General features: G+C 59.4%; 61 protein-coding genes (1 of these 61 running past the window's edge). 19 read left to right on the top strand and 42 right to left on the bottom strand.

Going from position 1 to position 55,046, the window contains the following annotated elements; translation table 11 throughout:
* The 8 genes from JNM42_RS04820 to JNM42_RS04855 all read right to left on the bottom strand — a co-directional run.
* Positions 1-311, bottom strand: a 311-nt coding sequence (locus JNM42_RS04820) for an N-acetylmuramoyl-L-alanine amidase (RefSeq protein WP_294267021.1), incomplete at its 3' end; no start/stop codon positions are given.
* Between the two features lie 2 nt (positions 312-313).
* The gene (locus JNM42_RS04825) at positions 314-904 is read right to left on the bottom strand and encodes a DNA-3-methyladenine glycosylase I (protein ID WP_294267024.1); all 591 of its coding nucleotides are present in this window, start codon (positions 902-904) and stop codon (positions 314-316) included.
* Between the two features lie 224 nt (positions 905-1,128).
* Positions 1,129-1,704 carry a DUF4166 domain-containing protein gene (locus JNM42_RS04830; RefSeq protein WP_294267026.1) on the bottom strand — a complete coding sequence of 192 codons (576 nt, stop codon included), beginning with the start codon at positions 1,702-1,704 and terminating at the stop codon, positions 1,129-1,131.
* A complete protein-coding gene (locus tag JNM42_RS04835) occupies positions 1,701-2,180 on the bottom strand; it encodes a DUF2269 domain-containing protein (RefSeq protein WP_294267029.1) in 480 nt (159 codons plus the stop codon). The genes JNM42_RS04830 and JNM42_RS04835 overlap by 4 nt, the downstream gene beginning before the upstream one ends.
* Entirely contained in the window at positions 2,177-2,797 is a 621-nt protein-coding gene (locus tag JNM42_RS04840) for an NAD-dependent epimerase/dehydratase family protein (protein ID WP_366504407.1), read from the bottom strand. Before JNM42_RS04840 ends, JNM42_RS04835 begins: the two co-directional genes overlap by 4 nt.
* The gene (locus JNM42_RS04845; protein WP_294267035.1) at positions 2,704-3,042 is read right to left on the bottom strand and encodes an NAD-dependent epimerase/dehydratase family protein; all 339 of its coding nucleotides are present in this window, start codon (positions 3,040-3,042) and stop codon (positions 2,704-2,706) included. The genes JNM42_RS04840 and JNM42_RS04845 overlap by 94 nt, the downstream gene beginning before the upstream one ends.
* Entirely contained in the window at positions 3,039-3,383 is a 345-nt protein-coding gene (locus tag JNM42_RS04850) for a hypothetical protein (protein ID WP_294267037.1), read from the bottom strand. The genes JNM42_RS04845 and JNM42_RS04850 overlap by 4 nt, the downstream gene beginning before the upstream one ends.
* Before the next feature lie 122 nt (positions 3,384-3,505).
* Complete coding sequence (locus JNM42_RS04855; protein ID WP_294267040.1) at positions 3,506-4,561, bottom strand: helix-turn-helix domain-containing protein; 1,056 nt, start codon at positions 4,559-4,561, stop codon at positions 3,506-3,508.
* Between the two features lie 278 nt (positions 4,562-4,839).
* On the opposite strand from JNM42_RS04855, the gene JNM42_RS04860 reads away from it, so the two are divergent.
* The 10 genes from JNM42_RS04860 (at position 4,840) to hslU (ending at position 12,752) form a co-directional block, all read left to right on the top strand.
* Positions 4,840-5,277 carry a transcriptional repressor gene (locus JNM42_RS04860; protein WP_294267044.1) on the top strand — a complete coding sequence of 146 codons (438 nt, stop codon included), beginning with the start codon at positions 4,840-4,842 and terminating at the stop codon, positions 5,275-5,277.
* Positions 5,274-5,447 carry a hypothetical protein gene (locus tag JNM42_RS04865; protein ID WP_294267048.1) on the top strand — a complete coding sequence of 58 codons (174 nt, stop codon included), beginning with the start codon at positions 5,274-5,276 and terminating at the stop codon, positions 5,445-5,447. Before JNM42_RS04860 ends, JNM42_RS04865 begins: the two co-directional genes overlap by 4 nt.
* Complete coding sequence (locus JNM42_RS04870) at positions 5,444-5,725, top strand: hypothetical protein (RefSeq protein ID WP_294267051.1); 282 nt, start codon at positions 5,444-5,446, stop codon at positions 5,723-5,725. The genes JNM42_RS04865 and JNM42_RS04870 overlap by 4 nt, the downstream gene beginning before the upstream one ends.
* A gap of 58 nt (positions 5,726-5,783) precedes the next feature.
* Positions 5,784-7,196 carry a hypothetical protein gene (locus JNM42_RS04875; RefSeq protein ID WP_294267054.1) on the top strand — a complete coding sequence of 471 codons (1,413 nt, stop codon included), beginning with the start codon at positions 5,784-5,786 and terminating at the stop codon, positions 7,194-7,196.
* A gap of 10 nt (positions 7,197-7,206) precedes the next feature.
* Positions 7,207-8,115, top strand: a complete 909-nt coding sequence (locus JNM42_RS04880; protein ID WP_294267057.1) for a zinc ABC transporter substrate-binding protein — start codon at positions 7,207-7,209, stop codon at positions 8,113-8,115.
* Positions 8,112-8,681 carry an ATP-binding cassette domain-containing protein gene (locus JNM42_RS04885; RefSeq protein WP_294267061.1) on the top strand — a complete coding sequence of 190 codons (570 nt, stop codon included), beginning with the start codon at positions 8,112-8,114 and terminating at the stop codon, positions 8,679-8,681. Before JNM42_RS04880 ends, JNM42_RS04885 begins: the two co-directional genes overlap by 4 nt.
* Positions 8,678-9,490 carry a metal ABC transporter permease gene (locus JNM42_RS04890; protein ID WP_294267064.1) on the top strand — a complete coding sequence of 271 codons (813 nt, stop codon included), beginning with the start codon at positions 8,678-8,680 and terminating at the stop codon, positions 9,488-9,490. Before JNM42_RS04885 ends, JNM42_RS04890 begins: the two co-directional genes overlap by 4 nt.
* Positions 9,491-9,625: 135 nt before the next feature.
* Complete coding sequence (locus tag JNM42_RS04895; RefSeq protein WP_294267068.1) at positions 9,626-10,837, top strand: STAS domain-containing protein; 1,212 nt, start codon at positions 9,626-9,628, stop codon at positions 10,835-10,837.
* A 9-nt stretch (positions 10,838-10,846) separates the two neighbouring features.
* Complete coding sequence (gene hslV / locus JNM42_RS04900; protein ID WP_294267072.1) at positions 10,847-11,383, top strand: ATP-dependent protease subunit HslV; 537 nt, start codon at positions 10,847-10,849, stop codon at positions 11,381-11,383.
* Between the two features lie 37 nt (positions 11,384-11,420).
* Complete coding sequence (hslU, locus tag JNM42_RS04905; RefSeq protein WP_294267076.1) at positions 11,421-12,752, top strand: ATP-dependent protease ATPase subunit HslU; 1,332 nt, start codon at positions 11,421-11,423, stop codon at positions 12,750-12,752.
* A gap of 4 nt (positions 12,753-12,756) precedes the next feature.
* Here the strand turns inward: hslU and JNM42_RS04910 are convergent, their stop codons facing one another.
* From JNM42_RS04910 to JNM42_RS04925, 4 genes are all read right to left on the bottom strand, one after another.
* The gene (locus JNM42_RS04910) at positions 12,757-13,188 is read right to left on the bottom strand and encodes a universal stress protein (protein WP_294267080.1); all 432 of its coding nucleotides are present in this window, start codon (positions 13,186-13,188) and stop codon (positions 12,757-12,759) included.
* A gap of 174 nt (positions 13,189-13,362) precedes the next feature.
* Positions 13,363-14,049: a TerC family protein gene (locus JNM42_RS04915; protein ID WP_294267083.1), complete on the bottom strand. Its 687-nt coding sequence runs from the start codon at positions 14,047-14,049 to the stop codon at positions 13,363-13,365.
* Between the two features lie 195 nt (positions 14,050-14,244).
* Positions 14,245-14,649 carry a hypothetical protein gene (locus JNM42_RS04920; RefSeq protein WP_294267087.1) on the bottom strand — a complete coding sequence of 135 codons (405 nt, stop codon included), beginning with the start codon at positions 14,647-14,649 and terminating at the stop codon, positions 14,245-14,247.
* Between the two features lie 81 nt (positions 14,650-14,730).
* On the bottom strand, positions 14,731-15,525 hold the full coding sequence (locus tag JNM42_RS04925) for a phosphatase PAP2 family protein (protein WP_294267090.1): 795 nt from the start codon (positions 15,523-15,525) through the stop codon (positions 14,731-14,733).
* 61 nt (positions 15,526-15,586) lie between these two features.
* Between JNM42_RS04925 and JNM42_RS04930 the strand changes: the two genes are divergently transcribed.
* Positions 15,587-16,048 (top strand): DUF1499 domain-containing protein, encoded by a 462-nt coding sequence (locus tag JNM42_RS04930; RefSeq protein ID WP_294267093.1) that lies wholly within the window; start codon positions 15,587-15,589, stop codon positions 16,046-16,048.
* Positions 16,049-16,680: 632 nt separating this feature from the next.
* On the opposite strand, the gene JNM42_RS04935 is transcribed toward JNM42_RS04930, so the two are convergent.
* The 14 genes from JNM42_RS04935 to JNM42_RS05000 all read right to left on the bottom strand — a co-directional run bounded on the left by JNM42_RS04935 (position 16,681) and on the right by JNM42_RS05000 (position 32,807).
* A complete protein-coding gene (locus tag JNM42_RS04935; RefSeq protein WP_294267096.1) occupies positions 16,681-17,436 on the bottom strand; it encodes a type II secretion system protein in 756 nt (251 codons plus the stop codon).
* A complete protein-coding gene (locus JNM42_RS04940) occupies positions 17,412-18,326 on the bottom strand; it encodes a hypothetical protein (RefSeq protein WP_294267099.1) in 915 nt (304 codons plus the stop codon). Before JNM42_RS04940 ends, JNM42_RS04935 begins: the two co-directional genes overlap by 25 nt.
* A gap of 54 nt (positions 18,327-18,380) precedes the next feature.
* Positions 18,381-18,857 carry a hypothetical protein gene (locus JNM42_RS04945; protein WP_294267101.1) on the bottom strand — a complete coding sequence of 159 codons (477 nt, stop codon included), beginning with the start codon at positions 18,855-18,857 and terminating at the stop codon, positions 18,381-18,383.
* A 17-nt stretch (positions 18,858-18,874) separates the two neighbouring features.
* Positions 18,875-19,474: a hypothetical protein gene (locus JNM42_RS04950; protein WP_294267103.1), complete on the bottom strand. Its 600-nt coding sequence runs from the start codon at positions 19,472-19,474 to the stop codon at positions 18,875-18,877.
* A complete protein-coding gene (locus JNM42_RS04955; RefSeq protein WP_294267105.1) occupies positions 19,471-21,012 on the bottom strand; it encodes a hypothetical protein in 1,542 nt (513 codons plus the stop codon). Before JNM42_RS04955 ends, JNM42_RS04950 begins: the two co-directional genes overlap by 4 nt.
* Positions 21,013-21,189: 177 nt before the next feature.
* A complete protein-coding gene (locus JNM42_RS04960; RefSeq protein WP_294267107.1) occupies positions 21,190-22,392 on the bottom strand; it encodes a type II secretion system F family protein in 1,203 nt (400 codons plus the stop codon).
* A 13-nt stretch (positions 22,393-22,405) separates the two neighbouring features.
* Positions 22,406-24,112 (bottom strand): type II/IV secretion system protein, encoded by a 1,707-nt coding sequence (locus JNM42_RS04965; RefSeq protein ID WP_294267108.1) that lies wholly within the window; start codon positions 24,110-24,112, stop codon positions 22,406-22,408.
* A gap of 49 nt (positions 24,113-24,161) precedes the next feature.
* Complete coding sequence (locus JNM42_RS04970; RefSeq protein WP_294267111.1) at positions 24,162-25,427, bottom strand: tetratricopeptide repeat protein; 1,266 nt, start codon at positions 25,425-25,427, stop codon at positions 24,162-24,164.
* The gene (mshL, locus tag JNM42_RS04975; RefSeq protein ID WP_294267115.1) at positions 25,424-27,232 is read right to left on the bottom strand and encodes a pilus (MSHA type) biogenesis protein MshL; all 1,809 of its coding nucleotides are present in this window, start codon (positions 27,230-27,232) and stop codon (positions 25,424-25,426) included. Before mshL ends, JNM42_RS04970 begins: the two co-directional genes overlap by 4 nt.
* A 110-nt stretch (positions 27,233-27,342) precedes the next feature.
* A complete protein-coding gene (locus JNM42_RS04980) occupies positions 27,343-28,716 on the bottom strand; it encodes an AAA family ATPase (RefSeq protein ID WP_294267118.1) in 1,374 nt (457 codons plus the stop codon).
* The gene (locus JNM42_RS04985) at positions 28,716-30,176 is read right to left on the bottom strand and encodes a sigma-54 dependent transcriptional regulator (RefSeq protein WP_294267120.1); all 1,461 of its coding nucleotides are present in this window, start codon (positions 30,174-30,176) and stop codon (positions 28,716-28,718) included. Before JNM42_RS04985 ends, JNM42_RS04980 begins: the two co-directional genes overlap by 1 nt.
* 365 nt (positions 30,177-30,541) lie before the next feature.
* Positions 30,542-31,003 (bottom strand): MEKHLA domain-containing protein, encoded by a 462-nt coding sequence (locus tag JNM42_RS04990; RefSeq protein WP_294267123.1) that lies wholly within the window; start codon positions 31,001-31,003, stop codon positions 30,542-30,544.
* 2 nt (positions 31,004-31,005) lie between these two features.
* Positions 31,006-31,755, bottom strand: a complete 750-nt coding sequence (locus JNM42_RS04995) for a response regulator transcription factor (protein WP_294267240.1) — start codon at positions 31,753-31,755, stop codon at positions 31,006-31,008.
* 14 nt (positions 31,756-31,769) lie between these two features.
* Positions 31,770-32,807 (bottom strand): histidine kinase, encoded by a 1,038-nt coding sequence (locus JNM42_RS05000; RefSeq protein ID WP_294267126.1) that lies wholly within the window; start codon positions 32,805-32,807, stop codon positions 31,770-31,772.
* 63 nt (positions 32,808-32,870) lie between these two features.
* On the opposite strand from JNM42_RS05000, the gene argH reads away from it, so the two are divergent.
* The gene (gene argH, locus JNM42_RS05005) at positions 32,871-34,277 is read left to right on the top strand and encodes an argininosuccinate lyase (RefSeq protein WP_294267128.1); all 1,407 of its coding nucleotides are present in this window, start codon (positions 32,871-32,873) and stop codon (positions 34,275-34,277) included.
* Between the two features lie 24 nt (positions 34,278-34,301).
* Complete coding sequence (locus tag JNM42_RS05010) at positions 34,302-35,588, top strand: serine/threonine-protein kinase (protein WP_294267131.1); 1,287 nt, start codon at positions 34,302-34,304, stop codon at positions 35,586-35,588.
* Between the two features lie 3 nt (positions 35,589-35,591).
* Here the strand turns inward: JNM42_RS05010 and JNM42_RS05015 are convergent, their stop codons facing one another.
* The gene (locus JNM42_RS05015; RefSeq protein WP_294267134.1) at positions 35,592-36,125 is read right to left on the bottom strand and encodes a hypothetical protein; all 534 of its coding nucleotides are present in this window, start codon (positions 36,123-36,125) and stop codon (positions 35,592-35,594) included.
* A gap of 200 nt (positions 36,126-36,325) precedes the next feature.
* On the opposite strand from JNM42_RS05015, the gene JNM42_RS05020 reads away from it, so the two are divergent.
* A complete protein-coding gene (locus tag JNM42_RS05020; RefSeq protein WP_294267136.1) occupies positions 36,326-36,679 on the top strand; it encodes a carboxymuconolactone decarboxylase family protein in 354 nt (117 codons plus the stop codon).
* Positions 36,680-36,799: 120 nt separating this feature from the next.
* On the opposite strand, the gene grxD is transcribed toward JNM42_RS05020, so the two are convergent.
* The 8 genes from grxD to JNM42_RS05060 form a co-directional block, all read right to left on the bottom strand.
* Positions 36,800-37,123, bottom strand: coding sequence for a Grx4 family monothiol glutaredoxin (gene grxD / locus JNM42_RS05025; RefSeq protein ID WP_294267138.1), 324 nt, complete (start codon positions 37,121-37,123; stop codon positions 36,800-36,802).
* A 38-nt stretch (positions 37,124-37,161) separates the two neighbouring features.
* Positions 37,162-38,004, bottom strand: a complete 843-nt coding sequence (gene prmC / locus JNM42_RS05030; protein WP_294267141.1) for a peptide chain release factor N(5)-glutamine methyltransferase — start codon at positions 38,002-38,004, stop codon at positions 37,162-37,164.
* Between the two features lie 4 nt (positions 38,005-38,008).
* The gene (prfA, locus tag JNM42_RS05035) at positions 38,009-39,091 is read right to left on the bottom strand and encodes a peptide chain release factor 1 (RefSeq protein WP_294267143.1); all 1,083 of its coding nucleotides are present in this window, start codon (positions 39,089-39,091) and stop codon (positions 38,009-38,011) included.
* A gap of 21 nt (positions 39,092-39,112) precedes the next feature.
* Entirely contained in the window at positions 39,113-40,375 is a 1,263-nt protein-coding gene (gene hemA / locus JNM42_RS05040; protein WP_294267145.1) for a glutamyl-tRNA reductase, read from the bottom strand.
* Between the two features lie 270 nt (positions 40,376-40,645).
* On the bottom strand, positions 40,646-41,914 hold the full coding sequence (glcF, locus tag JNM42_RS05045) for a glycolate oxidase subunit GlcF (protein ID WP_294267147.1): 1,269 nt from the start codon (positions 41,912-41,914) through the stop codon (positions 40,646-40,648).
* Positions 41,915-41,927: 13 nt separating this feature from the next.
* On the bottom strand, positions 41,928-43,019 hold the full coding sequence (glcE, locus tag JNM42_RS05050) for a glycolate oxidase subunit GlcE (protein ID WP_294267149.1): 1,092 nt from the start codon (positions 43,017-43,019) through the stop codon (positions 41,928-41,930).
* A complete protein-coding gene (locus JNM42_RS05055) occupies positions 43,019-44,521 on the bottom strand; it encodes an FAD-linked oxidase C-terminal domain-containing protein (RefSeq protein WP_294267151.1) in 1,503 nt (500 codons plus the stop codon). The genes glcE and JNM42_RS05055 overlap by 1 nt, the downstream gene beginning before the upstream one ends.
* A 356-nt stretch (positions 44,522-44,877) precedes the next feature.
* Entirely contained in the window at positions 44,878-46,074 is a 1,197-nt protein-coding gene (locus JNM42_RS05060; RefSeq protein ID WP_294267153.1) for a hypothetical protein, read from the bottom strand.
* 200 nt (positions 46,075-46,274) lie between these two features.
* Here JNM42_RS05060 and gloA point away from each other — a divergent pair, with 200 nt between their 5' ends.
* The 3 genes from gloA to JNM42_RS05075 all read left to right on the top strand — a co-directional run bounded on the left by gloA (position 46,275) and on the right by JNM42_RS05075 (position 48,971).
* The gene (gloA, locus tag JNM42_RS05065; protein WP_294267156.1) at positions 46,275-46,667 is read left to right on the top strand and encodes a lactoylglutathione lyase; all 393 of its coding nucleotides are present in this window, start codon (positions 46,275-46,277) and stop codon (positions 46,665-46,667) included.
* A 4-nt stretch (positions 46,668-46,671) separates the two neighbouring features.
* Positions 46,672-47,277, top strand: a complete 606-nt coding sequence (locus JNM42_RS05070; RefSeq protein WP_294267159.1) for a hypothetical protein — start codon at positions 46,672-46,674, stop codon at positions 47,275-47,277.
* A gap of 164 nt (positions 47,278-47,441) precedes the next feature.
* Complete coding sequence (locus JNM42_RS05075) at positions 47,442-48,971, top strand: class I SAM-dependent methyltransferase (protein WP_294267162.1); 1,530 nt, start codon at positions 47,442-47,444, stop codon at positions 48,969-48,971.
* A gap of 42 nt (positions 48,972-49,013) precedes the next feature.
* Here the strand turns inward: JNM42_RS05075 and JNM42_RS05080 are convergent, their stop codons facing one another.
* The 3 genes from JNM42_RS05080 to adh form a co-directional block, all read right to left on the bottom strand.
* On the bottom strand, positions 49,014-49,298 hold the full coding sequence (locus tag JNM42_RS05080; protein ID WP_294267165.1) for a hypothetical protein: 285 nt from the start codon (positions 49,296-49,298) through the stop codon (positions 49,014-49,016).
* A gap of 169 nt (positions 49,299-49,467) precedes the next feature.
* Positions 49,468-49,857 (bottom strand): DUF779 domain-containing protein, encoded by a 390-nt coding sequence (locus JNM42_RS05085; RefSeq protein WP_294267168.1) that lies wholly within the window; start codon positions 49,855-49,857, stop codon positions 49,468-49,470.
* Positions 49,858-49,914: 57 nt separating this feature from the next.
* Positions 49,915-51,435: an aldehyde dehydrogenase gene (gene adh / locus JNM42_RS05090; protein WP_294267172.1), complete on the bottom strand. Its 1,521-nt coding sequence runs from the start codon at positions 51,433-51,435 to the stop codon at positions 49,915-49,917.
* Positions 51,436-51,733: 298 nt separating this feature from the next.
* Here adh and JNM42_RS05095 point away from each other — a divergent pair, with 298 nt between their 5' ends.
* A complete protein-coding gene (locus JNM42_RS05095; RefSeq protein WP_294267175.1) occupies positions 51,734-51,859 on the top strand; it encodes a hypothetical protein in 126 nt (41 codons plus the stop codon).
* Positions 51,860-51,895: 36 nt separating this feature from the next.
* Here the strand turns inward: JNM42_RS05095 and JNM42_RS05100 are convergent, their stop codons facing one another.
* Complete coding sequence (locus JNM42_RS05100; RefSeq protein WP_294267178.1) at positions 51,896-52,369, bottom strand: hypothetical protein; 474 nt, start codon at positions 52,367-52,369, stop codon at positions 51,896-51,898.
* A gap of 139 nt (positions 52,370-52,508) precedes the next feature.
* Here JNM42_RS05100 and JNM42_RS05105 point away from each other — a divergent pair, with 139 nt between their 5' ends.
* On the top strand, positions 52,509-52,961 hold the full coding sequence (locus tag JNM42_RS05105; RefSeq protein ID WP_294267181.1) for a hypothetical protein: 453 nt from the start codon (positions 52,509-52,511) through the stop codon (positions 52,959-52,961).
* Positions 52,962-53,130: 169 nt separating this feature from the next.
* Here JNM42_RS05105 and JNM42_RS05110 read toward each other — a convergent pair whose 3' ends face one another.
* The 3 genes in view from JNM42_RS05110 to JNM42_RS05120 are tightly spaced (at most 27 nt apart) and all read right to left on the bottom strand, a layout consistent with a single transcriptional unit that may run on beyond the window.
* On the bottom strand, positions 53,131-53,703 hold the full coding sequence (locus JNM42_RS05110; protein WP_294267184.1) for an ABC-type transport auxiliary lipoprotein family protein: 573 nt from the start codon (positions 53,701-53,703) through the stop codon (positions 53,131-53,133).
* Positions 53,700-54,584, bottom strand: coding sequence for an MlaD family protein (locus tag JNM42_RS05115; protein WP_294267187.1), 885 nt, complete (start codon positions 54,582-54,584; stop codon positions 53,700-53,702). The genes JNM42_RS05110 and JNM42_RS05115 overlap by 4 nt, the downstream gene beginning before the upstream one ends.
* A 27-nt stretch (positions 54,585-54,611) precedes the next feature.
* Positions 54,612-55,046, bottom strand: partial view of an ABC transporter ATP-binding protein gene (locus JNM42_RS05120; RefSeq protein WP_294267194.1) — the 3' portion only. It continues 366 nt past the right edge of the window; 435 of the gene's 801 nt are visible here — the last part of the coding sequence; its start codon lies off the right edge, out of view; the stop codon is at positions 54,612-54,614.

Below are 55,046 nucleotides of genomic sequence, written 5' to 3' on the forward strand. Positions count from 1 at the left end.
CACGATTTTCCGGCGTGCCAGGCACGGGCATTTTCATCGACAAGCTGGACGATCCTGCCGTCCCGGCCGATCAGATAATGCGCACTGACCTTGCGCTCAGGCGAGGTTAGCGTGAGCAATGCCTCGTCCAGGGTGTCGTCAGTGGTATGGTGAATAATCACCAGATTCGGACGGCGTTGATCGAAGTTTGGCGAGGCCACTTGATCGATCTGCATCCTTGTGCGCGGCTGGTGTGGAAGCGGCGCGCAGGCGACCAGGATTGCCGACATGAGGCCAACAATCAGGGGGCAGTGCAAGCGGGTGAGTTTCATGGTTAGCGGCGTGATAAGCAGAGGATATTTTGGACTTCGTCGTGCCGCGGACAGCTCGTTATATGATCATTGACCATACCTGTGGCCTGCATGAAGGCATAACAGATCGTCGAACCGACAAACTTGAACCCTGCGCGCCCCAGGGCCTTGCTCATCTCATCCGACTGTATCGTCCTGGCCGGTACCTCAGCCATCGAGATCCTTCGATTTTGAATCGGAACACCCTCAACAAACTGCCATAGAAAATCACTGAATGACTGGCCACTTGCCGTGAGCGCCAGGTAGGCTTTGGCGTTCTGAATGCTTGCCGCCACCTTGGCACGATTTCGGACGATCCCTGAATCGGCCAACAGGGCGGCTACTTTTTCATCGCCATACCGGGCAATGAGCAGCGGATCGAAACCGTTGAAGGCGTGCCGATAGTTTTCCCGTTTTTTGAGGATCGTCGCCCAAGACAAACCGGCCTGTGCGCCTTCCAGGATCAGAAGCTCAAACAAGGCTCGATCGTCGTGGAGCGGAACACCCCATTCCAGATCATGGTATTCACGGTAAAGCTCGAAACTTTCGCTCCAGGGACAACGTTCCATCAGCATGAACTCGGGAAATAAATGATCACTTTAGACCCAGGGGACTGGATGCTACGACTTGTTCGCTTTGGTCCTCAATTTCAATAACGATGAGCATCATAATGCACCTCTTTCCAGGCGGTGATCAAAGGCATCACTTTGGCGCTAATTTGGCCAAAGCTTTCATTGAGGGCTTGGCGCCGGGTAACTGCTCCGCTTCGCATTGCGCCATTCAAGCATTTTCTAAAGGATTAGCTTGAGGCAGCCCTGAACTTGCCTGAATATCGGAACACTTGGCCAAGAAGCGGGTGTGTCAGGCGAAAATCCATAGCGAAATGGCTGTCGTCCACGGCTTCCTCTACGATGGTGGTACGTCCGAGAACCAGCCATTCCGGGATGGGCAGCAACAGTGGGCCAAGCTTCACAACAAACTGAACACCGCGGTAATGGAGCCGGCCCTCCTCCACGCGCGGGGCCATCTGTAAGCCGAGCACCGGATTAACGAACTCAATGAGTTGATTGCTACCGACCGCGACCCAGAAGCTGTTGAAGCAGACTACCTTCCCTTCGGGATACGTGAGGGTCCGCCGCCAATACTGCCTATCGCCAACAACGCTCTTTTCGACGCGCGTGGATACACGCCGGCCGCTTCGATTTACGAGCGCACCGAAGACCCGCAGCACGCTAAGACAGGGCTGCATGAACTGCGGATACTCGATATCCATGTGACCGGTGTCAGTCGTTGTGCCAAAGCGATAGTGCGCCTGCAAGGCCGTTGGCAGCTTGTCCCAGTCGGCACCAAGCGCTGATTGCATCAAGCTTTTCATGATCCCGTTCCCGGGATGTGCTTGAAAACCATAAACGTCACCACAAGCACCATCAAGGTGAAAGCAGGGACGCCCAGCCAGAACCAGCAGCGCGCCATTCGCCAGTAGATCGCGGGCAGAGGAGACTCATGAGCGACGGCATCGGCGACGATCTTGTGCATGCGGATCTGCAAGTAAACCACCGGTAGCCAACAAACGCCTGCAGAGACGAACATAAAGATGCTGGCCGCTATCCATGGCGTGGCCAGCGGCAGATCGAGCAGATACACCATCCACAGTCCACTGATGGGCTGAAAGATCACCGTCGGCGTGGTAAAAATCCAGTCGGCCAGGACAACATGCCGATTGGTGGCGGCAATATGGGCGACATTTGCACTGCGGTCGGCCATCCATTTGTAGAACGCACTGCCAAGGCCGGTGCCGAATAGAAGCACCATGCTGAGAATGTGCACTGTTTTGAGAACTGTGTAGGTCATGAGCAACTCCCTGTGGACATGGCATCGGAGAAGAGCAAGCGCGGTTCGACGGTCAGCGGCATACGCCCCAGGAACTGCACAAGCGGGCGGACATCGGCACAACAGCCTTTTTGCAGCATGCGAAGATTTTCCGCTTGCAGCAGGGGATTGAAGTGGCGCCCCAGCCGTGCAAAAGCCATCGCCATCGGAAACGGGATGTGCAACAGTCTTGCCTTGGGCAGGCCTTGGGCCTGACGCAAACACTGCAGCCATTCTGCGAACGTGATCGTTTCGTTGCCGGAGATGTCCAGCGTCTGCCTTGCCTCCGATGATGTGAGGCTCTGCATTACGGTCGCCACCACATCGTAAATATGTACCGGCTGCAGTTTCTGCTGACCGTCGCCGATGACAGGAATCAGCGGCAATGCCGCCAGCCGCATGAACAGGTCTGCGCTCTTGCCTCCCCGGCCATAGATCAGCGACGGGCGCAGCACGAACCAGTCGAGATCTAGGCTGCGCAGGCAATCGTCAGCAGCACGCTTGCTCAGATGGTAGGCCGAAAACGCCTTCTCATCGGCGCCCAGCGCAGAGATCTGAGCACTCGACCAACGCCTGCGTGCGAGCAGGCGCGAAACAATGCCGCCGGGGCAAGGGTATGCAGGGGTGCAAAGCGCTGGGAGCCGCTTTCGCCAATGATGCCCACGCTGTTGATGACCGCGTCGACCCCTTGCAGATATGGCAACCAATCTGCCGGGGCTTGCATGCGGCAAACATCGATGCCGTGGCGACGTGACAGCGGTTTCACCTGGTGGCCAGCAGCGGTCAGCGCAGCTTCAACGTTGCGGCCAATGAAACCGCTGGCGCCGGCAAGCAGGATGTTCATGCTGCGCTCCCTGGATTTTGTGGAGTTGCTACGAACTGGCCCAAACGCTTGCCGATCGAATGCAGGCCGATGAGCAAACCGCCCAACGCCGCCATAAGCGCAAGGCGCAGGCTGTCCATCGGGTCGCTGAAGTGCGAGAACAGATCCACCGTCAGCACAAGGAGCAGAGGGGCGATCATCAGCATCACTTTCGTGTAACTCAACCAGAAGACGGCGGCCTGTTCATCCGGGCAAATTCGGCCGAGGACATTCACCAGCGGACCGGAAAGCACGTACAGCACTGCGAAACTCAAGGCAACGCTGATGAGGGATTCGGCAAAAAGAAGGGAATAGGCGTTCATGAAAGACTCCTGATTTGTGATTGGAGCCCTCAGTGTGTAGATTGGCGACCTGAAATTCTTCCGATCTGATCGAAACGGAACACATTTCGGCTCCGGAAAGATCATTTCGGAGCAACAGGCGACTATTTGGAAGCGGCGATCTTGGTGTGCAGCTTGCGGTACTGGCCGGGGGTCATGCCCTCAATCTCGCGAAACGCCTCGTAGAAGTTCGATTGCGAGGTGAATCCGACACTGAGACCGACAGACAGGACGGAAGCTGAGGATTCGGCGCACAACATGGTCTTAGCGGCTCCGACACGCCGCTCGCGCAGGTAGCGGGAAAATCCTTTCCCCAACCGGGTGTTCATCAACTCCGACAATTGGTGGGTACTGAGTTCCAGACGTTTCGCCAGGCCTGGCAGGCTCAATTCCGAATCCACATAGATTCGATCGGTCAGCATCAGGTCATCCAGCCTGGACAGCACGGCATCGCAATCCACATTGGCGAGAGTCGAGCTGGCATAAGCGGATTGAACGGTTTCCCTCACCTCCGCGCTCAACTTGGGCCGCAGGCCGAGAGTTGTCTGTACCAGAAAGAAAGCCGCGCCTATCGATATCGCGTAGAGGCTGAAAAACAGCTTGTCCGGCAGCGCCGCCTGGGCCAACCCAAGGATTGAAACACCGATCGCAATGGCAAAAACGCTCCCCAGCAGAATCATTTCCCGATTGAAGCTGGCTCGCTCACGGCGGAGGGCATAGAGGCTGCGCGCCAACCACAACAAATAGCCGGCGCCAAGCATGAACGCCAACGGCAAGGCCAGGTCGTCAGGCAACAAGGGGGAAATCAAGACTGGCACCGCATGCCCCATCAGCGCCGGCCTGATCGAAGGCAGGGTTTGTGGGTGCAGTAAGGGTTGGCTGAACAGGAAGAAGGCCGGTGCCACGGCAAACAGGGTCATTCGGTAAGGAAGCGACACAACCCACGCCTGGTCGAGGTAAAGCCACAAGAAATGCGCAATCTGCAAGCCGCTAAGCGCTAACAGGAGTGTAAGACCCATGACTCTCGACATCGCCTGATCCTGATATTGATCGCTGCGGAAGTGGGTCAGCGCAAGGGTGATCGCGCTGAAAATCGAGAAGCCGGCGAGAAGAATGGCGAGTGAGGTCACAGCAAGTGCAAAGTAATTATTCTGATCCATTTGAATGGACATGTATTCAGGCCATAGTGATTCGGCAGCAATTTTGTCAGCATTCGCCCTTGATGCGGTCATTAAACTTCAAAGATGTTATTGAATAGTCTGGGTAAACGGGTTTCACCGTTAAATATCGGCAAGCGAGATCAATCTTGCCCTGATTTTGCAGGCGATCCCAACTCATGATGGCAGTGCCGATTGATCTGCTGTCGCAGTTGCAACAATGTTGCATCTGAAGCATGGCTATGGTTTAATCGCCGCTCAAAATCCTTTGGCCGGATACCTTGTCCTCTCCTGATCTTCCCAGTAATGACGCTGTCGCCGGGCATATTCGCCGTGCCGGCGCGCGCGCGACACCAGCGCGAATTCGAGTCATGCAATTGCTGCACGCCGCCCCGACAGCGCTGTCGCACAACGAGATCGAGCTGGCGCTGGGCGCCCCAGCCATCGACCGGGTCACGCTCTATCGCGTTCTCGACTGGCTGGTCGAGAGCGGGCTGGCGCACAGGAATGCCGATGTCCATCGCGTTTTCCGTTTTTCGGCCTCGGTCGCCGGCGAGCATACGACGCATATCCATTTTCGTTGCGAGCATTGCGGCGGGGTGTTCTGTCTCGATGCCGCACCACCGGCCGCACCAAGCCTGCCAGCAGGTTTCACATTGTCGCGCATGGATTTTGATCTGCGCGGACGTTGTGCGCACTGCGCCGGGACGAAGCAATGAGCGCCCGGACGCCGATCCCGGTCACCCGCCTCACCGGCTTGCCAGGCGTCGACAAGACGAAGCGGCTTGAACTTAAGCCCCTGCTGCAGCAGCCGGCGCTGGCCAGAAACAACGTCGAGATAGCCTGCGCCAGGCTCTGCGCGCTTGAAGTGATGGAGGCCAGGCGGTGAAGCGGCTTCGTTATCTGCTGCTCGCCGTCCTCTTGCTGCTCGCGCAGAGCGGAGCCCTGACGCATGCGCTCGACCATCTGCACCCCGATGCCGGGGAACCGCCCAGTCATGCCTGCGCACTGTGCATTGCAGCCCAGGGTCTCGATGCGCCACTCGCATCCGTAGCGCCAGACTTCGCCTTGTCTGCGGCCAACTTCGCGCCACCTATGGGCGAGAGTGTTGCAGCTCCAATCCCCAGTACTGTTTCTCCGCGCGCCCGCGCCCCGCCCCTCGCCTGACTGAAGCGCAAACCTGCCGCCCGCCGGGCGGTGTTCTGCATTCTTTTCAGGAGACATCATGCGTACCCCTCGCATCCTCACGCTGTCGGCGTTCGCTTTGGCGCTGTCGCTGGCGCTTCCCGCCCAGGCGGCCAATGATGCGGATCTGGCCCAGATTCGCGAACAACTCAAGCAAATGAAGGAAAACTACGAGCAGCGCATCGCCGCGCTCGAAAATCGTCTGGCGCAAGCCGAATCAACGGCGAGCAAGGCCGAGACCGTGGCCGACAAGGCCGAGGCCAGCGCCTCACAAGCCCAGGCTGCCGCCCAGCAGGCCAGCCAGCGGCCGGCGTCGGCGAACAGCTTCAACCCGGAACTTTCACTGATTCTGGTCGGCAATTACACCAATCTGTCGCAAGACCCCAACCAGCGCCGTCTGCAGGGTTTCATGCCGTCGAACGGCGAGCTGTTGCCGGCAGAGCGCAGCTTCAACCTTGGCGAATCGGAGCTGACGTTTTCAGGCAATATCAATCACCTGTTCCGCGGCACCCTGATCCTGGCCATCGCGCCGGACAACACGCTTGGCGTCGAGGAAGCGAACTTCCAGACGCTTGGTCTCGGCAATGGTTTCAATTTGAAGGCCGGCCGTTTTTTCTCCAGTGTCGGCTACCTCAACGACATTCACGCACACGCCTGGGACTTCTCCAACGCGCCGCTGCCCTACCAGGCCTTTTTCGGCGGCCAACTCGGCATGGACGGCGTGCAGGCGCGCTGGCTGGCACCCGGCGACACTTATTTCGAAGTCGGTGTCGAGGCGGCGCGCGCACTCAGCTTCCCGGCGGCTGACGAGACGCGCAACAAGAACGGCCTGATGTCGGGCGCTGTCTTTGCGCATGTCGGCGGCGATCTCGATGTCTCGAACAGTTGGCGTGCCGGTCTTTCGTATTTCTATGCCGAACCGAATGGCCGTGACTATGACGATCCCTTGAACGACACCACTTACAGCTTTTCCGGTAGCAGCAAAACCTGGATTGCCGACTTCGTCTGGAAGTGGGCGCCAAACGGCGACGCCAGCAGGCAGAACCTGAAGCTGCAAGGGGAATACTTCAATCAGTCGGAAGACGGGACGCTGGTCTACGATGTGCACGGTACCGCCCTGGGTACGCAGAGCGGCAGCTTCAACAACCGCCAGTCGGGCTTCTACGCGCAGGCCGTTTACCAGTTCATGCCGCACTGGCGCATCGGTTATCGTTACGACCAGCTCTACTCAGGCAACCCGAGTTTCGGACACGACCCGCTCACCAGTGAATTCCCTTCGCTCAAGGATTTCAACCCGAAGCGGAATACGCTGATGGTGGACTGGACGCCGGACGAATTCTCACGCTTCCGCCTGCAATACGCGCAGGACAAGACGCGGCCGGAGGCAACGGACAATCAGTTCTGGGTGCAGTACATCATGAGTCTGGGTGCCCACGGCGCCCACAAATATTAAGGATCAACCAATGAAACGCCTATACGCAATCGTCCTCGCCGTGCTGCTGTCAGCCTTCGTGCTGCCCGCTCACGCCAGCCTCAAGATCTTTGCCACCGTTCCCGAGTGGGGCGCGCTGGCGCAGGAAATCGGCGGCGAGCAGGTCAAGGTCTACACCGCAACGAATGGCCTGCAAGACCCGCACCGCATCGATGCCAAGCCTTCGCTGATCGCCCAGGCGCGTTCGGCACAACTGGTGGTGGCGACGGGAGCCGAACTCGAAATCGGCTGGCTGCCGGTGGTCATCCGCGAATCCGGCAACGCACGCATCCAGCCCGGCCAGCCCGGTTTCTTCGAAGCGGCACGCTACGTGACCATGCTCGATATCCCGGCAGTTCTCGACCGGGCGCACGGCGACGTGCACGCCGGCGGCAATCCGCACATCCAGACCGACCCGCGTAATCTGCTCAAGGTCGGCGAAGCGCTGAGCGCGCGCATGGCCGAGATCGATCCGGCCAATGCAGCGGCCTATCAGTCCGGCTACAAGGTGTTCGCCGACAAGCTGCGCAGCGCGATTGCGCGCTGGGAGAAGGAAGCCGCGCCGCTCAGGGGCGTGCCCATCCTCGTTCAGCACAGGGCTTTCCCGTATCTGCAAAACTGGCTCGGCTTGAAGGAGATTGGCAGTCTGGAGCCCAAACCCGGGGTCGAGGCGTCAAGCGCCTACCTCGCCGAGATCCTGGCGCAACAGGCGGTGCAACCGGCAAAAATGGTCATCCGCCCAGCCTATCAGTATGACACCCCCTCGCTGTGGATTTCCGAGCGCGCCAAAATACCCGCGGTAACACTACCGTTCACCATTGGCGGCACGCCGGAAGCGAAAGACCTGTTCTCGCTGTATGAGGATACGATTCGCCGTTTGCTCAAGGGCTGGCAAGGATGAGCGCCGCCACCCTGTTCGAAGTCGATGCCCTGAGCGCCGGCTATGCGCGTCCGGTCGTAGGCCCGGTTTCCTTGCGCCTGGGCGGCGGTGAAGTGCTCGGCATCGTCGGCCCGAATGGCTGCGGCAAATCGACCCTGCTCGCCGCATTGACCGGATCGGCGCGGATTTTCTCGGGTCGCATCGACAAGCGGCCGGGCCTGCGCATTTCCCTGCAGCAACAGCAGGCACCTGCCATCGAGGGTATCCCCTTCAACGGCGCCGAACTACTGTCCCTGACCGGCGCCAGCGCCGAGGGATTGCCGCCCTGGCTGGAATCGCGTCTCGCCGAGCGGCTCGATCGCCTGTCCGGCGGGCAGTTGCAATTTCTCTATCTGTGGGCCTGCCTCCAGGCGCCAGCCGATGTCGTGCTGCTCGACGAGCCGACCAACAATCTCGACCCGGATGGCATCTCATTTCTCGAAGGAGCGTTGCGTCGGCGAGCGGGCGAAGGAGCCAGTCTGCTCGTCGTCAGCCATGACGCGCGATTTATTGATGCGGTATGTGATCGCACGGTGGTGCTCGGATGAATACTGAATTACTTTTCGACCCGTTGTTTGCCGAGCCCTTTGTCACCGGTCTTGTCTTCGCCATTCTGTTGCCCTTGCTCGGTTGCTATCTACGCCTGCGCGACGAGTGGCTGGCGGCACTGGCTTTCGCCCAGACCGCTGCCGCCGGTTCGTTGCTGGCCATGCTCTTCGGGTTGCCGCTGGTACTCGGCGGGCTGGTCGCCGCCGGTCTGGCGGCCAGTCTCAAGCACGCCTTTGAAGGCGCCACACGTGGCACCCAGGGTGCCGCCTACGCGATGCTGCTGCTGCTCGGCTGGGGCGTTTCGGTGCTGCTGGTAGCCAACCTGCCGCTCGCCGAACGCATGGGCCATGCACTGTTCGACGGCCAGCTTTACTTCACGGACCGCTCGCATCTGATCAACGCCGGGGTCTTTGCGCTGCTGTCGTTTTTCAGCCTGTACTGGCTGTCGCGCCGTCTGCTGCTGGCGCACTTCTTCCCCGACTTTTTCCGCGCGCGTGGTCTGTCCGAGCGCCGTGCGCACTTTGCCTTCGACCTGCTGGTGGCCGGTGCGCTGGCGCTGTCGACCATGAGTGTCGGTGTGATGGGCGCTTTCGCGCTGATCTTCGTGCCGCCGCTGATCGCCTTCAACTGGGCCGACGGCTGGCACCGGGCCTTGCTGCTGGCGGTGCTGAGCGGCCTTCTGGCGCATGTCGTGGCGTTTGCGCTGGCGCTATTGCTGGACCAGCCATTTGGGCCTCTGCTTGGCTTGCTCCTGGTCGGCATGGGTGTGTTGAGCGCTCTGCTACGCAGCTTAGGCGCTCGTCACTGATCAGGGCATCAAAACCAGAAAACGGGCTGAAATTGCAGAGTGCAGGGGGATGTGTTAAAACAGACGCCTGTCGATCAAGTCGGTTTGTCACTGCGGACTATGGTTTTCTCTTTTTTCAAAAAAACGCCGGAAAAAATGGTCTCCAGGCCGGCTGCCGTACCTCGTGCCAAAGAGGCGCGTCAGGAAGCGCCTCTGGCGCCAAGGGAAAGTGCGCCCGCTGATACGCCCGTACCTTCCGGCGCGTCGGCCAAGTCCAGTACCACGCCTGCGCCAAAGCTTGCCATCGAAGACCCTTCATCGCTCGACTTCAGTGATTTCGTATTCAGTGAGAGTTCGCCGGATTTCCACACAGAAGCTGAAATTGACCCGGTCGATTCCGAAGCCCAGGAAGCAGCGATTCTCTATGCCAACGGGCAGGACGAAATGGTTCGCACACTGCTTGAGAATGCCGTACGCATTCATCACTTCGGTCCGGGGGAGCGCTTGTGGATGATGCTTTTCGACCTCTACAAACTGAGCGGACAAAAGGCGGCATTCGAAGCGCTGGAGATTGATTACGCCCAGTCCTTTGAAAAATCGCCGCCCGGCTGGCGCGACAAATCCAGCGGGCAGGCAAAAACCAAGGAAGTGCTTGCCGGAAGCTTTTTGTTCCGGGGAACCCTGACCGGCGATAACAACACGGCGTTCGACGCCATTAGCCAGGCGCTCGAAAAGAATCCGAGGCTGCGTCTCGATCTCTCGAAGGTCAGTCGCCTCGATGCCGGAGGGTGTGCTCGCTTGCTGAGCCTTTTGCAGCAGGCAAGAAAAGCCAGGCGCGAAATCGAGTTGCTGGGTCGAGACACACTGCAAGCGCTGCTCGAAAAGTGCGTCGAGAGTGGGCGGAGCGAAGACAAGGAATGCTGGCTTATGCTCCTGGAATTGCGCCAGCTGCAGGGGCAGTACGAGAGATTCGAGGATTTGGCAATAAACTATGCGGTGACCTTCGAGGTTTCGCCGCCGTCCTGGGAGGCCAAACGGGTCGCCGCACCCGAGCCGGTAGCTCAGATAGCAAGGGATCCGGTTGGCGATGAGGTGGACGTTGACGCCTACGGGCTGCATGGCGATATCAAGGCGTCTCGTTTTGGCGATCTGGCGGCGTATGCCGGGGTGCACGATCCGGTGCTCATCGATTGCGTTGCCCTGAAACGTATCGATTTCATCAGTGCCGGTGCGCTGCTCAATGTGTTGACGACGATCCGGCGCAGCGGCAAGCAGATCGTCTTTCGCTACCCCAACCATCTCGTTGCCGAGCTATTCGGTGTCGTTGGACTGAAAGCGGTAGCGAGCATCATCTTTGCAAAACACTAGGGTTTAGTCATGGAGCAATACCACGGCACGACGATCCTGTCGGTGCGTCGAGGCCAGCGGGTGGCGATGGGCGGCGACGGACAGGTCACGCTCGGCAACATCGTCATCAAGGCCAGTGCGCGCAAGGTTCGGCGCATTCATCAGGGAAAGATTCTGGCCGGCTTTGCCGGCGGCACGGCGGATGCATTCACGCTCTTTGAGCGTTTCGAAGCCAAGCTCGACAAGCATCAGGGTAATTTACTGCGCTCGGCGGTCGAACTGGCCAAGGACTGGCGCAGTGACCGGGCGCTGCGCCGGCTGGAGGCGATGCTGGCTGTGGCCGATCAGGAAAATTCACTGGTGATTACCGGCAACGGCGACGTCCTGGAGCCTGAGTACGGCATTGTCGCCATTGGTTCAGGCGGCGCTTTTGCCCAGTCGGCGGCACGTGCGTTGATCGAGAATACCGAACTCGATCCGGCCGAGGTCATCCGCAAGTCGCTCACCATCGCTGGCGATCTGTGCATCTACACCAACCACAGCTTAACCATCGAGACGCTTGACTGAATGGTCTTGTGGCCACTGATCACAGCGCAGGATTGACATGACTCAACTGACTCCGCAGGACATTGTTAACGAACTCGACAAGCACATTGTCGGGCAGGGAAAGGCCAAGAAGGCCGTTGCCATCGCGCTGCGCAACCGTTGGCGGCGCGCGCAGGTTGAAGAGCCCTTGCGCCAGGAAATCACCCCCAAGAACATTCTGATGATCGGGCCGACCGGTGTCGGCAAGACCGAGATTGCGCGTCGTCTGGCGAGGCTGGCGCACGCGCCATTCATCAAGATCGAGGCGACCAAATTCACCGAGGTCGGTTATGTCGGGCGCGATGTTGAAACGATCATTCGCGATCTGGCCGAAATTGCCATCAAGAACGGTCGCGATCAGGCAATGAAGGCCGTTCGCGTGCGCGCCGACGATGCAGCCGAGGAACGCATTCTCGATGTCTTGCTGCCGCCGGCACGGGGAAATTTTTTCAACGATACGCAAGCGGCCGACGAGGGAGCAACACGGCAGAAGTTCCGCAAGAAATTGCGCGAAGGACTGCTTGATGACAAGGAGATTGAAATCGAGCTGGCCGGGCCGGCGATGCAGGCCGAGATCTTTGCCCCGCCCGGAATGGAGGAACTGACTTCGCAGATCCAGGGCATGTTTCAGAACATGGGCGGTGCGCGCAAGAAGTCGAGAAAGCTGAAGATCAGCGAAGCGCGCAAGCTGCTGGTCGAAGAAGAAGCGGGCAAGCTGGTCAACGACGAAGAGGTCAAGCACGATGCCGTGCGTGACGTCGAGCAGAACGGCATCGTCTTCCTCGACGAGATCGATAAGATTACCTCGCGCAGCGATTCGCATGGTGCCGATGTCTCGCGCCAGGGCGTGCAGCGCGACCTGCTGCCGCTGGTCGAGGGAACGACAGTCTCAACCAAATACGGAATGATCCGCACCGATCATGTGCTGTTCATCGCCAGCGGCGCCTTCCATCTGGCCAAGCCCTCGGATCTTATTCCGGAATTGCAGGGACGCTTTCCGATCCGCGTTGAACTCGATTCACTCTCGGTGGCCGATTTCGAGCAGATTCTGACCCAGACCGATGCCTGTCTGACCATGCAGTATCAGGCGCTGCTGGCCACCGAGGGTGTCTCGCTTGAATTCCTGCCGGATGGCATCCAGCGCCTGGCCGAGGTGGCCTGGTCGGTCAATGAGCGCACCGAAAACATCGGCGCACGCCGCCTGTACACCGTCATGGAGCGGCTGCTTGAAGAGGTTTCGTTCAGTGCCGGCAGCGCAGGGGAGCAAACGATCCGGATCGACGCCGAGTATGTTGATGGGCGACTCGAAGAACTGGCCAAGAACGAGGACTTGTCGCGCTACGTTCTTTAGCGCTTTACTTGACGAGCAATACGGGGATATCCGAAAGCTGCAGGACTTTCAGCGTAATCGACCCCAGGAGCAACTCCTTGAGCGCCCCCCGGCCGTGCGTGCCCATGACGATCTGGTCACACTGCAACGATTTGGCCAGGCCGGTGATCACTTCAGCCACCCTGCCGACTTCCAGGTGACAGACATAGCGGGCGCCAGCCGCATCAAGCAGCGCGCAGGCGCCGCGCAAGGCCTGCTCGCTCTGCTCACGATGAAAGGCGGCCGTCTGCTCGTGGCTGACGAAACGGCTGACATCGTGCGAAAAGGGCGTCTGAACGTTAACCAGGTGGATCTCGAGATCTTCGGGGCTGAGGTAAAGGGCGCGTTTTGAAATAAGCAATGCCACGCCCCGTAGAGCGCATTCGGAACCGTCAATCGGTAGAAGTACCCGTTTCATAAAATGGCTTTCGTCGGTGAAGAAGCGTGACTAGCACGCAGGCAGGCAAAAATTGTCCGGCAGGAAAATCGACTTATCCCTGCCTTGGGGTGACTGTATCCATTTGTACCGCAAATCGGAAACCAGGAAAACAGGAGTGTGAAGATTTCTTCGCTTGAACCATTTTCCCCTGGGTCATGCGGCCGCTGTCTTGCGGGCGACCAGAACCCTGCCAATGATGAGGGTCAGCGCTGCAAAGGTGATCGGCACGATCTGCTGCAAGACATGAAATTCGAGATCCACCCAGTCCTTGATGACGGGGTCGGTGACGGCCATTTCACCGGCGACATAACCAATCAGACCGGCACCGATGGTGATGATCACCGGAAAACGTTGCATCAGTCGAAGCAGCATGTTCGCTCCAAAAACAACGAGTGGAATCGACAGGCCGAGGCCAATGACCAGAAGGGGAATACTGCCTCTGGCTGCTGCCGCGACACCCAGAACATTGTCCAGGCTCATCACCATGTCGGCAAAAAGTATAGTCCGGATGGCGGCGGCGAGACTGCGGCCAGGTTCGATATCGCTTTCGCCTTCGTCTGAATCGAGAAGCCGGATGCCAATCCACATCAGAAAAACGGAGCCGATCAGCTTGAGGTAGGGCATGGTCAGCAATGTCACTGCCGTGAGGGTCAGCACGATGCGCATGGTGATCGCGGCAGCGGCACCCCAGGCCACCGCTTTTCTTTGCTGCTCGGGCGGCAATGCGCGTGCGGCCAGGGCAATTACAAGTGCATTGTCGCCGGAGAGCACGATGTCAATTCCGATGATCTGCACAAGCGGAATCAGAAACTCCTGCGTCGAAGATAGAAATTCAAGCATCCTGGGCGTTCTGCCGGTCCGATCAGTCAGGTATCCATGATACAGGCTGACGGCACACATGAGCATGGGCCTGGGCTGCGTCTGTTTGCACCAGAAAAGCCCAGTCCTGGGTTGCTCTGTGGCCAGGCCGGTGGAAGAGAACGAGATCAGCCTGGCCAAAAATCGAATTCGGATTCCTTTGATAGAACAAATGAACTATCGATTGACAGATTTTCGGGGGCGGTGAGATTTGAGTCTCACCAGGTCAGGCTCCTGGGCTACCCCGTTATCATCCTCATTGATGGCGTCGCTTTGGCCTTCACACCACCCCAAAGCATAAATATCAAGTTCGTCACGGTTCATTCCCTTTTGGAATTCATAGACAGACGCAACGGCTTGCGAGAACATCATTACATTCATATCGTTGGCTTCCTGGTAAGCCATGCTTTTCGGGAATCCATCATCTCTGAGCTGGGCCAGCTTATTAACGATCACGACGTACTTTACGCATGTGAGATCATCAAATTCGTCGAGATCTTCTGCATGTGCGGATCCGATGCAAGCCAGAAGCAATACAAGGGTGAAATAACAAGGAAATGCATTTTCGCTGCGCTTGCGCATGATTAACTTCCACTCCGTTGGCTGGTGGTTAAACCCTTCAAGTACGCGTTCGATACAGAATCGTCAAGGGTTGCTGGCATGTCAATCAGCCATGAACCGGCCAAGCGATGACTGACCCAGCTTCGCTTGTTTCTGCAAATGGTGACGCGTATAAGGCTTGCTATTCCCGGACAGCAGCAAGGAGGCTTTGACTTCCCAGTCATGCGTAGGCAGATATTCTGAAGTGGATGTGCCAAACGCCAATAACAGAACGAGTGGGGAAAGGCGAGCAAACCAGGGCCGCTGGATAGTACCTTTCATCGCATTCAGCGCTAAAACGCTCACCGCCATGCCCAGTATCCAGGCGGAAACGACTTCGCTATGGGTATGCGTGTCGAGAGCAACGCGTGAAACACCTACGCCGGCTCCAAGCAACAGGCCAAAGCCAGCTCCAGCAAGGCTGATACGCTGCTCCTCAGACGCCAGAAGCCAACTGAAAAACACGGGCAACACTGAAGTTGCAAGCAAGGTATGCCCACTGATTCCGGTGAAGTCGAGATATGAAATGCCGAAACCCCAGCCAAAAAAAAGTACCTTGGTGGCCAAAGTCACCATGACGGCCAGGGCAAGCGCTATCAGCCAGATGCGGACGGCCTCCTTCTGGAAAGATTGCCAAAGACCTGTTGCTGAAATGACCAGAACAGGCATCATCAGGCCAGTCGAACCCAGGTGAGTGAGGACGCTCCAGAGGTACGCTGTATTCAGTTGTTTTCCTGCAATCAAGGATAAGGATCGAGAGGATAGGGTAGTATTTCCTGGATTATAGCGTATGGAAAATTTACTATTGACCGACAGGTTTTCGGGAGCTGTGAAGCGCCAGCTTTTGGTGCTCGCCATGGCGAATGTATGCGGGCCCGGCATACAGGTATGATGATCTGAGGCATTGCGCGGAGTACACATGGCAACTACACAATGGACGTGCAAACTGACGCTGATCGTCGTGCTGGCGTTGGGCGGCTGTTCGGGTGGAATACCGGCCAATACGGGCCAGAACGGTAGCACGCTTGCGCCCTGCCCGGCTTCGCCAAACTGCGTGTCGTCACTGGCCAGCGCTGAAAGCCAGCGGGTTGCAGCCTTGCCCTACAGCGGCGATGCGGCGCAGGCGCAAAGCCGGCTGCTTGGCGTGCTGAAGGGCATGGAGAGAGTGCACATTGTGCGCGTCGAAGAAGCTTATATTCATGCCGAATTCCGCTCGGCGCTGCTCGGCTTTGTGGACGATGTTGAATTTCTTTTCGATCCGCCCGGCACCATTCAGATTCGCTCGGCGTCGCGCCTCGGCTACTCCGATTTCGGCGTGAATCGTGAGCGCGTGACGGCTATCCACGCCCTCTTCGCCGCTTCGGCCAAAGCGAACTCATGAGCGTCCTGAGTGTTGACTGCGGGGGAATGTAATCATCGCGCTGTGCGCGATTGGCTCAAGGCGAATTCTCCGGTGCAGTTCTCTGTTCATGTCAGCGGAAGCGATCAATACGGTACTGGAAGCCTGCCCCGCGTGGCTCCCAATTTTTCAGCTTTGAGTGTTTCAAACGGTCTGCATGCCAGGAAGGGCAAGTATCTGCAAATGCTCGCTCGCAGAAGGCCATGTTTGTGCGCTGCTCACGTAAAGATGCTCCAGGATCGCCAATCGACGGGTGTTGCAGGGCAGAGGCTGAAAAACCGTGGTTTAATTTTCCGTGGATTTAGAGCGGATCGGGAGGCCATCGATAAAGCAGAGTGCTTCAAGTCTCAAGGGAAAGGCAATATCAATTGGTTCCCAGATCGCCTATAGCCCGAGGAGATCCTTTGTTTTGACTGGAAAAATAATCAGTCGACCGCCGCCCCTCTTTACAATCACCCCATTGCTTGGAATTTCAAATACGTTTGGTATAAACAACACTAGATTGGAAGCATCGCGAATGATCTGTACATGGCATTTGGGTAGCATGCTTTGATTCCGCAAATGAATTGGACTGGTTTGGCCCCCTTGGAGGCGAGTATCTGGCAGCGGCATTCTCAGGGAAGTTTGCCGGCCGCGATCATGCGGTTCATTAATACGTAAGGTGGAATCCAGATGACAATGTCGTCGAACTCGCCACCGGTAGGGACAGTCGATTGGTTCCTGGAAAAAAAGCTTATCGTCGCACTGGCATTGATATCCTCGTCGGCGTTTGTGGTTGATCCGTCCGCTAATGCCGTACCGTCCTCAGTGAGGCCCCAGTTATTCTTCCCAGCGGAATAAATGACTGCCGGAGCACATGGCGATCCAACGCTGCAAGCGCCAGCTATGCCGATGAGGTAGCTGGCTGTGCCGGCGTTGTCACGTGTCTGAACCTTCTTTCTGCCGATGGTGCTCAGGGTGAAAGCGGCATTGGCATAAAGTGGGGTAACGCTATAGCGGATCATCTTGTTCCAGGCATCGGTTTTCTTTACGCCCAGCGTTGTCCAGGGTATGAAGCCGGTGCAAGCTGCATCGTCCGCGCATAACGCTGGATTTTCCGTGCCGTCGGCTAACGAGGTTGCCGGTCGCGGGAGCCGACCGTTGGTGACGGCGAAGCCGATCAGCGCCTCGCGAATCTCGTTGATCTGCTGCTGAGTCTCGTTGTAGTACCGCTGATCGATCTGCGCTGAAAGAGGGGACATCAGGCTGCTCAGGAGCAGCCCGACGATGATGAGAACGATGGCCATTTCAACCATTGTGAAGCCCCCATGGCCTTGTTCGGGAGCGCGTTCCCGAGTGAAAGCGGTCAGGGGCAGGGCGAGCTTGGGCATGGGATGACGTCCAACTTGCTTGTGCCGATTGTGATCCTGGCCGTACCCGCGCTGAGACGCTGGTATGTTACTAGCGGAAGCCAAGCATTTGGGTTGAGCCAATTTACAAGAGATGCTGGATTTATGCTGAAGTCGTTGTAGGGCAGTTTACCAGTTGCCGTACCAGGGTCGCCGTTGCCATCGATACCGCTATCGGCCCAAGGGAAAGTCGCGTTGTCGGCATAGTAACGGCGCAATCCCCATTGCGGGGATCCTGGCGCATTATCGTCAGGGCCTCGGATTTCAGCCAGGACCCGCTGGTTAACGGTGCGAAAGATGTCGTCGCGGGTGATGGCTAATGCCTTGTCGTTGAAAGTCGCTGACGGTAACCCTGAAATGTAGGCATTATCGCCGTCGTTGTTGTTACCGTCGAGGTAGTCGGCGACGGCATTGCTCGGGCGGCCATTCTGGTTGACCAAGGGGGCACCAGGGGAAAAAACGATGGCAGCGATATTCAAGGCACCGTCAAGCGTGAGTTCCAGAGCCTTCTGGGGGTTGATCGGCTGGGCCGCTGCGTTGTCGCGCAATCCTGGGGAAAGTGCGTACCACAGCCTGTCCCCGTTGCCATCAAGCAACTCGGGCAAGTCGAGCGTTTTCCATGGAAAGCGTCCGACATAGGATGTGCAATTTCCTCCGACACCATCCGCAACCCCGTCGTTATCCACGTCGGGGCAGGGCAAGCTACCGGGTCGGTTGGCGTCGGTGGCAGCTCGTCCGATCAGGGCTTCCTTGGCCTGTGCCATGGCGGTGGCCGTCGCCTTGTCCCGTTGGTTTCGTGCGCTTGTTCCGCTGCTCTGTCCCAAGATCCAGGTGGTAGCGGCGAGAAAAATGAAGAGCATGAAAATGAGCAACGCTGCTCCATGCTGAGGGATTGAAAAGGATGGGGATATGTTTCGAACCATGGCTTATTTCGTGGCAGTCGACCTGGTGCTGATCCGCCCACCATTAAGCAAGTCAGTCGCTACCCCCGTATTTCTATTGATCGTACCACCCACCCTGGCGTTACCTGCCGGGGATTCGCTGGCCTGAACGACGACCTTGCCCGGATCTTTTCGTCTCGGTGTGACGCTTACGCCACTCGGTGTTTCATTCTCGTTTTGTGCGACGCCGTTGACCCATACCGTGCGCTTGCCGCTGCTGCGCGTGACGACGCCGTCGATGGTCAGCGTCGGGTCTTCGGGAATTTCCTGTTTTTCCTGAATGTTGAGTTGCCGCTGGCGGTCTAGGGTCTGCCGGCGTTCAGGTGTGAAGAACAGGCGTCCAAGTTCGTCCGAAGATTCCTGGGCACTGGCGTTCGTGCAGAAGGCGGCAACGAGTGCCAGGGCGGCAAGCAGCCCGGCAAGGTTCGTGTAAAGTCTGGTTCGCAGCGGGGGCGTATTCATCGGGATGTTCGCCTTCCTCATTTGCTCGCCACTTCGTGCAGCGTGACCCAGTCGATCTGGCAGTCGGCCTGCAACTGAGCCGGGGTTCCGCCTTCGGCGCCGCCACGCGGAAGGCGCGAGACGTTACAGCTCTTGACCTGGATCAAGGCTCTGGCCTGCTGGCGCAGGTCGTCAAGCAGGCGTGTCAGGTCTTCCTCGTGCAGCAGCTTGAGTTGCACTTTCATTGAACTGGAAAAATAGGCGTAACCACTGCCCAGGGTGGTGTCGAGCGCTCGTTGCGGTGCGATCTCGTATTGCAGGTCGAGCAGTCGCCGCCGGTCGCGAATCTCCTTGAGCAGTTCGACCCATTCGATCCGCTGTTCTTCGCCGACCACACCACGCGCCTGGAGTTTGTGGAATATGGCGGATTTCTGGCGGATCTCGTCTTCTTCGCTGCGTACCCGCTTGAGCTTGCCGTCAAAATCGTTGCGTTCCGCCTGGGCGGCGGCCTGCTCAAGTTTTGCCGTTTTGATCAGGTTCAGAGAAAGGTAGACGGTGCCGGCGCCGATAGCCATCATCATCAATGCCGCAAGCAGGCTGAACTGCAGTTTGGGGAGGTCAGCGCTGCCGATCTTCATGATCCGATTTTCCTGATGACTTGCAGGCTGAAAGAGCGCGGCTTGTTGTCTTCGAGCGTGGTGTCGCCGCCCTTGAGCGACTTGCCGGATTCGATGTCAAAGGGCCGTTGCAGCACTTCAACCTGCAATTTCGGATTGGCTTTCAGCGCATCGACCAGAACATTGAAGGCGCCGAGCATTTGCCGTGCGTTGGCGTTGGCGCCGAGCTTCAGGGTGCCGCGCACCAGGACAGCTTCGTTGTCGTCGGCAATGGCGCTGGACCCAGACGCCTGGCCTGTGGCCTTGACGGCGGCAACGTCGAGGCCACCCACCTTCCAGTCAATGCTGTCGAGTTCTGCTGCCGGAGCGGCCTGCAGGGCGCGGCTGATCTCGCGATAGAGGCCGTTGGGGGAGGCGCTCATTTTTTCAAGTTCAATATAACGGTCAATAATGCGGCGCAGCGATTCGTTGTTGGTCGGGATCGGCGGAAAGGTTTTGACAATGTCGCTGTAGCGCTGACGGGACAGGCTGGCCTCGCTTCTGAGCGCTCCTGCGTCCTGATTGATGGCATAGGAATCGAACAGAAGTTTTCCGGAGAACAGCAGGCAGCCGAGCAGGACGAGCGCGCCGAGGCCGTGGAGCGCGGAACGAATCTGCCCGAGATGATGATCGTGACGCTGGTCGTCGCTGGCAAACTGGATTCGCGGCGGTGCGATGATCAGCAAATGGAGAAAGAGCGGCTCGCAATGCGTATCGGGCGGCGGTATTTTCAGCCCGGTTTTTTTTGCACAGTCCTCGATATCGAGGATGTTGAAACTGATCGTTGTGGTGTCGATGCAACTGTTCTGGATGGCTTTCAGTGCGCCAGGGTGCGCCAGAATGTGGGCCTGGATCGGCTGGTTGCGACCGATCAGACGCTGGCTGGCGAGGTATTGCTGGAGCTTGAACGCTTCGCCGGAAAATGCTTGCGCAATGCCGCCAATACTGCTGTTCTGCAATGGCGTGAGTCGGCTGAAATGCAGTTCGCCCTTTTCAAAATAGCTCTGCCGGATGCTTTGATCCTGGACGCTCAGCAGCAGGCACTGATCGGCGGTGAGCTGGAGTTTTTTCAGCAACGCGGGGGCGAGCAGCGGCAGCGAGAAAATGCCGGACAACGCTGCACCGGCGTCGGCGATGGCCTGCAGCCAGGGGGCAAAGAAATCGTTATTGGTCAGCGCGGCGAGCATGATGCGCTCATCCTTGCGCTTGTTTTTTTCGTAGCCCAGCGACAGCGAGGCGGTCAGTTCAGCGTTGAAAAACAATTGCCCTAGCTTGCGCGCAATGATGGCTTTGCGATCCGCGCCATGCAGGAAAGGAATGGTCTCGATCTGGAAACCTTCCTCGGAGACATTGACCAGTATCGAAAAAACGCTTTTGGGATTCTGCTCAAGATAGGCGGTAAAATCCTGGTGACCAGGTTCGGTTGCCGCGAACTGCCCTTCACTCATCAGCTCGCCCGACTGCCAGCGGTAGGCGCTCATCTGATGTGCACTGAGGTAAAGCAGGCGGCTGGTTTTCATTGGTAGTCAGGTTATGGCGAAATCAGTTAATACCAATCAGCGAACCACCAAGGCACCAAGAGCACCAGGTTTCACCAGGAATACAGAAAGATAAAAATGCCTTTCGCTGGTGCCCCATGGTGAACGTGGTGACTTGGTGGTGAATCATTTGCCCTTGCTCTCTATCATCATGAGTGGCTAGGTTTTTATCTTGCTGATGACGTCGTATACCGGCCCGAGAACCGAAAGCATGATCCATCCGAGCAGGCAGCCAAGAACAACGGTAAGAATAGGTTCAATCAGTTGCTGCGCCCGTTCGACTGATTCCCTGACATCGCGATTATAGAAGTAACTGACGTTGATCAGCGCAGCGTCGAGCGAGCCGGTGCTTTCTCCGACGCGCAGCATGCGGATCACCAGCGGCGGAAAAAAGCCGATGCTGTGGAAAGCCGCAGTGACATTCTGGCCCTCGCCGATCAATTGTTCGACGCGTTCCAGCCCTTGCCGAACGACCAGATTGCCGACCACGTCCTGCGTGGTGCGGATCGATTCAAGAATTGGTATGCCGGAGGCGTAGAGCAGGGCGAAGGTATTGGCGAAGCGGGAGAGGATGATCTTGCGCAGAATCTCGCCAATCAGCGGCAGCTTCAGCTTGATACCGTCATAGCGAACGCGCGCCAGCGGATTGTGGTGCAGCAGGATTTTCAGGCCGAGTACCAGCACAATGGGTAGCAGCAGAGCGACATACCAGTAGGACACCAGCAGGTCAGAAACAAAAAACAGCACCTGGGTCTGCAAGGGCAGAACCTGCCCCATGTTTTTAACGAACTGCTTGAGTTGCGGCACCATGTAGATCATCAGGAAGAAGGTGGCCGAGAGGACAACGGTGCCGACAAAGGCCGGGTACATGATGAGTTTCTTGGTTTGCGAGGCCAGTTCGTCTTCCCATTTCAGGGATTCGGTCAGGCTTTGCAATACCTGCGGCAGTCGGCCGGTGGTTTCGCCGGCGCGTATCAGGCTGACAAAGACCTTGTTGAAGACTTTTGGCTGCTCGTCCATGGCCTGTGAGAGTTTCTGGCCGCCCTCGATCGATTCAATCAGGCTGGCGACCACTTCACGAAAGCGTGGGTGCTCAAGGCTGTCGCGCAGATCCGACAAACCTTCCAGGATCGGCACACCGGCGCGTACCAGGAGTTCGAGGTGAAAGCAGAAGTGGATGATCTCGCGACGTGGAACGCCGCCGGCTGCGAAAAGGCGGCGATTGCTGATCGGTTCGCCGGTGATCAGATCCAGTTCCATGCGCCGCAAGCGCATCTCCAGGTCGACGATATTGAGCGCGTCGATTCGGCCGGCAATCGAACGACCATCGGGGCCGACCGCCTTGTAGGTGTAGAGCGACATGAGCGTCAGTGCCTCACATGCGGTCGGTCAGGTCGACAACGCGGCCGAGTTCCTCAAGCGAGGTGGAGCCGTCAAGAACGCGCCGCAAGCCGTCGTCAGCGAGCGCAACGAAGCCCTGGCGGTCGGCCAGATGGCGGATCTCGCGAACGGTGCAGCGACGGGCGATCAGTTCATCCATGTCGGCGTTCATGCGCAGCAGTTCCATGATCGCCAGGCGGCCGCGATAACCCTGGAAATCGCAGCGTTCGCAGCCGCAGGGGCGAAAAATCACCGGCCGTGGTGTGTCGAGGGTGCCGCCGAGCAGACGCGCTTCGTGCGCCTCTGCCTGGTAGGGCGTTTTGCAGTGCAGGCACAGGCGACGAATCAGGCGCTGGGCTACGATGCCAATAATGTTACCGGCCATGATGTCGGGCAGAATGCCGATGTCTAGCAGTCGCGGGATGGCGCCGATGGCCGAGTTGGTGTGCAGCGTCGAATAAACCTGATGGCCGGTCATGGCCGCGCGCAGCGCCATTTCGGCGGTGTCCGCGTCACGGATTTCACCGACCAGAATAACATCGGGATCCTGACGCATCATCGAACGGATGCCGTTGGCAAAATCGAGTTTGGCCGCTTCGGCCACCGAGGTCTGGCGAACCAGGGTCATCGGGTACTCGACCGGGTCTTCCAGGGTCATGATGTTCAGGCCCTCGGAGTTGATGTGGTTGAGCACCGAGTAAAGCGTTGTCGTCTTGCCGCTGCCGGTCGGACCGGTGACCAGGATGATGCCTTCCGGGCGGGCAATCATCAGTTTGAGCTGATCGAGCTGCTTTTCAGTCAGACCCAGACCTTCGAGCGGGACCAGGCCTTTCTGGCGATCAAGTATGCGCAGGACAATGTTTTCGCCGTGAATCGTCGGCTGGGCGGAAACACGAAAATCAATCGGCCGACCGCGCATGTTGAGTGTGATGCGGCCGTCCTGTGGCGCGCGCGTCTCGGCGATGTTCATTCCGCTCATGACCTTGATGCGTACCGCCATCGCTGGCCAGTAGGACTGGTGTAGCGAGCGTACCTGCCTGAGCATGCCGTCGATGCGGTAGCGAATGCGCAGGAAGCCGGTTTCGGGTTCGAAGTGGATGTCGGAGGATTCGCGTTTTACGGCATCGGTCAGGATCGAGTCGATCAGCCGGACGACCGGTTGGCTGTATTCGTCGGCCGACGATTGCAACCCGCGAAAGTCGATTTCCCCCGTTTCAATCTCGTGCAGGATGCCGTCGATCGACAATTCATAGCCGTAGGCCTGGTCGATCGCGCGGTCGATCTCGGTTTCGCCGGCGAGCAGGGTATCAATCTCGATGGCATCGCTGGCCAGACCCCGGATCTTGTCAAGTGCGACGATGTCATTTACGTCGGACAGCGCCAGCGTCAGGCGTTGATGTTCGGCATCGTAGTCTAGGGGCAGCAGGTGGTGGCGTTTGGCCAGATCGCGCGGCACCAGGGCCAGTGCCGAAGGGTCGATGATCGCGTTGGAGAGGTCGATGCTCTGCTTGCCGAGGCTCTCGGAGAGCGCGTCGCGCAGTGTGGCTTCGGATACGAAGCCGAGCGAAACCAGCAACTTGCCAACCGGCTGGTTGGATTTCATCTGTTCGAGCAGGGCAATCCTGAGCTGATCCTCGCTGAGAATGCCTTTGGCGATCAGAACCTGGCCAAGTTGTCGCGGACGGGGTGCAGGGGCGTTCATTGGTCGTTTTGGAGCGAACGCAAAGTAAGAGGATTGCAGCGTGCCAGAATCACGGTTGCAGTTCAAGGACGCGGTTTTTGACCTGGTTTCTGTCAAATGAAATGTTCTGCGAGTTGTTGTTCAGTGCGGCGGCGCTCAGTGCCATGCGGTAATATTGCGCGGCCAGCTTGTTCTGGCGCAGGTGATCGAGGCTGACGGCGAGGTTGAAGATGAAATCGGCGTTGTCCGGTTCGCCGGAATAGGCCCGGAAGTAGGCCTGCTGTGCCTCGCTCCAGCGAAGCTGGCGGGCATAGAGGTTACCCAGGGCGAAATGCAGCGCAGACGAATCCGGCTGGCTTGCCAGAGCCGTTTTCAGGCGGCTTTCGGAATGCACGGGATCGGCCTGGCCCCGTGTATTGAGCAGGCCGGCCTGGGCCGTGGCGTTGTTGGGGTCGGATTCGAGCGCGCGCTGATAAAATGACTGCGCCTGTTCGGCTTGCCCCTGGCGTGCGGCGATGGTGGCCAGGCCGAGCAGCGCATCGGTGTTATTCGCATCGCTGCGCAACACCTGCTGGTAGTCGCGCTGTGCCGAGTCGAGCTGGCCTGCCTGCAAGGCGTCATAGGCACGATCAATAGTCTGGTTTGATCCGGGCTGGCTTCTGCTCAAACGAAGCGTGCCGTCCGGCACGGCCTGTGCCGAAGGCCTCGGCGGGCGAGTCGCACGTTCGAATGTCGGTGCGGGTGCAGGCGCTGTCCTGGAGGGCGACGACACCGGTGGCGGCAGCAGGGCCGGCAAGGGCTTTTCCGTTTGAGCGGTGGCCGGCGCCGGTCCTTGTTGCGGTGCGACGGCGGCCAGTGGCTGCGTCGGCGGCAGCGCGGGTCCCGGCCGGGCCAGAGAACTGCCGGAAACGGATTGCAATTGCCACCAGAAATAACCAGCGATCCCAAGTGCAACAAACCCCGCCAGCCCAAGGAGCAGCCAGAGTCCGGTACGCGGCGTGGGCGCCTGTTTTGCAGAAAAGACGTTGCGTACGGTACTGCGCTCGCGCTCTTCGCGAGGGTGTGTATCGGACAACCCTGACACGGTATCTGGCTTGCGTCGTGCGTTGTTGGGTGCTGGCCTTGATACCGATGCCAGATCGGCGTCGAGCGAATCGCTATGCAACGAGAGATCAGGCAGCGGCGATGTCGACGAATGGTGTAAAGACGCAGGCGGGGTCATTTCTTGCAGCGTTAATTCGGATACGGCAACGGGCGCGGCTCCTGGCGCATTGCCCTCGCCGGCCAGCCGTTTGGCTTCCTCGGCCTTCTTGAGGGCTTCCATGAGCAGGCTCACTGGCCTTGCTCCGAACGTCGCTCAGGCACCGTGAAGGGCTGGAAAACCTGCTCCGGTACAAAGAATTCCTTGCCCGGCAGGGTGTCCCTGAACACGTTGAAATCGCCGCTGATCGAGGCATCCCTGATGACTGTCGGGCGCAGCAGAATGACCAACTCCGACTTTGCCGAGGAGTTGGCACGCGTGTTGAATGCCTCGCCAAGGAACGGGATGTCACCGAGAATGGGCAGGCGGCCGGTCTTGTTATCCATGCGGTCTTCCATCAGCCCGCCAAGTACCGCGATGTCGCCGCTTTCAATGCGCATCAGCGATTCGATCTCGCGCGTGCGAATCTGCGGAACGAAGTTTGGGATGTCCTTGGGGATGATTGGGTTGGGATCCCTTTTCAGTTCGGAGATGCTGGAGATCGACGGTCGCACGTTAAGCGTGACGGTGTCGCCATCGCTTATCTGTGCCGTCAGACTCATGAAGAAACCAACCGCAACGGATTGCGGCGTGGTGGTCACCCCAACCGTGGTACCCACATTGACCGTTGTTGTTGTGTCCGACTTGACGTTGAAATAGACATAGTCTTCAGAGACCTTGAGCGTTGCGGTCTGGTTGTTGAGGACAGTCAGTTTGGGGCTGGAGAGTACCTTGACGTTGCCAAAGGAGCGCAGCAACTCGACCGTCGCCAACAGATTGAGCGGGTTGAGACTCTTGTACTTCAGGACGAAAGGCGAAACGGCATTGGGAACATTGGTCGTCAGTGTCGGCCGGGTGATGCTGTATTCGGAGCCACTGGTTATTCGACTCCACTCGATACCTTGCTGGTAGCCATCGCTCAGGGTGACTTCGACAATGGTGGCTTCGATCAAAACCTGACGCCGGGCGCTGCTCATCACGCGATCAATGAACTCCTGCACTTTTTCGTGTTGCCGCGTGGTGGCACGAACGTTAATGATTCCCGACTCCGGGTTGGCAATCACCGATGCCGCTTCGCGGAAGGTCATGCGCTTGACAACCAAAGCACCGCTGTTCTGAAGGGAAGCCGGATTCGGGCTGCCGGCCAGCGTCTGGTTGACATGGCTGCCACGGGCGGCGTTGACCGTTGGTGTAGTGGCCCCCGTTCCGGTGGTGCTTTGTGATGTGTTTTGCTCGGTCACTGTCTCGGTAGAGCCCTCTGGGAATATCTTGTCTGTTTCATACAGCAACTCCTTCAGGTTCTTTTCAAGCGATTCCCAGAAGTGGTTTTTCGACTTGTTCTCGATCTGGATCCGGGACGTATTGCCGGTACCTGCGACCCCGCCGCTGCCGGTTGCCAGCGCACTGGTCGATATCTGGGTGTTGGTCGATACCGTTCCGGTAACGTCACGCGCCATGTTGACGTAGTCGATCTTATAGTTCTTGAGGTAGGGGGTGTCGGGCATCACCGCGAGATTGGGGCCGTCAAGCTCAAAGCGCATATCGACCTGTTTTGAAATGCGGGTGAGCAGTTGCGGCAGTGTCTGGTCGATGGCGTTCATGCTGACAAAACCGCTGATTCCGGGATGGATATCGACGTTCAGTTTGGCATCGCGAGCGAGGGCAAAGAGCAGATCCTGAACCTTGACGTTATTGACCACCACGCTGTACGTCTCCGTTTTGCCGACCGCCTTGGGTCTGGGCAGAGAAGCAATCTGCTGTACAGGCTGCGGGATCGCGCCCGGTGATTTGGCGACGTCTTCGGCACGCAGATGTCCACTCGATGGCCCGCCGCTCAGCGTCGACGATGCGCAGGCCGTGAGCAGGAGCGCAGTCAGTGTGGCGCCAACAATTCTCAGCATGCTCTGTCTCGTTCGTTATTGGGTTGAATTTATCATATCACGTAAGGAGTATTCTTCAAGTCACTGATTTGTATTGAATGAATATCATCATTGATGCTGTTGTTTTTTCTTCAGCGCAGCTTGCTCACGGTGCGAATATAAGGGTTGCTGATCGAGCTTGTCTTGGCCAGGGTGTGCAGCTCTGCCCTGGCAGCTTCATGGGTGGGGTAGTCGCCGTAGATGACGCCGAGCCGCTCGCGTCCGCTCAGTCTTGAGCGATAGACACGGATTTGCTGCGGGTCGAGCGACCCGGTGTTGCTTTCCAGAAAAATCTCCACCTCACGCTGATTGTTCCCATCGGTGTTCAGGAGCTGGATGAAGTAGTGGGTATCCGGCGTATTTTTCAACCAGTCTTCGCTTGCGGCAATGCGTTCGGCAAGGGTCGGCGGCTTCTCCGGGAGAGGTGCGGGGGGGATTTGCGGCATGGAAGGTGCGTAGGTCGTCGAGGCGCTCGCTACGGTAGCCTGGGGTAGCGCGTCGGTAGCCGTTGCCGCTGGCGTTGGGGTTGCAACAGTGCTTGCCGGTACCGGCGCGCTGGCCGACGTATAGCTTCCGGCGAAGTAGGCCAATGCCGCAATGAGCGAAATGGCGCCGGCGCCGGCTATCCAGGTCATGGGCTTGGCGTTGCCGTCACGCATGGGGTTGAACTGGGCATCGCGGATCGCCGCCTTGATTTGCCTGGTGTCAATCTGATGCCTGTTTTCCGAAAAAGCCGAGAGCAGCGCCTTGTCGGCGAGGATATTGATGCGTCTCGTCAGCCCCTCCGAGGCCTTGCTGATCAGTTGTATGGCGCCCGGCGTGAACAAATCCGGTCCGTGATAGCCGGCGGCGCGGATGCGGAACATCAGGTAGCTCCCGATGTCGCTGCGGCGCAGGGGCTCCAGGGCGAAGTTATGCGTAATCCGTTCCTTGAGTTGACGCATGTTCTTTTCACCAAGATGGTCATCCAGTTCCGGTTGACCAAAAAGGACGATATGCAGCAGTTTGTGCCGGTTTGACTCAAGGTTGGAGAGCAGTCGGATTTCTTCAAGCGTTTCCGGCGGCATGGCATGCGCCTCGTCGATCATGACGACAACCTGGCGACCGGCGGCGTAAATTTCAAGCAGACGATCCTGAAGAGATCGTAACAGCAGGTGCGAGCGGGCTTCCGGCAGCGGTGTCTGCAATTCCTCGGCGATGGCGTAGAGAATCTCGTCGCGCGACAGCGAAGGATTGGCCAGGTAGACCGTCTCGACGTTGTCCGGAAGTTTCTCCAGCAACATTCGGCAGAGCATGGTTTTGCCACTACCGACTTCGCCACTGACCTTGACGATCCCTTCGTCGTGCGTGATGGCGTAGATCAGGGCTTCGAGCGTGGCTCCGCGGTTGGCTCCGGCAAAAAAGAATTCGGTATGCGGCGTGATGCGAAACGGTGCTTCACGGAGTCCGAAATGGTCAAGATACATTACTGCTCCCTGGCAAAGGATTCCATGCGGTTGTAGAGCGTCGTGCGGTTGATTCCGAGCAGACGTGCGGCCTGGCTGACGTTGCCATGCGCCAGCCGCAGTGCGGCCTCGATGTAATTGCGCTCGGTTTCGGCCAGCAGGCAATCCAGATTGAAAGGATCAGACTGTTGCAGGCGCCGACTGGCCGCCACGATCAGCGCATCGCTATCGGCGCTGACGATCGACGGTGGAGCGCTGATCGGCGCAAGAGGTTCGTCATGAAGATCCAGTTCGGCTTCCAGAGCGCTGTTCGGTACGGTCTGCCCCGGATACCTGGCCGTCAGGCGAATGACGATGTTGCGCAGTTCGCGCACATTGCCGGGAAAGCTGTAACGCGACCAGAGCACCCGTGCCTCGCCGGAAAGCACAAATGGCGCTTGCTGCGCAGGCGCTGCGAAGCGTCGGCTGAAGTGTTCGAGCAACAGGAATTTGTCGTCATCCATGTCACGCAAGGGCGGTACGCTGATCGTGAAAACAGAAAGACGGTGATAGAGATCGGCGCGGAAGTTGCCGGAGCGGACCTCCTTGCGCAGGTCACGGTTGGTGGCGGCAATGATGCGTGCGCGGCTGATGTACTTCTGCGTTTCACCGACCCGCTGATATTCGCCGTTCTCGAGTACACGTAACAGTTTGGCCTGTAGTTCGAGCGGTAGCTCGCCGATCTCATCGAGGAACAGCGTGCCGTCGGCGGCGTCTTCAAAAAAACCTGATTTTGCCGTGGCGGCGCCGGTGAACGCGCCTCTGGCATAACCGAACAGGGTAGGTTCGACCAGGCCGGGTGAAATGGCCGCGCAGTTGAGCGCAAAAAAAGGCTTGTTGCGGCGTTTCGTATCGTTGTGCAGGCAAGTGCTGGCGACGATTTCCTTGCCGCAACCCGACTCGCCTTCGATCAGAACCGGGAAGGGCGAATCGGCATATTGCTGCAACTGCAACTTCATTTTCTGGATTGCCGGGCTGTTGCCGATCAGCGGCGACGCCGATAGTCCCGGTGTGTATTTTTCGGCCATTGCGCGATACCCCAATGCCCGCTGCAGAACCTTGTGCAGTTCGGCAGGGTTGCACGGCTTGGCGACAAAATCTATGGCCCCCAGGGTGCGGGCATGGCGGGCATTGCCGGCATCGCTCTGGCCTGAGAGGACGACGATCCTGATATCCGGAGACAGCTTCAGCAGATCCGAAATCAGCGCGAATCCCTCGTCCGGACGGTGAGGCAACGGCGGCAGACCAAGGTCGATCAGCGCAAGCTCCGGGCTGCGGCGCAACTGACGGAGCAGTTGGGTGCAGTGCGTGCGCGAGTGGCTGGTGATCACTTCGAACACCGGGCTCATCGAAAAGCTCAGCGTGTCGGAAATCAGCGGGTCATCGTCAACGATGAGCAACAGTGGTTTTTCCGGCAAGTTGGTTTCCGGGGCATTGGTCATGGAGGGGGTGTCATTGATCCGGCAAAAAGGACACTACATTATTTCACAATTTCCCGAGCCTCCCGGAAACTTGCTCGGCAAGCCTGCTGTTTTCTCGGGGAGTAGCTTACGCGGGATGTGCGTGTGACTATTTCCGGCAGGCATCGGATCACGAAGCCAACATCATAACGCCCGCAAAAAGGATGCTACCCGACGCCAACTGATCTTGCAACGCAAGAACGCGATTGTGCATGAATCGCTACCCTGGGCCAGGGCGACGTTGGTATGCTGACGCCGATGTGCAGTCATCCACCTGGCGGCATGGGTGCGTATCGGGAAATCTGCGGATTCGGCGTGTTTTGGCGTGGTATAGATGGAGGAATGGCTTAGATCATCTGCCAGCGATCAAAGGTCGCCGCCTGGCCGTGGCACACGCCCTCTTCGTCAATCAGGTTCCACACCACCGCCTGTTCGATGCGAAAGCGCTGGCCACTTGCCGAGATCCGCACACCCGCATAATCGTCGATAAATCCGTCTCGACTGACTCGTTCGAGCAATCGTGCCCGCTCTTCCCGCATCACAGGCTCGGCCGAATAGCGTGAAGGCAGGCGGGTAAAGCCGGCAAAGTCCATAGCAAAGACTTCAAGCGCCAGCCGGTTGCCATAAAAGAATACCGGATCGGCCTCGCTGCCATGCGCGACGATCACACACGGCGCGTTCCACAGGCGTTCGGGGGTAGGGTCGTTGAGCAGCGCTTGCCCGGTCAGGCGCAGGAAGCTGTCGGCAATGAGCGCCAGCCGGCGGCGCAGTTGCTCGTCGAGTACAGGTTCGTCAATAGCGCCAGCCATGCTCAGGAACTGAACTGCCTGGCGTAGGATTTGACCAGCGGCCACTGTCGACGGCTGACCGGCAGTTTCTCCGGGATACCGCGCAGCAGCGCCTGCCACTGCGTCTCGGCATCGTCGGTGGCGCTTTTCTCAAAGCCGGCAATAGCCTCCCTGGCGACCAGCACGCTGCGGTGCAGCCGTATGAAACGCTCGGAGAACTCCTGCTCAAGATGCGTCAGCGATTCGTCGAGCAGGTATTCCCGGCTGGCAGTGCGTGCCGTCACGTATTTGAGGTCGGCCTTGAGGTAGAGGATTTCCGGCAGCGGTATCAGCAGCAGCCGACCCCGTTCGTGGCAGGAGAGATGCGTGCGTGCGCCTTGCTGGATTTGCGCCAGAACCTGAGGAGCCATAGGTGGCCGGCTGTAGTTGACTTTATGCAAGGCCGCCGCCAGCCGCTGCGCACGCACCGGCTTGACCAGATAGTCGATGGCGTTGAGTTCGAACGCCTGCACCGCATAAGCATCATAGGCCGTAACGAAGATGATGACGGGAGGATGTTCAAGCTGAGCGAGGTGCCGCGCCAGTTCGATGCCGTCCATCTTCGGCATGCGGATATCGATCAGTGCCACATCCACGGGAAGTTCCTCAATGGCCGCTAACGCAAGCAGTCCGTTGGCCGCTTCGGCGACGACGGCGTTCGGTACCTCGGTCGCCACGTCGGCAAGTAGATCGCGCAAACGCTGGCGCGCAGGCGTCTCGTCGTCAACAATCATCACGGAAAGAGTCTTCACGGAATAGTACTCCGGCAAGGTAAAACGATATGCACACGGTACTCCTGCAAACCATTGGCGAGCGTCACTTCTTTCGTTTCCAGACGCGCCTCGAGATCATAATACAGCGCCAGTCGCTCACGGATATTGGCCAGCGCCATGTGGTTGCCACCCTGTCCTGCATAACGCCCGGAGCACGGATTGGCGACATCGATGTGCAGTTCGTCGGCGTACCGGGTAAAGCAGATGCGCACCGTACCGGCCTCGCCTGACGGTTCGATGCCATGATATACGGCATTTTCCAGCAAGGGCTGCAACATCAGTGGCGGCACCTTCAGATCGACGGGTACATCGGCGATTTCCCACTCGACGTTGAGCCGTTCACCCAGGCGCAGCTTTTCCAGATTGAGATACTGGCGACAGAGGGCAATCTCGTCGGCGAGCGGCAACAAATCGCGGTGATCGCGCATCAGTGCGCGATAAAGCTCGGCCAGTTCCTCAAGCGCTGTTTCGGCGCGCCTGGGTTCGGAACGGATCAAGGAAAGCACGGCGTTCAGGCTGTTGAACAGGAAATGCGGACGGATACGCGCGGTCAGTGCCTGCAGTCGCGCCTCGGCCAGTGCCGGTGAAAAGGCTCTGGCGCGCAAGGCAAAATACAGCAGCAGGGTGCCGGCCAGCAGCCCACCCAACGCTGCGGCACGTGCCAGGCGCGGCCAGCCGCCATCATCGATTCCCATGAAGCGCCAGAAATCGAGTAACAGGGCGGACGTGACAGCGGCCAGAAGGATCACCACGGCCTGCCCGATCGACGGCCACATACGTCGTAACACCTTTCCAAGCAGCGCCAGAAACGCCAGATTGAAAAGCAGCAAGGGTTGCACCCAGGCCGCCATATCGACATAGCGTTGCATCCAGTCGCCGATTCCCGTGCTCTGCACCAGCGCCGCCGCCAGGGCGATCAGGTTTGCGCCGAGCAGAATGCGCAGCATGACACCGAAATTACGGAAGTCCGGCAGCGGCAGCAGGCGCGCAGTGTTTTGCTTTATACTGGGCATATAGTGGTCGTGGTGCCTGTCAGGGTTCCATATGCCATTCTAGCCCACGAACTTGCTTTCATCATGAACCCAGCGCAACCTTCTTCGCCGACACCCTCTGCACAATACACCTGGGCTGCCCGCTTCAGCGAACCGATGTCCGATCTTGTCAAGCGCTATACGGCTTCGGTGGGCTTCGACCGGCGCATGTGGCGGCAGGACATTCGCGCATCGCTTGCGCACGCACGCATGCTCGCCCGACAAGGCATCATTGCGCCGGAGGATCTCGCCGACATTCAGCGCGGAATGGCGCAGATCGTCAGCGAGATCGAAGCGGGTGCCTTTGTCTGGTCGCTTGACCTTGAAGACGTGCATCTCAACATCGAAAAGCGCTTGACCACGCTCGTCGGCGATGCCGGCAAGCGCCTGCATACCGGCCGTTCGCGCAACGATCAGGTGGCGGTTGACATCCGGCTCTTTCTGCGCGACTCGATTGACGACATTCTCGTCTTGCTCGGGCAGTTTCAGAGCAATCTGCTCGAACTCGCTGAACGCGAAGCAGCGACGCCGATGCCGGGCTTTACCCACTTGCAGGTCGCGCAGCCGATCACCTTCGGCCATCATCTGCTGGCCTGGTTCGAGATGTCACGACGTGATGCGGAGCGCTTTGCCGACGTGCGCCGGCGCACCAACCGCCTGCCGCTCGGCGCGGCAGCGCTGGCCGGAACGAGCTACCCGATTGACCGCGAATTCGTCGCCGCCGAACTCGGTTTCGAGGGCCTGTGCGAAAACTCGCTCGACGCTGTTTCCGATCGCGATTTCGCTATCGAATTTTGCGCCGCCAGCGCCCTGCTGATGATGCACTTCTCACGCATGTCCGAAGAGCTGGTGCTGTGGATGAACCCGCGCTTCGCTTTCGTGAAGATGGCCGATCGCTTCTGCACCGGCAGCTCGATCATGCCGCAAAAGAAAAATCCGGATGTGCCCGAACTGGCGCGCGGCAAGACCGGCCGTGTATACGGCCACCTGACGGCACTGCTGACCCTGATGAAGGGGCAGCCGCTGGCCTACAACAAGGACAATCAGGAAGACAAGGAACCCCTGTTCGATACCGTCGACACGGTAACCGACACGCTGCGCATTTATGCCGACATGATCACCGGCATCACGGCACGCCCGGACAGCATGCGCGATGCGCTGCGCCAGGGCTTTGCCACGGCCACCGATCTGGCCGATTACCTGACGCGCAAGGGTCTGCCTTTCCGCGATGCACATCAGACTGTCGGGCTGGCCGTGCGCCGTGCCGAGGAACTTGGTATCGATCTGCCGCAACTCTCGCTTGCCGAACTGCAAGGTTTTTCTCCGCTCATTGGCGACGACATTTTTGCCATGCTCACAGTCGAGGGTTCACTGGCCGCGCGTAACCATATCGGAGGCACTGCCCCCGACCAGGTTCGTGCTGCCATCGTGCGTGCCCGGGGGCTTCGGTGAGGCCGGCGACCCGAGCGCTTCAGCATGGATAAGATCGGCAAATACGAGCTTGTTCGCGAGCTCGGCCGAGGCGCTACGGCGACGGTTTATCTGGGCAATGACCCGTTCACGCAACGCGAGGTGGCGATCAAGGTCGCCTTCCCGGAAATCCTGAAGAATCCGGTACGCGGCAAACTTTACACCCACCTGTTTCTCAACGAAGCGTCGCTGGTCGGCAAGCTCTTGCACCCGCATATCGTGCAGATCTTCGACGCGGTGGTTGCCGAAGATCTCTGCTATATCGTTATGGAATACGTGCCGGGCGGCACGCTGGAAGACTTTACCAGACCGGACAGCTTGTTGCCCATCGAGCGCGTTGTCGAAATAATTTTCAAGTGCACCCGAGCTCTTGATTTTGCCTACCGCATCGGCATTACGCATCGTGACATCAAGCCGGCCAACATCCTGTTTGCCGGCAGCAACCCGAACTCGGGAGACATCAAAATCTCCGACTTTGGTGCAGCCATTATCGAAAACCCGGAACGTACCCAGGTATCGGGTATCGGCTCACCCGCCTACATGTCGCCGCAACAGGTCAGGGAATTACCGCTCGACCACCAGACCGATATTTATTCGCTCGGCGTGGTGATGTATCAGTTGCTCACCGGCCAACTCCCCTTTCAGGCGAGCACCAACTACAACATCATCTACCAGATCATCAACACCGAGCCCACCAGGCCTTCAAATCTGCGCAGCAAAATTCCTGAAGTGCTGGATACCATTGTTACCCGCGCCATGTGCAAGGATACGCAGCATCGTTACCAGCACTGGGAAGAATTCGCGCACGATCTGGCTCAGGCTTTCCGCAACAAGCAGTTGAAGGCGCCCGCTCGCGATTTTTCCGAATCAGAGAAATTCGACACTCTGCGCGGGCTACCGTTTTTCGGTGACTTCTCCGACGCCGAACTCTGGGAAGTACTGCTTTTTTCGCGCTGGAGCAGCATTGCTCCCGATGAGGCTATCATGCACGACGGAGACTCCGGAGATTTCTTCTGCTTCCTTGCCGAGGGCGAACTTAAAGTCACCAAGCATGGCCGGATTCTTAACCTGCTGACCACCGGCGACTGCTTCGGCGAAATGGCGGTTATCCGCAAAAGGATACAGACCCGCGGTGCGGATGTCGTCGCGCTGACCCAATCCAAAATTCTCACGATCAAGGGTGAGTCCTTGCGGCAAGCGTCAGAGTCCTGCCGTATGCACTTCTACCAATCCTTCCTTGATGTTCTGTCGAGTCGCCTGGAACTCGCCAACGCCCGGCTGGCAGCATTCTAGTCGTCAGTGGCCACAGAAAGGCGGCGAGCTATCCCGCCCCGAGTCATCAGGGCGCTGGTAGGTCGTGCGAACCAGGCCGGTGCTGGCGTCGAACATGACATCGAAAAAGGCCAGACGGCTCCCGCCGTCGCAGAAACGCCATTCCCAGGCGAGTTCGTTGCTCAACCGGTAATACTGCGTCCGCAGTGGCGCTGAGGGCCCGAGCAGACGCAGCACGGACGATTTATCACTCTTGCCGGGTTCGATGCGCGCAAAGTGCGCCATGTCCAGAACACCCTCGATCCGTTCCAGCCGGCCATCCTTCCCAATGAACACCATGAAGGTCTGACTACCGGCCGGACCGCGCGGATAGGCCAGTTGCTCGCGCCCATCGTCGTCTTTCCAGCGCATTGCCGGCTCACCCATCGAGGCCATGACCTCGGGCAACGTCGCTACGCCCGGTTTCAGGTTGCTGCCGCTATAACCGGCACAGGCCGAAAGAAGCACCGTAATCGCGAGAGCCACCACGCGGCCCAAAACTGATAAACCATTCTGCATACCGCCTCCAGGCTTTGAAAAGCATGGCCTATTTTCACACAAGTACCCATCTTGCGAGCCCTCATCAACGCATAAGCAAGCGTTCATTCAACTCCGCTCATGGTGCCGCAGTTCATGCGCCCGGCACATTGTTCCCCTTTGGAAATTGACGCGCATATGATAAATTAGCAATTGCTAATTTATCAAACAAAGGAGCGGTCATGAGCAAGTCTTTCACCACGATCACCAGTGACGTCGCCAAGACACTGGGTACCTTGCGCAAGGAAATCCCTGAAACGATGCAGGGTTTCAATGCCCTGTCCAAGGCGGCACTGGCGTCCGGCGCGCTTTCCGCTCTCGACAAGGAACTGATTGCCCTGGCCATCGGTGTTGCCAGCCGCTGCGACGCCTGTATCGGTTTCCACGTCAAGGCGCTGATCCGCCTGGGCGTCAGCCGCGAGCAATTGATGGAAACGCTGGGCGTTTGCACTTACATGGGTGGCGGTCCGTCGCTCATGTACGCTGCCGAGGCGGTACGTGCCTACGAGGAATTCACCGTCGGCAAAACGACATAGCGAAGCATCAGGCCGACAGGAAGATGGTTTTCCCGGATCCGCTATCCACGCATTGATCGTGCTTGTCAGCGGCGCCACGCTGGACGCGATGGGAAAACCGGTCAAGGCGCGGACTGACGATCAGTCCGGTACGGCGATGCCTTCGAGCAACTTTTGCAGTTCGCCGCTCTGATACATCTCGCGCATGATGTCGCAGCCGCCGACGAATTCGCCGCGAATGTAGACTTGTGGAACCGTCGGCCAATTGGAGAATACCTTGACTCCGTCGCGAATCGCCTGATCCTCGAGTACATTGACGCTGAAGAAAAGCGGCAGATTGCAAGCTTGCAGAATCTGCACGACCGTAGCCGAAAAACCACACATCGGCGCCTTCGGCGTTCCCTTCATGTAAAGCACCACCGGGTTGCTGGTGACCTGTTCCTTGATCAGTTGCTGCACGTCCATTGAAAACCTCTTTAGGGTTGGATGAAGAAAATCATTGATCAGCGTATCGGGTGGCGCCCGCCACTGACTCGTTCTATCGCTGCACCATCACGCCAGGAAGCGGGATCGGCAAAACCCGCCGCACGCAGCAGATTCCGTACTTCGACCGCCTGATCGTAGCCGTGTTCAATCAATAGCCAGGCGCCGGGCAACAAATGCTTGCGCGCGCCCTGAATCAGGGTGCGAATGCACGCCATCCCGTCACCCCCGGGAACCCCGTCGCTCAGCGCATCCTGCGGCTCGAACGGCAATCCGTTCTGCTGCAAGTGCGGATCGCCATCGGCGACATAGGGCGGATTGGAGACAATCAGGTCAAAGCGCTGCGCCGCAAGCGGATCGAACCAGTTCCCTTCAAGGAAGCGTATATCCACACGGTGCCGCCGTGCATTGACGCGAGCACATTCGAGCGCTGCTGCAGACACCTCAACTGCGCTTACTGCGGCCGAAGGGCAGAGCCGTGCCAGCAGGATGGCGATAATGCCTGATCCGGTGCCGAGATCGACAATGCGTGGCGCGGCAAAGGCCTGTGCCCGCTTCAGCGCCTCATCGACAAGGACTTCCGTGTCCGGCCTTGGAATCAGCACGGCCGGGGAGACGGTAAATTCAAGCCCCTTGAAAAAGGCGCTGCCCAGCAGATAAGCGAGCGGTTCGCCGGCCTCACGACGCACAAGCAAATCAGCGAACTGCGCGGCCTGCGCAGTCGACAGCTCACGTTCAGGATGCGCAATCAGGTCGGCATGCGTGCAGGCACCGACATGTTCCAGCAGCCGCCTGGCATCCCGCCGGTCGATGCGCTGGCTGGCCCGGCGCCAGGCTGCGCCGATCTGCTCCGTCCCGCCCATCCGCTTACTCCGGGTCCGCCAGGGCAGCGAGTTGTTCGGCCTGATGTTCGTTGGCCAGCGCACCGACCAGTTCGTCGAGATCGCCGTCCATGATCGAGTCGATCTTGTACAGCGTCAGATTGATGCGATGGTCGGTCACCCGCCCCTGCGGAAAATTGTAGGTACGGATTCGTTCTGAGCGATCGCCGCTGCCGATCAAACTCTTGCGTGTCGAAGCAATTTTTGCGTTCTGCTCGCGCTGCTGCGCGTCCCTGATGCGCGCCACCAGAACCGACATCGCTTGCGCCTTATTCTTGTGCTGCGAACGTCCGTCCTGGCATTCAACGACGATGCCGGTCGGCAGATGGACGATGCGTACCGCCGAATCGGTCTTGTTGATATGCTGCCCACCGGCGCCCGAAGCGCGGAAGGTATCGATACGGATTTCCGCCGGGTTGATGTGCACGTCTTCCAGCTCGTCGGCCTCCGGCATCACGGCGACGGTACACGCCGAGGTGTGGATGCGACCCTGTGCTTCGGTTTCCGGCACGCGCTGCACACGGTGCCCGCCCGACTCGAACTTGAGCTTTGCATACACTCCGTTGCCGACAATGCGAGCGATCACTTCCTTGTAGCCGCCGACTTCCGATTCATTCGCCGAAACCACCTCGACCTGCCAGCGCTGCCGCTCGGCAAAGCGCGTATACATGCGGAACAGATTGCCGGCGAACAGCGCCGACTCGTCGCCGCCGGTTCCGGCACGTATTTCGAGAAACACATTGCGCTCGTCGTCGATATCCTTCGGCAAAAGACGCTTCTGCAACTCGATCTCGATCCCGGGCAGACGCTCCCTGGCCGCTTTCATCTCCGCTTCGGCCAGCTCCTTCATTTCCGGATCGGCCATCATTTCAAGGGCCGACTGCAGGTCGGCCTCGGTCAGACACCAGGTCTGGTAGAGCGCGACCACCGGGCCCAGCTCGGCGTGTTCGCGCGTCAGCTTGCGGTACTGATCCATGTCGCGAGTCGCCTCACCGCTGGCCAGAATGCGATCCAGTTCGTCCAGGCGTCCGGCAAGATTCTCAAGTTTGTCGCGAATGCTTTGTTTCATGGGGAAGGCAACACGATTGATCTACTCGCCGGAGTGGGCGTCGGGATGAAGGTGAAACAAGCGTGTTGCCAGCGCCTGCAATTCGCTGCGGTCGCCCTCGGCCTGATTCAGGGCCTGCGTCGGCGAATGCAGGAACTTGTTGGTCAGCCGGTGCGACAATTGATCAAGCACGCTCGCCGGATCTTCTCCCTTGGCCAGCAGCTTGAGCGCATGCTCCATTTCGTGGCGACGGGTGCGTTCGGCGGTATCGCGCAGCGAACGGATCACCGGCACCGTTTCGCGCGTTTGCAGCCAGAGCAGAAAGCGGTCGACGCGCGCGGCCACGATCGCCTCGGCATCGAGCACCGCCGACTGTCTCGATTCCAGTCCGGACTCGACGACCTGGGCGAGATCATCGACGGTATAAAGAAAAACATCGTCCAGTTCGCCGACTTCGACTTCAACGTCGCGCGGCACGGCCAGATCGACCATGAAGATCGGGCGGTGACGGCGTGCCCGTATCGCCCGCTCGACCAGCCCCAGGCCGATGATCGGCAACTGGCTGGCAGTGCAGGAAACGACGATATCGAATTCGGCCAGGCGCTCGCCGACCTCTTCCAGACGGATCGCCGTCGCGCCGAAACGATCGGCCAGGCCGCGGCCGCGATCAATCGTCCGGTTGGCGATAACGATCTGTTTCGGCTTCTGTGCAGCAAAGTGGGTGGCGCACAGTTCGATCATCTCGCCGGCACCGATAAACAACACGCGCTGCCCGGCAATATGCTCGAAGATACGCTCCGCCAGTCGCACCGCCGCAGCGGCCATGGACACGATGTTGGTGCCGATGGCGGTTGTCGAACGCACATCCTTGGCCACCGCGAAAGAGTTCTGGAACAGCTTGTTCAAGGTCGCGCCGAGCGTTCCCGCTTCCCTGGCAATACGCACCGCTTCCTTCATCTGGCCAAGAATCTGCGGCTCTCCGAGCACCATCGAATCGAGCCCGCTGGCAACGCGAAAGACGTGGCGCACCGCTTCGCGATCCGGGTGGGTATAGAGATAAGGCTCGAGCGCATGGTGCGGCACGCTGCGGTAGTGCTCGAGCCACTGGAGGGCACCCTGCGGCGCTTCGGCCTGGCAGTAAAGCTCGGTCCGGTTGCAGGTCGACAAAATCGCCGCCTCATGCACCCGTCCGCCGCTCGCCAGGTCGGTCAGCGCCCGGCGCAACTCCTCGGCATGGAAACCCACCTGCTCGCGCACTGCGAGCGGCGCCATGCGGTGATTGATGCCGAGAGTAAAAAGAGCCATGAAATGTGCAGGTCAGGAGTTTTCCGTTCAGCCCGGAGAGTGCCGAAGTCAGCAGGCGATTATAGCACCCGGCCCTCTACCGCCCAGGATGACGCCGATCAGAGCAGGTTCGTCGGGCTATCCCGAAGCAAATCAACCTGGGGCGCAGCCTTGCGGCCTGTAAGCCGGCCTGAAATCTGGCTGTAAGCCTCGTTTACGTGAGATCTGCAGCAATGCAGGCTGGTCAGCCAATAAATACGCCACTCAACAAGATGCCAGGCTGTAGATCGTCTATCTATCCGACCTCAGGCGCTCGTCAATCAGTTCGATCCAGTGCCGAACAGGCGTCGCCGTACCGCTCTGCAATTGTGTCTGGCAGCCAATGTTGGCGGTAACGAAGATGTCCGGCGAACCGGCGTAGAGCGCCGCCAGCTTGTTGTCGCGCAGTTGCCTGGAGAGTTCGGGCTGGGTGAATGAGTACGTTCCCGCCGAACCGCAGCACAGCTGCGGATCGGCGACCGGTGACAACTCATAGCCGGCGGCGGCCAGCAAGGACTCGACGAGACCACGGATTTTCAGCCCATGCTGCAATGTACAGGGCGAGTGAAAAGCGACCCGCCGACGGATGCCGACGCCGGCCCTGCTCAACAATTCGCCCAGCCTTTCCTGCTCGGCTACAAGTACTTCCGATACGTCACGCGCCAGCGCAGAAACACGTTCTGCCTTCTTCGCGTAAGCCGGGTCGTGCTGCAACAGCTTGCCGTATTCGCGGACCTGCAGACCACAGCCCGAGGCCGTGATCACGATGGCTTCGACGCCTCCGGTTTGTTGCGGTTCGATATGCGGCCACCAGGCATCGATCAAGCGGCGCATATCGTCCAGCGCCGCTTCCGGCGCGTTGCTGTGGTAGCGCAGTGCTCCGCAACAAGCGGCACGGGGCGGAGCGAACAGTTCAATGCCGAGCTTGTCGAAAATCCGTACGGCGGCGGCATGGGTGTTTGGCGTCAGCGAGTGCTGTCCGCAACTGATGAGCGCAATCATGTGCCGTTGCAGCGCAACGGACGGCCTGTCCGGCAACGCCGTACCTGCACCGGCGGACGGCATCGGCAGCTTGTCGGCGAGCACAGCGGGCATCAGTGCACGCATCGATTGGCCGATGTTGATCGCCGTCTTTAAAACGCCGGGACGCGTTATTGTCTCGCGCAGCAGATAACGGGTGACCTTTTCCGCGACAGGACGTGCGACGCGTTGCTCAATGACTTCGCGTCCGATATCGAGCAAGCGGTGATAGTTCACTCCCGATGGACAGGTTGTTTCGCACGAGCGACAGCTCAGGCAGCGATCGAGGTGCACTTGCGTGCGGCGGGTGACCGGGTGGCCTTCAAGCATCTGTTTGATCAGATAGATTCGACCGCGCGGCCCGTCCAGTTCGTCACCCAGCAATTGATAGGTCGGACAGGTGGCGTTACAGAACCCGCAGTGCACGCAACTGCGCAAAATGGCGTCGGCTTCCTTGCCTTCGGGCGTGTCCTTGATGAAACCGGCGAGATTGGTTTGCATGATCAGTAGAGGCTCATAAATCGGGATACAGGCGACCGAGGTTGAACACCCCCAGGGGATCGAAAGCGAGTTTCAGATTGTGGTGAATGCGCCCCAGCGGTGCGGCAAGCGGCTGAAAGACACCGAGTGCCGCCTTCTGCGCCGCGTCCGCCCGAAACAGGGTAGCATGGCCGCCGGATTGCTCTGCGGCTATACGAATCGACTGATCGGCTGGCGTACCCAGTCCACGCAGCCAGCGCTGCGCGCCGCCCCATTCGACGAGTTGCTCGCCGGGCAACGCCAGTACTGCGCTTGTTGCAGGCACGGCAAGCCGCCACAGCGGCGCATCGCCGGCAAAGAAGGGATGGCTCTGCTCACGCAAGCCGAGCCAGAACGCCGTCGACTCCTCAGGTGTGACGCGCTGACCGCCAAGTTTCGCCGTTGCCGCGCTGACCGCCGCTGCGGCACCCGAGAGGCGGACATGCAGACTGTTCGCGGCCCAGGCCGATGCCGAAATGGGCAGCGGCTGCCCGCCCCACTGGTTAAGCAAATTGAGTGACTTCTCCTGATCCAGATCGAAACGCAAGGTCTGCTCAGCCAACGCAACCGGCATCACCTTGAGCGATACTTCAACAATCAGGCCAAGCGTGCCCAGACTTCCGGCCAGCAGTCGCGAAACATCGTAACCGGCAACATTCTTCATCACCTGCCCGCCAAAGTTGAGCAATTCGCCCTGGCCGTTGATCATCTTCACGCCGAGCACAAAGTCGCGCACGGCTCCGGCCTGCACTCGGCGTGGGCCACTCAGCCCGGCGGCGACACAGCCACCGAGCGTCGCCCCCGGGTCAAAATGCGGCGGCTCGAAGGCCAGCGACTGAGCATTTTCAGCCAGTGTCGCTTCCATTTCGGCGAGTGGAGTACCACAGCGCGCCGTAACGACCAGCTCGCTCGGCGCGTAAGCCACGATGCCTGAGTGCTCGCGTGTATCGAGCAGCTCACCGACCAGCGACTGGCCATAAAAATCCTTGCTGCCGCCGCCGCGCAGACGAATTGCCGTCTTCTCGGCCGCCGCCGCCCGCACGCGCCCGGTCCAGCGCTCAAGGCAGGAATTGGCTTTCTCGCCCATCAATACCTCGTCGCCGCGTTGACTGACGCGTTGTCTGCACCATCGGCGGCACTGCGGGTCAGGCGGTATTCGCGACAGCGCGCAGCCGTTGGAATCACCTTGCCCGGATTGAGCAGGCCCTCGGGGTCGAAAGCGCGCTTCAGGGCATGGAAAAGCGCCAGTTCAGCCGGCGTGAACTGGGCACACATCTGGACGATTTTCTTGATGCCAACGCCATGCTCGCCGGTAATCGTACCGCCCAGCTTGACCGACAACTCCAGTATCTCGCCGCCAAAAGCCGTCGCCAGGTCGAGTTGCCCCGGCACATTGGCGTCGTACATGATCAGCGGATGCAGATTGCCGTCGCCGGCGTGAAAAACGTTGGCGCAACGCAAGCCGTAACGCTCCTCCATGCCGGCGATGGCGATCAGCATCCGCGCCAGATTCTTGCGCGGGATGGTGCCGTCCATGCACAGATAGTCCGGCGTTATACGTCCGACTGCCGGGAAAGCGGCTTTGCGCCCGGCCCAGAACATCAGACGTTCGGCCTCGTTCTGCGAAACGCGAATTCCGGATGCGCCGCTTTGCCTGAGCACTGCCGTCATGCGCGCCATTTCCTCGGCCACCTCTTCCGGCGTACCGTCCGACTCGCAGAGCAGTATGGCCTCGGCGTTCAGGTCATAACCGGCCTTGACGTAGGGCTCGACGGCGTGGATGGCCTTCCTGTCCATCATTTCGAGGCCGGCCGGAATGATGCCGGCCGCGATGATGCTGGCCACCGCGTCACCGGCCTTGGTGACATCATCGAACGAAGCCAGAACCACCTGCGCCAGTTCCGGCTTCGCTGTAAGCCTGACCGTGACTTCGGTGATCAACGCCAGCATGCCCTCGGAGCCGTTCATCAGCGCCAGCAGGTCGTAGCCGGGCGCATCGAGCGCCGCATTGCCGAATTCGACAATTTCTCCTTCAATGGTCAGTCCGCGAACGCGCAGCACATTGTGCACGGTCAAGCCGTATTTCAGGCAATGCACACCGCCCGAATTTTCGGACACATTGCCGCCGATGGTGCACGCAATCTGCGAGGAAGGGTCCGGTGCGTAATACAGCCCGTGCTCGGCAGCGGCCTCGGAAACAGCCAGATTGCGTACGCCAGGCTGAACGATGGCGGTTCGCGCCAGGGCATCAAGCTTGACGATTTTCTTCAGCTTGGCCAGCGACAACACAACCCCGTCGCGATGCGGCATGGCGCCACCAGACAAGCCGGTAGCCGCGCCACGGGGAATGACGGGCACTTTAAGCGCACTGCAAATTTTGAGGATGGCTTGTGCCTGCGCCTCGTTTTCGGGCAAAACAACGATCAATGGCAACTGGCGGTAAGCCATCAGTCCGTCGCACTCGTAAGGGCGCAAGTCCTCCTCGTCAACCAGCAGGCTCAGCGCTGGCAAAACCTCGCGCAATTGTGCCAACAAACGCTGTTTTTCAACAGCAAATCGCGGCACGGTAAAGGCACTGTCAGTGCTCATGCGGCATCCTCAATCGCTAAAACAGACGCTTGTGTGAAGGCGCCCTCACGGCAACTTTCGCTCGTCGTATATAGCGAATATCAGCGAAGCCATCGGAACTTGGATTACGAGTAAACAATAAGAATGCATCGCTGGTGAAAGGTTCCCGGAGTTTGTCGCATTTTGGCGGTTTGTTCTCCGTTACCTAATTCACCGGCTGGAAGCAACCCTGACTGGCAGTCACTGTGAGACGGGCGTCTTGGGTAAGCACATCCTCACTTCTGCGGGAGTTTTGAGTTGAGGCCGCTTGTTCAGGGCTCACATGTCGTGCTGTTTCATGTTGATTGGCTACCCGGCCATCCTGTTGCCGCGTCCGGCTAAAGACCGAAGATCCCCTTGATTACACCCCCGACACCCATGCCGGGTATTTCCTGCGACGGTGAGGCATCCTGGCTCCTGCCCGAAGAGCGGCGCCCACCGCCCTGCTCGTCCATGCCAAGGACGGTCATGCCGGTCGACTTGATGCGCACGCGCACGGCCCATTCGGGATCCCAGGGCGCTTTCGGATTGGCCGGGCGCGGCGGATGCGCGAGATCGAGTTCCGGCCCGTAGGCGATCATGCGCACCATGGCGCCCTCGACGGCGCCGAAGATGCCGGCTGGAATGGCGCAATTCTGAATGTTCGGCGCCAGCACGACCTTCTCGCCGATCAGCTTCCTGACTTGCGCCGGCGGCAGATAGTCGATCAGGCCCCAGCCCGGATCGGGCTGTTCGCTGGAGCTCCAGATGATCATTTCCTCCTCGCCGCGAGCGCCCGTCGCGGAAAGGAAGTAGCCCTGCGCCGCATTGATCGATTGCCAGCTGACGGTGACCGAAGCCTTGGGGTCGCCGCTCGTGCTCATCCTGATTCTGGGCATGAAGTCATAGGCATCGCGCAAGCTGAAGCGCAGCCCTGCCGGAACGCCTTCGCCGCTGACCGCGTGATCGCCCTCGAGCGACGCGCCGTTCGGCACGCGCTGACGGTCGCGCTCGTTCGGCCAGACCGACCGCCCCGGAACGGCCTTGGCACCGCGGTCGGGAGCGAAGCGGCCGGTCATGAAGCGCGACCATTCATCGGCGCTGGATCTGGAGAAATCAACCACCCGTGGCTGGCCGGGACGTACCTTGTCGCTGCAGCCCCAGTAAAACACCAGTTTGCCTTTCGGCTTTTCCGCGCTGCCTTCACGCTCTCCAGCGGAGCGCCCGCCGGCGACCGGAATCAAGGGCAGGCTGTTGCCCATGCGCAAGCCAGGCGGAATGGCGTGCGTGCCCTCAGTGCCACTGGCCTTCAGGCGGGTGTAGAGCGCCGTGTCCAGCCATTGCCCCGGCGCCCCACCACCCATTTTGGTAGCGCCGAACATGCCACCGAACATGGCGCCCTCACCGGACTCCATATCGCCCATGCCGGGAATCGACATGCTGTTGGTGGCAACATCCATCCAGAACTGGGCGACGGGTGCTTTCGTCTGCGCCAGCGCAGCAAGGGGGGGAAGGGCCAGAACGGTTGCCAGGGCGGCGGCGATGCGAGTAGACATGATTGCCTCATTCAACAGGAAAGGGAATCCAGTATAAATCATGATGCCCAGGCCACGCTTGCGCAAACCGATCGGCGTGATTTCGGGCGGCGCCGGAATTAAACGCGATAGAATCGACCCGTCGACGGTCACTCTGGAGCGCACGCACTCCTGTTTGCGGACCGCTTCGCACCGTGTTCAAACCACCCTGGGGAAATTTCATGAGAGTCCTGCACACCATGATCCGCGTCGGCAACCTTGAACGTTCGCTGGCTTTCTACACCGAAGTACTTGGCATGCGCCTGCTGCGCCGCCAGGATTACCTCGAGGGTCGCTTTACGCTGGCCTTTGTCGGCTATTGTGAGGAAAGCGAGGGCGCGGTTCTCGAACTCACGCACAACTGGGATACGGTATCCTACGAGCTGGGCAATGCCTTCGGCCACGTGGCGTTGGCCGTCGACGATGCCTACGCGGCGTGTGCGCAGATCAAGGCCAGGGGCGGCAAGGTCACGCGCGAGGCGGGGCCGATGAAGCACGGCAGCACGGTCATCGCCTTCGTCGAAGACCCGGACGGCTACAAGATCGAACTGATCCAGAAAAAAATGACGCACTGAGCGCATGGCCTTCCCGTCCTTCTTTTCCGAAGTCCTGCCCATTGTCATGCATGACCGGCTGGCCCAGTTTCTCGGCGCCGCCGATGGCGGCATCATCGAATATCGCTATGCCGATGCGGTCAAACTCGCCGGACATTCCTGCCCGACGGTGGCCGGCGCCTACCTGCTTTGCAGCCGCGTACTGGCTGCCCTGTACCCGGACGAACTGCCTGAGCGGGGTGAGATTCAGGTCGACTTCCGTGCTGCTCAGGACGCCGGCGGCGTCGGCGTAACCGCCACCGTCGTCGGCTTGATTACCGGTGCAGCCGGCATCGGCGGCTTCCAGGGTATCGCCGGACATTTCTCGCGCCGCCACCTGCTCGGCTTCGAGGAACTCGATCAGCCGGGCGAGATCCGCTTCACGCGCCGGGACAATGGCCAGAGCCTCAGCGCCACGCTGCATCTCGAGCTGGTCGCCCCCGACCCGCGCAGCGGACCGCTGCTGCAACGCCTGCTGGCCGGCGAACGCGATCCGCTGGTCGGCGAAGTCTTTGCCACCCTGTGGCAGGATCGCGTGCGGCGGATTCTCGTCGATCACTTCGACGACCCGCATCTGCTCAGTATCGCCTGATGACGATGAGCAGTCGGTCCCTGCGAGAAAAGTTAAAAGTCAAACGAGTGCATCCGTTCTGTTGTCGCAAGCTGCCCGCCCTGAATCTGTATTGTTTCCTGTCGTGAAGCATCCCGAGAGCAATTTGAAGCAGACCCTGACAACCGACCCGACTCCCCACCCCCATGCTGAACAACGCCCCCACACCATCCCCCGACACCGACGCCCTGCGCAAAAGCTACGACGAGTTGCCCTACGATAACCTGCCGCGCTACACCACCCACCCCGACTGCCTGGCGACCGCCGCGCGCCTGCGCGGTCTCGAGGTGCCGTCGGTGGCCACGGCGCGGGTGCTCGAACTGGGATGCTCGACAGGAGTCAACCTGATCGCCCTGGCCGTCGCCATCCCCGGCGGACGCTACACGGGCATCGACCTGTCCACCGCCCACATCGACTCGGCAGTGTCGCTCGCCAAAACCCTGGGACTCGAGCAGGTGAATTTCGCGGCGGCCGACCTGCGCTCGCTCGCCGGGACGCTGGGCGAGTTCGACTACATCGTCTGCCACGGCGTCTATTCGCACGTACCGGCCGACGTGCAGGAGGCCATCCTTTCAATCTGTGCCCACAGCCTGGCGCCCAATGGTGTCGCCTGCATAAGCTACAACACCTATCCCGGCTGGTACCTGCGCGGCATGATTCGCGACCTGTTGCGCTGGCACGTTCGCGACACGCCCGAACTGGCGCAGCAGGTCGCCCGGGCGCGGGAGTTCATGCAGGTGCTCGCACGCCAGGCCCAACCCCCCGGTGGCTGGTATGCCGGAGCGCTTGGCGACGAGGCACGCATTCTGGCGGACTCGCTGGACAGCTATATCGCCCATGAGCACCTGGATCCGGTCAACGAGCCGCTCTATCTGATTGAGTTCGTCGCCCGGGCGCGGCAACACGGCCTTGAGTACCTGGGCGAAGCGCTTCCTGAGCCCCAGCTCTGCGATCTGCCGGGCGATCTCGGAGCGGCGTTGGCAGGACTCGCCGACGACCCACTGGCACAGGGCCAGTACCTGGATTGCTTCCTAGGGCGCGCCTTTCACCGCACCTTACTTTGCCGTGCCGACGCTGCGCCGCGTGAGCGCACTCCGCTGGAAACCGTTCAGTCTTTGCTGGCACGTGCGCGCGCCACGCCGGTTTCGGAGCAGCCGCGGGTAAGGGAAATCGTAGTGGAGAACTTTCGCACGGCAGACGGGTACGCCGCCTCCAGCACCGATCCGCTGATCAAGGCCATGCTCGTTGCCCTGCGACGACGGGCACCGGGCATGCTGAGCTTTGCCGCGTTACAGAACGAAGTTCGGGAGATGCTTGCGGGCGCCTGGCCGGCGTGCTATCGCGAAGACGACCCGGTGCCGCTGGCGGAGGCGCTGCTCAGGCTCCATCGCGGCAGCCTGCTGAGCTTGCACACGCTGGACATCGCGTTTGCTACCGAGGCCGGCACGACGCCGCGTGCAAGCCCCCTCGCCCGCGAGCAGGCGCGAACAGGCGCGCGGGTGACCAGCCTGCGGCACGACACCATCGAACTTGACGCGACGCAGCGGGAGTTACTATGCCTGCTGGACGGCACACAGGACCGCCGTGAGCTGCTGGCGCGATGCCCGTGGCTGAGTGCGGAGTTGCTGGAAAAGACGCTTGGCCATATGGCCCGGCATGCCTTGCTGAAACAATGACCCGCGGTGCGAAGCGCCAGGGCGCGCCGGGAAACGACAGATTCAGACGGAGCCATCGCCGAGTTTGTAGATCCCGTCGATGCTCATTTTGATGGGCGGTCCTTCGATAGAGACTTTACTCTGCCGGAGCAGGGTCGTCTGCAGCTTCGGGCTGCTCAGGTCAAAGCCCTGTATAAGGCCGCCTGCCACCTGGTCGAGAGATGCGTCGCTCAGTTCGTCCGAACCAAGGGCAATCCCGTAACGCCCGGCCAGCGCCACCAGTTCCTTGCGCAAACCTTCGTCTTCGCTTGCTTTCTTCAGAAAAGCCGAAATCGTATTCGTTTCCATCTGTCACCTCCTCGGTGTTCGGGTTAAACGGAAAGGCCATGATAGGGCGCTGTGGGGACACGGACAAGCGAACTGTTACGCAGCAAAGCTGTGACCTGTGTCACACCCGATGGTTCATGAGAACAGGAAATCCGACGCCTTCCAACAACATGCAATTTCCCATACCTTCTCATAACGGCCATGGGTGTGTTCTTTGCGAGTCTTCTTCGGCCAATTCAGCGCATTCGGCATCGCTGAAAATCCGCGAGCGGGTGTGAAAGGCCTTGCCCTCCGGGCCTTCCAGCGAGAAGGTGCCGCCGTGGCCGTCGATCACGTCGATGATCAACTGCGTGTGTTTCCAGTACTCGTATTGCGACTTTCCGATGTAGAAGGGGCAGCCGCCGATTTCGCCGAGATATACGTCACCGGCGCCGATGGTGATTTCGCCAGGCAGGTAGCAATTGGCCGCGCTGTTGTCGCAGCAGCCGCCGGATTGGTGGAACATCAGTTCGCCATGCTTCCTTTTCAGAAGTTCGATCAAGTCCAGGGCGGCTTGGGTGGCAACGACTTTTTCTACCATGCTCGTCTCCGAAAATGAGGGGCGCTTGGCCGCCCCCGGGCCTTGTTTGTATTTAAATCAGAAGAAACCCAGCTTCTTCGGGCTGTAGCTGACGAGCAGGTTTTTGGTCTGCTGATAGTGGTCGAGCATCACCTTGTGCGTTTCACGACCGATTCCGGATTCCTTGTAGCCGCCGAAGGTGGCGTGGGCCGGGTAGGCGTGGTAGCAGTTGGTCCATACGCGACCGGCCTTGATGGCGCGGCCCATGCGGTAGGCGGTATTGCCGTCGCGCGACCAGACGCCGGCACCGAGGCCGTAGAGCGTGTCGTTGGCAATCTCCAGGGCTTCGGCTTCGGTCTTGAAGGTGGTCACGGCGAGCACCGGCCCGAAGATCTCTTCCTGGAAAATGCGCATCTTGTTGTGGCCCTTGAACAGCGTCGGCTGGACGTAATATCCGTCGGCCAGATCGCCTTCGAGTTTGGCGCGGGCGCCACCGATCAGCAACTCGGCACCTTCCTGCTGGCCGAGATCGAGATAGGTCAGGATCTTGGTCAACTGTTCCTGCGAGGCCTGGGCACCCATCATCGTGTCGCTGTCGAGCGGGTTGCCCATCTTGATCGACGCAACGCGTTCGAGGACACGCGCCATGAACTTGTCATAGATCGATTCGTGGATCAGCGCCCGCGACGGGCAGGTGCACACTTCGCCCTGGTTGAAGGCGAACAGCACCAGACCTTCGATGGCCTTGTCGAAGAAGTCATCGTCGGCGTCGGCGATATCGGCGAAGAATATGTTGGGCGACTTGCCACCGAGTTCCAGCGTCGCCGGAATCAGGTTGTTGGCGGCGGCCTGCGCGATCAGGCGGCCGGTGGTGGTCGATCCGGTGAAGGCGATCTTGGCGATGCGGCGGCTGGTGGCCAGCGGCATGCCGGCTTCGCGGCCGTAGCCGTTGACGATGTTGAGCACACCCGGCGGCAGCAGGTCGTTGATCAGTTCGGCGACGATCAGGATGCTGATCGGCGTCGATTCGGCCGGCTTCAGCACCACGCAGTTGCCGGCGGCAATCGCCGGCGCCAGTTTCCACGCCGCCATCAGGATCGGGAAGTTCCACGGAATGATCTGGCCGACGACGCCGAGCGGTTCATGAAAGTGGTAGGCGACGGTGTTCTCGTCGATATCGCTGAGCGCACCTTCCTGCGCCCGCAGGCAGCCGGCGAAGTAGCGGAAGTGGTCGATGGTCAGTGGAATGTCGGCGTTCAGCGTTTCGCGGATCGGCTTGCCGTTGTCGACGGTTTCGGCGTAGGCCAGCAATTCCAGATTCTGTTCCAGGCGATCGGCGATCCTGAGCAGGACGTTGGCACGTTCAGCCGGCGGCGTACGTCCCCACGCGTTGGCGGCGGCATGGGCCGCATCCAGCGCCAGCTCGATGTCTTCGGCGCCCGAGCGGGCCACTTTCGTATACACCTTGCCGGAGACCGGTGTGATGACATCGAAGTATTGACCCTTGACTGGCGGCACCCACTTGCCGCCGATGAAGTTGTCGTATTTGGCCTTGAACTGAAGCTTGGCGCCGGGTTGACCGGGGAATGCGTAGATCATGATGTCTCCTCATTATTGTCGATGAAAAAGTCCGGCAGGACCGATCTGCGAAAGCAAGCCCTGTGCAGAATCATTATACGATTGACAAGCTGTTGATTTATCGTGAAACCAGGACTTTTTGGACGGGTGTATATTTGAGTCCCTTTTGGCCTGCTGGTAAGGCTTTTTCAATGCCTTTCAACAGCACGGACCATTCACCGTAAAATTGTGTTTGTCGTTTGGCAACTGGTTTCCCGCGCCTTATCGGGCTAAACTTGAACGTCGTCTGCGTTTGCAGGCCATTTCGAGGAGAAGGATCATGGGTAAGGCAAAGGAAACCAGCAAGGAAACCAAGAAACAACCCGCAAAAACCCCGAAGGAAAAGAAGGCCGCCAAACAGGCCAAGAAACACGCAGCAGATACCACTCCACTGGTTACGCGCTGAGTGTCGCTTCGCTTGCCGGTCCGCCCTGCGGCGGATTTATTTCACGTCGTACTCGAAGCGTGCCGCCACCTGGCCTTCAATCACCACCTGGAGTCGCCGGTGGCCGGCGGGTTCGTTCTGACCGACAGCCCATTCGCCGTAAATCTTGCCGTCCACCGGCACCAGTTGTCTCTGGCTGACCTGGTTGCGTCGTTCGATGGGGATGTTCAGGCTTTCGCTTAAGGAATCCGCGGCATTCCCGGCCCTCGGCGGGCCAGGCAGCAGATATTCCTCGCGCACGCTCAGGGTGCGCCGGGCGGTTTTTACTTCGATGATCCAGCCGTAGCGCTGACCCACCTTGTGCGGAACCGTATCGCCTGGCTCGAAGACCAGTTCCTCCGGATTGCTGACGTCGAAGAGGCCAAACTCGGCATTGATGATTTCGACTGGCGCTTCCGCCGGTCCGGGCGACGCAGCAAAGGCGATCCCGGCCATCAAGGCCGTGATCAGGATCAGCGTTTTACGGATCATTCGGGCAACTCCATGATATTCCATCTTCCGAAAGTGGCCATTGCCACTTTCGAGACACTTGCACCTTCATTTCCCATTAGTTTTATTGGTCAGTTCGCTCTACAATCCGATCTTGTTCAACCGAGTGAAGGAAATCATCATGTTTAAAAAGATCACCGGAATCATTGCCATTGCCACATTATGCCTGACCACCTCCGGCAGTGTCGGCGCCAACGAACACCAGAAGGCCGCCAAGCCGGATGCGACGATCGAGTTCTCCGGCGGCTCTGTTGCCATCGGCATCGGTTTTACCTGGGGTGGCGGCGATGTCAAGTTCAATGGCAAGACCTACAAAATCAAGATTGAGGGGCTGTCGGCTGGCGAAGTTGGCGGAACCAAGCTCTCGGCGAAGGGCACGGTCTACAACCTCAAGCAGATCGGGGACATCGAGGGGACGTTCCGCTCAGGTGCTGCGGGCGGCACCCTGATTGGCGGTGGCACCCGGGCCTCGATGAAAAACGACAAGGGGGTTGAGATCAAGATCGAGACGACGGCCAAGGGTCTGAGCCTGAAGCTGGCCGCAGAAGGCGTCAAGATCAGCCTGGAGAAGTGATTCCCGAATTTGCCCGACTTGCGCGCAGCGTCGCGTCGGTCGTGCACCTTGGTTAATCGACAAAACAAAGCTGTTGCCGCGCCGACACGCAGGCCTCTCAAATCCAGCCAGGTCTAACAGGCGGACAAACTATATTCGGGAGAGGCGCGAACCGCATTGATCCTTGTGGCTAACGTGTGTGCGCCAGGTCAGCGAGAAATTCGGTGTAAATTTTCGCCAGCGCCTGTTCCATCGCCACGGCGAAGGCATCCAGCGAGTCGTCTGCGGCGGCTTGCTCGGCCTGATACGTCCTGTTCAGAAGTGTTTTACCACCGGCCAGCAGGCGCAGTTCCAGCGCCACGACGGCCTTGCTGTTCTTGCCGGACAGCACGCGCTCGAAACCGAGGATGCGCCCGTCGACAACGTAGGGCGCATTGCTGCCGCCGGAAAGATCAAGCGCGCTGCCCAGGCTGCTCACGAAATGGCCCTGCACCATCTGTGCCGGCGGATAAAGCCACAGGTGATAGTGATACTGGCGCAACTGGCGCAGGCTGCTTTCTTCGGCGTAGATGATCGGGCGCTCGGCATACAGGCTGTCAGCACGGAATGTCTGTACGGCAACGGCACCGGGCAAGGCCTTGCCCGCAGACGAAACACTCACCGGCTGCAGGCGGTAAAAGCGGTCGCTCGGTGCCGGCGGCACACTGCCGCAGGCGGCAAGCAACAGACAAAAGCTGAGAAGGGTGGCGTGCAGTCGGTTCATTGCGCTGCTCCTGCGGCGGCATCGGTTGGCGGGCGGCTCTGGATCAGCGCGGCCGGATTCTCGCGAATGGTGCGGGAAAATTCATTGAGGTTGCGTCCAGCCGCTTCAAGCTGGTAGAGCGTCGCATCGACGCGGCGCAACGATTCCTTCAAATCCTTGCCGCTGCTGTTGACGATTCCGCGCGAATCCTTGACCAGCCCTTCGACCTCGGCACGAACACCGGAGAGATCGCTCGACAACTTGAGCGCGTTGGCCGAAGCGCCATCGGCGTTCTGCAGCATCCGGTTCCAGTGCTTGACGTTTTCGTCACTGAACAGGGCATCGACGCGCCCCGCCGTGCGGTTGATGCGTTCTATGGTCGAACGCATGTCGGCCATCGCCGGCGCAACGTTCTGGTTGATCTGCGCGAGCAGCGGCTTGATGCTGGTTTCGGTGATCTTGCCGAGTTCGCTGGCCAGCGTAGCGACCGACTCCATCAGGTTGACGCTGCTGTCACCGAGAATATCTCCGCCCACCGCCACGATGTCGCGGCTACTGCCTTCCTTGATCTCGACCAGGGGAGGGCTGAGCAAACCCGGCGTGGCGATCAGTGCGCGACTGTCGACAGGAATATTCACCGGTTTTCTCAGGTTGAGCGTGATGCGATACCTGGTGCGCTGGTCACGCGTCACCGGCGCAACCAGAGTCACGTTGCCCACTTCGTAGCCTTCGTAAGTCACTACTGAACCCTCCTTGATTCCCGCCACATTCGGGAAGTGGGTAAAGTAAATATCGCCTTTGGCGCTATGCCCGGTAATCCGGTACAGCGCGTAGAACAGCACGGCGGCCATCAGCAGCACGAAGCTGCCGACCAGCAGGTAATTGACGTTGTCGCGCTTCATCGTGGTTTCATCCTGAAAACCTCATGGTCAGAAAATCTCCCGGGTCAGTCGTTCCATGTACTCATCGGGGTTGATGGCTTCGTTTCTCGGTTTGCGGTTGAGCAGGGACTGGATTCGCTCATTGCTGCTGGCGCGGACGGCGGCGACCGTATCCGACATCAGGATGCGTCCCTGGTCGAGCACGGTGATGCGGTCGGCAATCTTGAAGGCACTTTCCAGCTCGTGCGTAACCACGACAATCGTCATGTTCATGGCATCGCGCAGGATCAGGATCAGTTCGTCCAGTTCGGCCGAAACCACCGGGTCGAGCCCGGCCGAAGGCTCGTCGAAAAACAGCAGGCGCGGGTCCATGACGATGGCCCGGGCCAGCGCCGCGCGCTTGATCATCCCGCCCGACAACTCGGATGGCATCAGGTTTTCAAAGCCGGCCAGATTGACCACCTCCAGCTTCATGCGGCTCAT

Origin of the sequence: Propionivibrio sp. (genome assembly GCF_016790145.1) — a bacterium.
Lineage (GTDB): Bacteria > Pseudomonadota > Gammaproteobacteria > Burkholderiales > Rhodocyclaceae > Propionivibrio.

Excerpts from the sequence above, each read along its gene's own strand:
- JNM42_RS05000 (WP_294267126.1), bottom strand. The coding sequence starts at position 32,807 with ATGCCCAGTATAAAGCAAAACACTGCGCGCCTGCTGCCGCTGCCGGAC.
- JNM42_RS04915 (WP_294267083.1), bottom strand. The coding sequence starts at position 14,049 with ATGCTTGAATTTCTATCTTCGACGCAGGAGTTTCTGATTCCGCTTGTG.
- JNM42_RS05085 (WP_294267168.1), bottom strand. The coding sequence starts at position 49,857 with ATGGTAGAAAAAGTCGTTGCCACCCAAGCCGCCCTGGACTTGATCGAA.
- JNM42_RS04865 (WP_294267048.1), top strand. The coding sequence starts at position 5,274 with ATGAGCGCCCGGACGCCGATCCCGGTCACCCGCCTCACCGGCTTGCCA.
- JNM42_RS05020 (WP_294267136.1), top strand. The coding sequence starts at position 36,326 with ATGAGCAAGTCTTTCACCACGATCACCAGTGACGTCGCCAAGACACTG.
- JNM42_RS04985 (WP_294267120.1), bottom strand. The coding sequence starts at position 30,176 with ATGACCAATGCCCCGGAAACCAACTTGCCGGAAAAACCACTGTTGCTC.
- JNM42_RS04950 (WP_294267103.1), bottom strand. The coding sequence starts at position 19,474 with ATGAAGATCGGCAGCGCTGACCTCCCCAAACTGCAGTTCAGCCTGCTT.
- JNM42_RS05075 (WP_294267162.1), top strand. The coding sequence starts at position 47,442 with ATGCTGAACAACGCCCCCACACCATCCCCCGACACCGACGCCCTGCGC.
- hslV (WP_294267072.1), top strand. The coding sequence starts at position 10,847 with ATGGAGCAATACCACGGCACGACGATCCTGTCGGTGCGTCGAGGCCAG.
- JNM42_RS04885 (WP_294267061.1), top strand. The coding sequence starts at position 8,112 with ATGAGCGCCGCCACCCTGTTCGAAGTCGATGCCCTGAGCGCCGGCTAT.
- JNM42_RS04890 (WP_294267064.1), top strand. The coding sequence starts at position 8,678 with ATGAATACTGAATTACTTTTCGACCCGTTGTTTGCCGAGCCCTTTGTC.
- JNM42_RS04855 (WP_294267040.1), bottom strand. The coding sequence starts at position 4,561 with ATGGATCAGAATAATTACTTTGCACTTGCTGTGACCTCACTCGCCATT.
- JNM42_RS05095 (WP_294267175.1), top strand. The coding sequence starts at position 51,734 with ATGGGTAAGGCAAAGGAAACCAGCAAGGAAACCAAGAAACAACCCGCA.
- JNM42_RS04825 (WP_294267024.1), bottom strand. The coding sequence starts at position 904 with ATGCTGATGGAACGTTGTCCCTGGAGCGAAAGTTTCGAGCTTTACCGT.
- mshL (WP_294267115.1), bottom strand. The coding sequence starts at position 27,232 with ATGCTGAGAATTGTTGGCGCCACACTGACTGCGCTCCTGCTCACGGCC.
- JNM42_RS04830 (WP_294267026.1), bottom strand. The coding sequence starts at position 1,704 with ATGAAAAGCTTGATGCAATCAGCGCTTGGTGCCGACTGGGACAAGCTG.
- JNM42_RS05010 (WP_294267131.1), top strand. The coding sequence starts at position 34,302 with ATGGATAAGATCGGCAAATACGAGCTTGTTCGCGAGCTCGGCCGAGGC.
- JNM42_RS04965 (WP_294267108.1), bottom strand. The coding sequence starts at position 24,112 with ATGAACGCCCCTGCACCCCGTCCGCGACAACTTGGCCAGGTTCTGATC.
- JNM42_RS05015 (WP_294267134.1), bottom strand. The coding sequence starts at position 36,125 with ATGCAGAATGGTTTATCAGTTTTGGGCCGCGTGGTGGCTCTCGCGATT.
- JNM42_RS04910 (WP_294267080.1), bottom strand. The coding sequence starts at position 13,188 with ATGAAACGGGTACTTCTACCGATTGACGGTTCCGAATGCGCTCTACGG.
- JNM42_RS05060 (WP_294267153.1), bottom strand. The coding sequence starts at position 46,074 with ATGTCTACTCGCATCGCCGCCGCCCTGGCAACCGTTCTGGCCCTTCCC.
- JNM42_RS05110 (WP_294267184.1), bottom strand. The coding sequence starts at position 53,703 with ATGAACCGACTGCACGCCACCCTTCTCAGCTTTTGTCTGTTGCTTGCC.
- JNM42_RS04835 (WP_294267029.1), bottom strand. The coding sequence starts at position 2,180 with ATGACCTACACAGTTCTCAAAACAGTGCACATTCTCAGCATGGTGCTT.
- JNM42_RS04895 (WP_294267068.1), top strand. The coding sequence starts at position 9,626 with ATGGTCTCCAGGCCGGCTGCCGTACCTCGTGCCAAAGAGGCGCGTCAG.
- JNM42_RS04925 (WP_294267090.1), bottom strand. The coding sequence starts at position 15,525 with ATGGCGAGCACCAAAAGCTGGCGCTTCACAGCTCCCGAAAACCTGTCG.
- JNM42_RS04945 (WP_294267101.1), bottom strand. The coding sequence starts at position 18,857 with ATGAATACGCCCCCGCTGCGAACCAGACTTTACACGAACCTTGCCGGG.
- JNM42_RS04875 (WP_294267054.1), top strand. The coding sequence starts at position 5,784 with ATGCGTACCCCTCGCATCCTCACGCTGTCGGCGTTCGCTTTGGCGCTG.
- JNM42_RS04935 (WP_294267096.1), bottom strand. The coding sequence starts at position 17,436 with ATGCCCAAGCTCGCCCTGCCCCTGACCGCTTTCACTCGGGAACGCGCT.
- gloA (WP_294267156.1), top strand. The coding sequence starts at position 46,275 with ATGAGAGTCCTGCACACCATGATCCGCGTCGGCAACCTTGAACGTTCG.
- argH (WP_294267128.1), top strand. The coding sequence starts at position 32,871 with ATGAACCCAGCGCAACCTTCTTCGCCGACACCCTCTGCACAATACACC.
- JNM42_RS04980 (WP_294267118.1), bottom strand. The coding sequence starts at position 28,716 with ATGTATCTTGACCATTTCGGACTCCGTGAAGCACCGTTTCGCATCACG.
- JNM42_RS04880 (WP_294267057.1), top strand. The coding sequence starts at position 7,207 with ATGAAACGCCTATACGCAATCGTCCTCGCCGTGCTGCTGTCAGCCTTC.
- JNM42_RS04930 (WP_294267093.1), top strand. The coding sequence starts at position 15,587 with ATGGCAACTACACAATGGACGTGCAAACTGACGCTGATCGTCGTGCTG.
- JNM42_RS05055 (WP_294267151.1), bottom strand. The coding sequence starts at position 44,521 with ATGAGCACTGACAGTGCCTTTACCGTGCCGCGATTTGCTGTTGAAAAA.
- JNM42_RS04850 (WP_294267037.1), bottom strand. The coding sequence starts at position 3,383 with ATGAACGCCTATTCCCTTCTTTTTGCCGAATCCCTCATCAGCGTTGCC.
- JNM42_RS04845 (WP_294267035.1), bottom strand. The coding sequence starts at position 3,042 with ATGAACATCCTGCTTGCCGGCGCCAGCGGTTTCATTGGCCGCAACGTT.
- JNM42_RS05100 (WP_294267178.1), bottom strand. The coding sequence starts at position 52,369 with ATGATCCGTAAAACGCTGATCCTGATCACGGCCTTGATGGCCGGGATC.
- prfA (WP_294267143.1), bottom strand. The coding sequence starts at position 39,091 with ATGAAACAAAGCATTCGCGACAAACTTGAGAATCTTGCCGGACGCCTG.
- grxD (WP_294267138.1), bottom strand. The coding sequence starts at position 37,123 with ATGGACGTGCAGCAACTGATCAAGGAACAGGTCACCAGCAACCCGGTG.
- glcE (WP_294267149.1), bottom strand. The coding sequence starts at position 43,019 with ATGGGCGAGAAAGCCAATTCCTGCCTTGAGCGCTGGACCGGGCGCGTG.
- hslU (WP_294267076.1), top strand. The coding sequence starts at position 11,421 with ATGACTCAACTGACTCCGCAGGACATTGTTAACGAACTCGACAAGCAC.
- JNM42_RS04995 (WP_294267240.1), bottom strand. The coding sequence starts at position 31,755 with ATGATTGTTGACGACGAGACGCCTGCGCGCCAGCGTTTGCGCGATCTA.
- JNM42_RS05070 (WP_294267159.1), top strand. The coding sequence starts at position 46,672 with ATGGCCTTCCCGTCCTTCTTTTCCGAAGTCCTGCCCATTGTCATGCAT.
- JNM42_RS04960 (WP_294267107.1), bottom strand. The coding sequence starts at position 22,392 with ATGTCGCTCTACACCTACAAGGCGGTCGGCCCCGATGGTCGTTCGATT.
- JNM42_RS05080 (WP_294267165.1), bottom strand. The coding sequence starts at position 49,298 with ATGGAAACGAATACGATTTCGGCTTTTCTGAAGAAAGCAAGCGAAGAC.
- prmC (WP_294267141.1), bottom strand. The coding sequence starts at position 38,004 with ATGGGCGGGACGGAGCAGATCGGCGCAGCCTGGCGCCGGGCCAGCCAG.
- JNM42_RS04955 (WP_294267105.1), bottom strand. The coding sequence starts at position 21,012 with ATGAAAACCAGCCGCCTGCTTTACCTCAGTGCACATCAGATGAGCGCC.
- hemA (WP_294267145.1), bottom strand. The coding sequence starts at position 40,375 with ATGGCTCTTTTTACTCTCGGCATCAATCACCGCATGGCGCCGCTCGCA.
- adh (WP_294267172.1), bottom strand. The coding sequence starts at position 51,435 with ATGATCTACGCATTCCCCGGTCAACCCGGCGCCAAGCTTCAGTTCAAG.
- JNM42_RS05115 (WP_294267187.1), bottom strand. The coding sequence starts at position 54,584 with ATGAAGCGCGACAACGTCAATTACCTGCTGGTCGGCAGCTTCGTGCTG.
- JNM42_RS05105 (WP_294267181.1), top strand. The coding sequence starts at position 52,509 with ATGTTTAAAAAGATCACCGGAATCATTGCCATTGCCACATTATGCCTG.
- JNM42_RS04990 (WP_294267123.1), bottom strand. The coding sequence starts at position 31,003 with ATGGCTGGCGCTATTGACGAACCTGTACTCGACGAGCAACTGCGCCGC.
- glcF (WP_294267147.1), bottom strand. The coding sequence starts at position 41,914 with ATGCAAACCAATCTCGCCGGTTTCATCAAGGACACGCCCGAAGGCAAG.
- JNM42_RS04920 (WP_294267087.1), bottom strand. The coding sequence starts at position 14,649 with ATGCGCAAGCGCAGCGAAAATGCATTTCCTTGTTATTTCACCCTTGTA.